The following is a 54037-nucleotide window of genomic DNA, read 5'->3' on the forward strand; positions in this document are numbered from 1 at the left end:
CGATCCGCAGCCTGAACTGCACATCCGCGGCGACAAGGACGTGCGCTACGAACGCGTCGCCACGGCCATGGCCGCCGCCCAGAAGGCCGGCGTGCACAAGATCGGTTTCATCACCGATCCGACGCCGCAGTAACTTCCTGAGACCCGTCCGAAAGGCGGGCGCATCCTGAACGAGCCGGCAGCAGCCGGCTTGTTCTTTGGCGCGCCTCCAAGAGCGACCCCAGCGGGCGGCCGCCCCGGGCCGAATCGAGCCGGCCGGACCCGCTGGCGGTTCGCCTTCAAAAAAACTCATGACGACGATTGCTTTTATAAGTGCGAATCGTTATCATTTGCTCATCCGCTTCGCCGATCCGATTCGAAAGGTCCATCCCGTGCAAGCCCAGTCCTCGCATTCCCAGAAAGTGCTCAGCCATCCTTCGCTCGACCAGGGCGGCAGCGGCGCATCGGCGCACATCACCCCCTCCCCGGCCCAACTGCTGCAAAGCAGCGAGCTGCTCAAGGGCCAGAAGACCATCGGTATCCTGCACAACGGCTCGCTCTATCGCCTACAGGCCACCAAACTCGGCAAGCTCATCCTGACCAAGTGATGCAGCGTCTGCCCCGACCGTTCATCGTGGGGCGACTCGAGGAGATCTGACTCTCCAAGGGTCGTTTTTGGCCAGCCAGTGTTCGACCAGCCACGCCTTTTTTTGCGCTGAACGCGTCTTGATGTCCAAACGAAAGCGCCCCGCCAGCATTGCCCGGCGGGGCGCTTTTCATGGGCGCGGCGGCCAAGGCCGCCGGCAGTCCTGTTAAAGGCCGATGGCCGCGATGCCCGCCTTGGCGATCTGCGCGTCCTCGTTGGACTTCACGCCGCTGACGCCCACCGCGCCAATCACCTGGCCGTCCTTGACGATCGGCACGCCACCTTCGAGCAGGCCGTCCACCGTGGGCGCCGACAGGAAGGCGGTGCGGCCGCCATTGATGATGTCTTCATAGACCTTGCTCTCACGACGACCGAGGGCGGCCGTGCGGGCCTTGGCCGGGCCGATGTGGGCCGACACGGGCGCGGCACCATCCAGGCGCTGCAGCCACAGCAGGTGGCCGCCGTCGTCGCAGATGGCAATGGTCACGGCCCATTGGTTCTTGACGGCTTCCGCTTCGGCAGCGGCGGCGATCTTCTTGACGTCTTCGAGTTCGAGAAAGTGCTTGGTCTTCATGGGGCCGAAGAATACAGGATGCGTCCCATGCGCCCCGCACCCCCGTGCGCCTGCAAGACCCCATGGCTCCAAAGGGCGACGCGCCGTCCGGATATGCCGGCGCTTCCCTTGATCTTCCCTAGAATGACCTGCAACTGCCAGTCAAGCAGTCCCCTCAACCCTTTCAGGAGTTTTGCCATGAGCGACAGAGCCCCCACCTTCGACACACCGGCCGGCTACGGCCAGGTGCTGCCCCAGGCAGAGCGCCACCGCGTTCTGCGCAATACCTACTGGCTGCTCGCGCTGAGCATGATTCCCACCGTACTGGGCGCTTGGCTCGGCGTGGCCACCGGCATCACAGCCGCGCTCACGGGCGGGCTCGGCCTGGTGGTCTTCCTGGCCGGTGCCTTCGGCTTCATGTTCGCCATCGAGAAGACCAAGAACTCGGCCGCTGGCGTACCCGTGCTGCTGGGCTTCACCTTCTTCATGGGACTGATGCTGTCGCGGCTGATCGCGATGGTGCTGGGCTTCAAGAACGGCTCCGAGCTGGTGATGACCGCCTTTGCGGGCACGGCCGGCGTGTTCTTCGTGATGGCCTCGCTGGCCACGGTGATCAAGCGGGACCTGAGCGGCATGGGCAAGTTCCTGTTCGTGGGCGTGCTGGTGCTCTTCGTCGGCTCGATCATCAATGTCTTCATCGGCTCCAGCGCCGGCATGATGGCGATCTCGGTCGCGGCCATCGGCATCTTCTCGGCCTACATGCTGTACGACCTGAAGCAGATCATCGACGGCGGCGAGACCAACTACATCAGCGCCACGCTCGCGCTCTACCTGGACGTGTTCAACGTCTTCCAGAGCCTGCTGGCCCTGCTGGGCATCTTCGGAGGCGAGCGCGACTGACGCCCGTCCGAGCGCACTGAAACGGAAAAAGGGGCCCACGCGGGCCCCTTTGCTTTTGGACGATCCGCCCCTCTCAATCTGCCAGGTCGAAGACGGCGATGGACTCGACGTGTGCCGTGTGCGGGAACATGTTCACCGCGCCGGCAAAGCTGCAGCGGTAGCCGCCCTGATGGACCAGCAGGCCCGCGTCGCGCGCCAGCGTGGCCGGGTTGCAGCTGACGTAGACGATGCGCCGGGGCGGCGTCCAGCCCCCGGTGCGCAGTTCAGGCTGCTGATGCAGGTCGGCCAGCGCCCTCACCAGCGCGAAGGCGCCCTCGCGCGGCGGATCGACCAGCCAGCGATCGGCATACCCGTCCGCCACCAACATCTCGGGCGTCATCTCGAACAGGTTGCGGGCGACGAAATCCGCCTTGCCCCAGGGCCGCTGCGCGGCCTGCCTGTTTCCGGCCGCGTTGTGACGGGCACGGGCCACCAGCGTCTCGCTGCCCTCGATGCCCAGGACTTCGCGTGCCTGGGTGGCCAGCGGCAGGGTGAAGTTGCCCAGGCCGCAGAACCAGTCGATCACGCGCTCCTCCGGCTTCACGTCGAGCAGGCGCAGGGCGCGGGAGACGAGCACCCGGTTGATGTGCGGATTGACCTGGGTGAAGTCGGTGGGCCGGAAGGGCATCGTGATGCCGAATTCAGGCAGTTCATAAGCCAGGTCAGGCACGGCCTCGTCGAGCAGGTGGACGGTGTCCGGCCCCTTGGGCTGCAGCCACCACTGCACACCGGGATGCGCCGCGGCAAAGGCGCGCAGGCGGTCCCCGTCGGTTCCACCCAGCGGCTCCAGGTGGCGCAGTACCAGGGCGATGACGCCAAGTCGGGTGGTGCCCGCGGCATCGCCGCAGGCGACCTCGATCTGGGGGCAGGTCAGCCGCGCGTCCATGGAATCGATCAGCCTGCGCAACGGCACGAGCATGTCGCTGACCGGCTTCGGCAGCACGGGGCAGATTTCCATGTCGGCCACGTAACGACTCTTGCGCTCATGGAAACCGATCAGGGTGGTGCCCTTCTTCTGCACGTAGCGCACCGACAGGCGGGCGCGGTAGCGGTAGTGCCAAGCCGGGCCCTCGATGGGCCGCAGCAGCGTGTCTGGCCGCACCTTGCCCAGGTGCCACAGGTTGTCTTCGAGGGCCCGCTGCTTCACAGCCACCTGGGCCGAGGCGTGCAGGTGCTGCATCTTGCAGCCACCGCAGGCGCCGGCGTGCAGGCCGAAATGCGGACAGCCCGGCCGCACGCGCAACGGCGACTCGCGCCGGATGTCGGTGAGCTGGCCCTGCTCCCAGTTGTTCTTCTTGCGGTGCACATTGGCCCGGACGATCTCGCCGGGCAGCGCGCCATCGATGAAGACGACCTTGCCGTCTTCCCGTCGGGCGACGCCCTGGGCCTCCAGGTCGAGCGATTCGACGGCGAGCCAGCCCGGCTCGAGCGCTGCACTGGCCGCCCGGTCGGGAGGCACGGGAAGGTCGAGGAGAGAGGAAGAAGCGGCCGAGACGCCAGCGGGCACAGCGGCGTCGGCAGAAGCGGGGGACGTGGGGAGCGTGTCCTTGTTGTCGAGGGAATCCGTCATCCCCCGATTGTCGCCGGCCGCCCTGATGGGGACGGCCGGCGCCTGCTCAAGGCCGCGCCGGCAGGTAGCGCGAGGGATCCACCGGCTTGCCCTGACGGCGGATCTCGAAGTGCAGCTTCACGCGGTCGGCGTCGCTGCTGCCCATCTCGGCGATCTTCTGGCCCTTCTGCACCGACTGGTCTTCCTTGACCAGCAATGCCTGGTTGTGCGCGTAGGCCGTGAGGAAGGTGTTGTTGTGCTTGAGGATGATCAGGTTGCCGTAGCCGCGCAGGCCGGCGCCGGCGTACACCACCTTGCCATCGGCCGCCGCCAGCACCGGATCGCCGGCGCGGCCGGCGATGTCCAAGCCCTTGTTCTTGGCATCGTCGAAGCCGGCGATCAAGGCGCCCTGGGCGGGCCAGATCCACCCCAGGTCATCCTCGCCGCCCGCGGCGGGCGGATTGCCCGCCGGCTTGGCAGGAGGCGTCGCGCCGGCCACCACCGGTGGGGGCACCGGAGTGGTCGTCGCCGGCGGCACGGCGCCTGCGCCCGAACCCGCGACGGCAGGCGGCGGCACCAGGGGCGCGCCCGCGACGGGAGGCACCACGCGCAGCACCTGACCCACTTCGATGCGGTCGGGGTTGTCAAGGTTGTTCCAGCGGACGATGTCCCGCCAGCTGTGTCCGGTATCCAGCGCGATGCGCCGCACGGTGTCGCCCGGGCGAACGGCGTAGTAACCCGGCTTGCCCAGGTTCTCGATGCCGGGCAGCGGCTTGCCGCTGGCGTCCGTGGTCGGCAGTCCCGACGCCGCCGGGCTCGCGGCGCCCACCCCACTCACGGGCGCGCGATCTTCCACCGGGGCCGGTCCACGCGAAGAGGCGCAACCCGCCAGCACGACGCAGGCCGCCGCAGCGCCCATCCAAGCCAGCCTGTGCCAGCGACCAGAACCCTGCATATGTCTTTCCTTCATGCAATTCCCGATTTTAGAGGCACGAAGTTGACGGCCTCAAGAAACCGGCGCTCAACCCCCCTGTTCGTTTTGTCAATGATGACAAGTGCTTGGCCCGCATTTCCAGACTGTACTGGAGCAACGATGCGCCCGCCCGGTGCCAGTTGGTCCAGCCAGGCCGCCGGCAGGTCGGCCCCACCCGCGGCCGCAATGATGCCCGCGTAGGGTGCGCCCGCCGGGTAGCCCTGCATGCCATCGCCCAGCAGCAGATGCACGGTGGCCAGCCGCAGGGGCCGCAGGTTGGCCCGCGCCTTCTCATGCAGGCCGCGCAGCCGCTCGATGCTGTAGACCTCGCGGGCCACGTGGCTGAGCACAGCGGCCTGGTAGCCGCAGCCGGTGCCGATCTCCAGCACCCGGCCCAGCCGTGCCTGCGGCTGGTCGGCCAGCGCCGGGGCCGCCAGCAACAGTTCGACCATCCGCGCCACGACGCTCGGCTTGGAGATGGTCTGTCCCAGGCCGATGGGCAGGCTGGTGTCCTCGTAGGCCTGCGCGGCCAGGGCGCCATCGACGAAGGCATGCCGCGCCACCGCGCCCATGGCCTGCAGCACGCGCTCGTCGGCGATGCCCTGCGCGGCCAGCCGACGCACCATGCGCTGGCGGACCGCATCGGAGGCCATGGCCGGGGTGGCACTGAGTGGCGGCGGCGGAACCGCAGGCAGCTTGGCCCGCAGAGGTGTCGACGCCGCTGGCGCGGGCGCGCGGTCGAGGGTGACGGGAAAGGTGGGACGGGAACGTGGAGGCTGCGGCACCGGGACTCCTGCGTCGGTCCGGCTCAGTCGCTGGCGTCGAGCCGGCGCACGGCCTCGCGCCACTCGCCCAGGCTGGCGTGGTCGGTCAGATCGATCTGCAGCGGCGTGACCGCCACATGGCCAGCGGCGGTGGCGTGGAAATCGGTCCCTTCACCGCTGTCCTTGGCGCCGCCCGCGCCGGCGATCCAGTACATGGTCTCGCCGCGGGGGCTCTGCTGGGTGATCACCTTCTCGGCCGCATGGCGGCGGCCCAAACGGCAGACCTTGATCGGCTTGAGGGACTCGGCCGGCAGGTTGGGAATGTTGACGTTCAGCAGCCACGCCGGCTGCTCGTGCATGCGCTCGCGCTGGATGCGCTCCACCAGCCGCCGGGCAGCCTGGGCGGCTGCGTCGACGTGGGCCCAGCCCTTCTCGGTCTGCGAGAAGGCGATTGCCGGGATGCCGAACAGGTAGGCCTCCATGGCCGCGCCGACGGTGCCCGAATAGATGGTGTCGTCCCCCATGTTGGCGCCGTTGTTGATGCCGGAGACGACCAGGTCGGGCCGGTAGTCCAGCAGGCCCTTGAGCGCGATGTGCACGCAGTCGGCCGGCGTGCCGGTGACGTAGCGGAAGCCATTGTGCGCACGGTGCACGTACAACGGCGCCGCCAGGGTCAGGGCGTTGGACTTGGCACTGTTGTTGTGCTCGGGGGCGATGACCTCGACATCGGCCACCTCGCGCAGCGCGTCGTGCAGGGCCACGATGCCGGGGGCCTGGTAGCCATCGTCGTTGGAGATGAGGATCTTCATGGGCGGCGGGATTTTAGGAGGCGAAGCCCCACGGGCACGGGGTCGCCGCAGAGACAAGAACGCCGCGAGGCGGCCCCCTATCATGCCTGCGCCTCAATGAAGACGGAGACTGATTCCATGCACGCATGGCTTTGCGAAAACCCGGTCGGCGTCGACGCGCTGACCTGGAAGGAATTGCCCACGCCGCAGCCCGGTCCGGGCGAAGTGCTGGTGGAAATCAAGGCGGCCAGCCTGAACTTTCCCGATCTGCTGATCGTGCAGAACAAATACCAGATGAAGCCGAAGCTGCCCTTCGTGCCCGGCTCCGAATATGCGGGCATCGTGAAGGCCGTCGGCGAAGGAGTCACCCACCTGAAGGTCGGCCAGCCCATTGCCTGCCTTTCCGGAACGGGCGGCTTCGGTACGCACACGCTGGCGCCGGCAGCCATGTGCATGCCGCTGCCGCCGCAATTCGACATGGTGGACGCGGCCGCCTTCATCATGATCTATGCGACTTCCTGGCACGCACTGATGGATCGCGCCGCGCTCAAGGCGGGTGAAACCGTGCTGGTGCTCGGCGCCGCAGGCGGCGTCGGCACCTCCGCCATCCAGATCGCCAAGGCGGCGGGCGCGCGCGTCATTGCAGCGGCTTCCACCGACGAAAAATGCGCGCTGTGCAAAAGCATCGGTGCGGATGCGACCATCAATTACAGCCAGCATGCGCTGCCCCAGGGCTTCCGCGATGCCATCAAGGACGCCACCGATGGCAAGGGGCCCGACGTGATTTACGACCCGGTGGGCGGCGATTTCGCCGAACCGGCATTTCGCTCCATCGCCTGGCGCGGACGCTATCTGGTGGTGGGATTTGCTTCGGGGCCCATTCCTTCGCTGCCGCTGAATCTCACGCTGCTCAAGGGCGCATCGCTGGTCGGTGTGTTCTGGGGCGATTTCGCGCGGCGCGAGCCCAAGGCCAATGCCCGGATGATGGGAGAACTGGCCGGCTGGTACGCCCAGGGCAAGATCAAGCCGGTGATCGACCGCACGATGCCGATGAACGAGTTGAAGGCGGCCTACGCCCACATGGGCTCGCGTGGGGTCAAGGGAAAGCTGGTGATGGTGAACCCATAGATCGGCGCCCCGTCAACAAAAATCCCGCGCAGCGCGCGGGATTTTTGTTTGTTCACGCTGCAGCAAGTGCAGCGGTGTATTGCTTACTTGACTTCGAACTCGTCCAGCGATTTGCCAGCGGCCAGTGCCTCGGTCACCCAGCGGGGCTTGCGACCGCGGCCACCCGACCAGGTTTCGCCGGTGGGGCTGCGGTATTTGACGACCGCGGCCGCCTTGGCCGGAGCGGCCGAAACGCTGCGCTTGGCGCCCGTAGCGGCGCCGCGGCCATTCAGCTTGAGGTCAGCAGCGGTAATGCCGTATTCGGCGATCTTCTTGCGAAGTTCTTCGATCACGCCAGCGCGCTCGTGGCTACGCAGTTCCTCGGCCTGACGGCGCAATTCCGCGATTTCCTGGTCCCGCTGCTGGATCTGCGCGGTGATCTCTGCCAAAGTTGCCATTGCTCGAATCCTTTGTATTGAGAAAGCAGTTCGCGAATTCTAATTCAAGAATTGAACGCCACAAGCCACGGCGGGCGCGCACGAATTGAATACCCCCGGACTACAAGGGTATTCGCATCCCAATAACGGCGTCGGTGCCGGGCACCCGCCCGGGCCCTCTCAGCGGGCCAGCCCCAACAGGCGATCCAGCAGAACAGGCTGCGCCAGCAATTCGGCCGCAGCGCCACGATGGACCACCGAACCATGGTCCAGCACCGCCGCCCGGTCTGAAATCGCCAGAATGGCTTGCGGATGCTGTTCCACGATGATGGCCGTCAGGCCTTCGTCGCGGGTCAGCCGGCGAATGGCGCGCAGCAATTCCTCCACGATGATTGGCGCCAGGCCTTCCAGCGGCTCATCCAGCAGCACCAGCCGCGGATTGAGCACCAGGGCGCGGCCCACGGCCAGCATCTGCTGCTCGCCGCCCGACAGCTGCGTGCCCAGGTTGCCCTTGCGCTCCGCCAGGCGCGGGAACATCTCGTAGACGCGCGCCGGCGTCCAGCGGCCGGGGCGCGCCACCGCCGTGAGGTTCTCGTGCACGGTGAGCGACTTGAAGATGTTGCGCTCCTGCGGCACCCAGCCGACGCCCGCCGCCGCACGGCGGTAGGCCGGCAGCGTGTGCAGCGGCTGGCCGCCCAGCAGGATGCGTCCGCCATGCTGGCGCGTGGCGCCGGCCAGGGTGTTGATCAGCGTGGTCTTGCCCGTGCCGTTGCGGCCGAGCAGGGCTAGCGTCTCGCCTTCGCCCAGCGACAGCGAGACATCGTTGAGCACCACCGCCTCGCCGTAGCCGGCACTGAGGCCCTCGATCTGCAACAGCGCATTCGTCGGGCCGCTCATGCGTGCACCTCCGTCTGGCCCAGATAGACCTCGCGCACCCGCGGGTCGCCCGCGATCTCCTCGGGCGTGCCCTCGGTGAGCAGGGCGCCATTGACCAGCACGGTCATGCGTTTGGCAAAGCTGAAGACGAGATCCATGTCGTGTTCGATCAGCAGGACGGAGACATCGGCCGGCAGCGCGGCCACCGTCTGCAGCAGTTCCTCGCGCTCGCCGGCAGGCACGCCGGCCACCGGCTCGTCCAGCAGCAGCACACGCGGCTCGCAGGCCAGGGCGATGGCGATCTCCAGCAGGCGGCGCTTGCCGTAGGCCAGGTGACGCACTTCCGTGTGCGCCACATCGGCCAGGTGGAACTGGCTCAGCAGCTCACCGGCCCGCTCGGCCACCGCCGCATCGCGGCCCAGCGGCTGCCACCAGCGGGCGCCCTGCCCCCGGTGCTGCGCCACCACCAGGGCCAGCGTCTGCAGCGGCGTCATGCTGTCGAAGAGCTGATTGATCTGGAAGGTGCGCACCAATCCGCGCGTCACGCGCCGGTGCGGCGCCAGGCGGGTGATGTCCTCGCCCAGCAGCCGGATGCGCCCTTCGCTGGGCGTGAGCACGCCGGTGAGCTGGTTGATGAGCGTGGTCTTGCCGGCCCCATTGGGGCCGATGAGCGCATGGCGCGCGCCCTTGGCCAGGCGCATCGACACATGGTCGGTGGCGGTGATGCCGCCGAAGCGCATCACCAGCGACTCGGCCTCGAGCACGATCTCGGGAGTCTCGGGAGAGGTCGCCGTCATGCCGCACCTCCCTTCCGGAACCAGGTCCGCGGACGCAGCAGGCGCTCGCGCCCCACCAGCATCAGCAGCACCAGCAGCAGGCCGATCCAGAACATCCAGTACTGCGGCGTGACGCTGGAGAGCGTGTCCTGCAGCAGCTTGAAGACGATGGCGCCCGCCACCCCGCCATAGAGCCAGCCCACGCCGCCGATGACCAGCATCAGCAGCACGTCGGCCGAGCGGTCGAAGGCCAGCACATCGAGCGAGGCGAAGCCCGTGGTCTGTGCCAGCAGTGCGCCCGCAGCGCCAGCGACGGCAGCGGCGATGGTGTAGATCACCGACATGCGCGAGGTGACCGGAATGCCGATGGCCATGGCCCGCAGCCGGTTGTCGCGGATGGCCATCAGCGTGGCGCCGAAGGGCGAATGCACCAGCCGCCGCATGAGCAGGAAGAGCACCAGCGCCACCGCCAGCGAATACCAGGCCGCCACGCGGCCGTAGAGGTCGAAGTCGAACAGCCCGAGCACCGGGCCCATGACCACGCCCTGCAGGCCGTCGGCGCCCCCGGTCAGCCAGTCGAGCTTGTTGGCGAGTTCGAGCAGCAGCAGCGCCGTGCCGAGCGTCACCATCAAGCGCGTGAGGTCGCTGCCGCGCAGGATGGTCACGCTGGCCGCCAGGCCCAGCAGCCCGGCCAGCACGGTGGCGACCACCAGGCCCACGGTCGGGTCGGGCATGACCAGCTTGGCGAACAGCGCCGCGGCATAGGCGCCGAAGCCGAAGAAGGCCGCATGACCCAGCGAGACGATGCCGGTGTAGCCCAGCACCAGGTCCAGCGACATGGCGAACAGCGCCACGATCGCGATCTCGTTGACCATCAGCGCATGCTGCGGCAGCGCGAGCGGCGCGGCGAAGGCCAGCGCCCAGAGCAGGAATTCCCACCAGCGCCAGCGTGCCTGGCCGAGCAGCGGAGCGCGCCAGTCGGCGCCAGTGTTGAGCGGGCCGGCCATCACTTGCCTCCTTTACGCGTGAACAGGCCTTGCGGGCGCCACATCAGGATGAGGATCATCAGCAGGTATACCGTGAAGGCGCCCATCTTGGGAATGAAGTACTTGCCCGCCACGTCGGCGATGCCCAGCAGCAGCGCCGCCGCCAGCGGGCCGGTGATGGACGAGGTGCCGCCCACGGCCACCACGATCAGGAAATAGATCATGTACTTGAGGGGAAAGGTCGGGTCCATGCCGAGCACCTCGGCGCCCAGCGCGCCGCCCAGGCCCGCCAGCCCCGAGCCGACCGCGAAGGTGGCCAGGAAGACCTGGTTCACGTTGATGCCCAGGCCGGCGGCCACGGTGGGATCGTCCACCGCTGCACGCAGGCGGCTGCCGAAGCGCGTGCGCGTGAGCACCAGCTGCAGCACCACCGCCAGCACTGCGCACACCGCAATGATGAAGAGGCGGTAATGGCCCATGCCCAGCAGAAGGGCGCCATCGCCGACCTCCGTGCGTCCGCGCAGCCACTCGGGCAGTTGCAGGTTCTGCTGCGAGGAGCCGACGAAGTAGTCGAGGCCCGCAACAGCCATGAAGGCCAGGCCGATGGAGAACAGCACCTGGTCCAGGTGCGGCTTGCCATACATCGGCCGGTAGAGGGTGCGCTCCAGCAGCGCGCCGATCAGCGCCGTCAGCACGAAGGCCAGCGGCAGGCACAGCAGAAAGGGCAGTCCCAGCTTCTGCATCGCATAGACCGTGATGTAGCCGCCCGCCATGGCGAAGGCGCCGTGGGCAAGGTTGATGAAGTTCATCAACCCCAGCGTCACCGCCAGCCCCACGGCGAGCACGAATAGCAGCATGCCGTAGGCAATGCCGTCGAACAGGATAGTCAGCATGAGCGCCGCATCGAGAGAGGAATGAGAGGGCGAGGCTGGGTGTACGGGAGGCGCCAAGCCGGCCAAGCCACAAGGAACAACATGGCCGAACACACGCGCTCGGCCTGCGGGAAAGCGGTCAATAGAAAGCGCAATCGCCGCGCACCCTAGAGTTCAAAAGAACCCGGTACCCCGCAAGACACCGTGGAACCGGCTTTGCCGGGCCACCGGTGTCGCCCCCGGCAGGGGGTTGGCGGAGCGGCCCTCAGGGCCGCGCAGCCTGGGGGCGAGCCAAGTTACTTGGCCTTGCCCGGGTCCTTGACGGCCTTGATGACGTCGAACTCCACGTTGTAAAGCGCCCCGTCCTTCTTCTCGACCTTGCGCAGGTACACGTCCTGCACGATGTCGCGGGTCTGCGCATCGATCAGCACCTGGCCCCGCGGGCTTTCGAAGATCTGGCCCTTCATCTTGTCCAGCAGCGCCGGGCCGTCGCCCTTGCCGCCGGTGGCCTTCAGGGCTTCATAGATCACGCGCATGCCGTCATAGCCGCCCACGGCCATGAAGTTGGGACGCATGCCCTTGTTGGCCTTCTCGAAGGCCTCGACGAACTTCTTGTTCAGTGCCGACGGATGCGCCGCCGAGTAGTGGTGCGAGGTGACCACGCCCAGGGCGCCATCGCCCATGTCGGCCAGTTGATCGTCATCCGTCACGTCGCCGGTGGCGATCAGCTTGATGCCGGCCTTGTCCATGCCGCGTTCGAGGAACTGCTTCATCACCGCCGCGCCCGCGCCGGAGGGCACGAAGACGAACAGTGCATCGGGCTTGGCGTCCCGCACCTTCTGCAGGAAGGGCGCGAAGTCGGGGTTGCGCAGCGGCACGCGCAGCTTCTCGATCACCTTGCCGCCGTTGAGCTGGAAGCGTTCGGTGAAGAACTTCTCGGCGTCGTTGCCCGGGCCGTAGTCGCTGACCAGCGAGACCACGCTCTTGATGCCGTTCTTGGGTGCCCAGTCGCCCATGGCCACCGACACCTGCGGCAGCGTGAAGCTGGAGCGCACGATGAAGGGCGAGGCCTCGGTGATGCTCGACGTGGCGGCGGCCATGACGACCTGCGGCGTCTTGCTCTGCGTGGCGATGGGCGCCACGGCCAGGGCCAGTGGCGTGAGGCCGAAGCCGGCCAGCACGTTGACCTTCTCGTTGACCACCAGCTCCTGCGCCAGACGCTTGCTCACGTCGGGCAGGCCGGTGTCGTCCTTGACGATCAGCTCGATCTTGCGGCCCGCCACGGTGTCGCCGTTCTGCGCCATGTACAGCCGGGCCGCGGCCTCGACCTGGCGGCCGGTGGAGGCCTGCTGGCCGGTCATCGGCAGGATGAGACCGATCTTGAAGGGCGTGCCCTGCGCCCAGGCGGGGGCGCTGGCCAGGGCCGCGGCCGCGAGCGTGGCCTGAACGAACAATCGCTTTTGCATGAAGAAGTCTCCGTGGGTCAGAAAGAAGTAGAAGAAGAGAGATCGGCGACCGCAGGCTCCGTCAGTGGGAACGGGCTGGAGCGGGCAAGGCGCCGAACGCGCCGGCGATTGTGGACCGTGCCGTGAGGGACCGCATGGGAACAGACACCGAGACGGTACCTTTCATGGCTGGCGTCCTTCCCGGCCGCTCAGACCGAACGCGGCGCATCGGGGCGGATCAGGCCCACGCCCGGCAGGCGCTGGCCCTCGCGGTCGCGCATCGCCGCGCGCAGGTTGCGCTGCGCGATGCGCGCATGCTCGCGTACCAGCGCCTCGGCGCGTGCGCCTTCGCGGTGGCGGATGGCTTCGAGGATGGCACGGTGGTGGTCCTGCGCCACGATGAACATGTCGCGCGCCTGCGGCGAATTGGCCTGCACCACCACGAAGCCCGAGGGCGAGGCGAAGGGCATCTGCACCGCGCGCTCCAGTTCGCGCTGCAGCACGCTGCTGTCGGCCATCTGGCCCAGCAGGCGGTGGAAGCGCTGGTTGGCCTCCACGTAGCGCAGGAAGTCGGCATCGTCCAGCCGCGGGCGGGCCAGCACGGCGTCGATGTCGGCCAGGCTCTCGTCGGCCTGGGCCAGCAACGCCGACGCCGCGCCGCGTTCGGCCGCCAGGCGGGCCATCAGGCCTTCGAGCGTGCCGCGCAGCTCGATGGCGTCGGACACCTCGCGCTCGGAAAAGGAACGGACCGCGAAGCCGCCGTGCGGCAGGGCCTGCAGCAGGCCCTCCTGCTCCAGCCGGACCAGCGCGGTGCGGATCGGCGTGCGGGAGATGCCCAGCTTCTCGACGATGGCCACTTCGCCCACGCGCTCGCCGGGCGGCAACTCGCCGGCGAGGATCATTTCGCGCAGCCGCAGCTGGGCGCGCACCGCCTGGGAGGCGCCTGCGTCAGCGGCGTGGGAGAGTGCGGCTTCTGGCATGAGGCGGGAGTCTAGCTGTATACATTGCGACAAAGATCAAAACACTTATTCGTGGTTTTCCCTAGGTTTCACGCCATTTGAGCGACATCTCTGTATACATCGCTAAAGTCGCTTTCCATAATCGCGCCATTCCCAAGCCGATTCCCGAGGACCCCCGATGTATCCCAAGAACGCCTGGTACGTGGCCTGTACCCCCGATGAGATCGCCCACAAGCCGCTCGGCCGCACCATCTGCGGCGAGCGCATCGTCTTCTACCGCGGCGAGGGTGGCCGCGTCGTTGCGCTGGAAGACTTCTGCCCCCACCGCGGCGCCCCGCTGTCGCTGGGCCAGGTGTGCGAAGGCAAGCTGGTCTGCGGCTACCACGGCCTGGTGATGGGCGAGGAAGGCAAGACCGTCTCCATGCCCGGCCAGCGCGTCGGTGGCTTCCCGTGCATCAAGCCCTTCGCGGTCGAGGAACGCTACGGCTTCATCTGGGTGTGGCCCGGCGACCAGGCCCAGGCCGACACCGCCAAGATCCACCACCTGGAATGGGCGCAGAACCCCGATTGGGCCTATGGCGGCGGCCTGTACCACATTCAGGCCGACTACCGGCTCATGATCGACAACCTGATGGACCTGACGCACGAGACCTACGTGCACAGCACCAGCATCGGCCAGAAGGAGATCGACGAGACGCCGGTCACCACCAAGACCGAAGGCGAGCAGGTGGTCACCAGCCGCTTCATGGACAACGTGATGGCGCCGCCCTTCTGGCAGGCCAACCTGCGCGGCAACGGCCTGCCGGACGACCAGCCGGTGGACCGCTGGCAGGTCTGCCGCTTCACCCCGCCCAGCCACGTCATGATCGAAGTGGGCGTGGCCCTGGCCGGCCATGGCGGCTACCACGCGCCGGCCGACAAGAAGGTCTACAGCATCGTGGTGGACTTCATCACGCCCGAGACCGAGACCTCGCACTGGTACTTCTGGGGCATGGCGCGCAACTTCAACGTCAAGGACGAGGCGCTCACCGCCCAGATCCGCGAGAACCAGGGCATGGTCTTCGCCGAGGACACCGAGATGCTCGAAGCGCAGCAACGCTCGCTGCTGGCCCACCCGGCGCGCCGGTTGCTGATGCTCAACATCGACGCCGGCGGTGTGCAGTCGCGCCGCATCATCGACCGCCTGCTGGCGGCCGAGCGCGCTCCGGCGGGCGAGGCGGTGGCGGCATGACGTCGTTGCAGGTGCGCGTGCAGCGCAAGTCGCAGGAGGCCGAGGGCATCGTCGCGCTCGAACTGGTCAGCGCCGACGGGCGCCCGCTGCCGGGCTTCGGCGCCGGCTCGCACATCGACGTGCACCTGCCCAATGGGCTGGTGCGCCAGTACTCGCTGTGCAACAGCGCGGCCGAGCGCCATCGCTACCGCATCGCCGTGCTGCGCGAGCCCACCTCGCGCGGCGGCTCGGCGGCCGTGCACGACCTGGTCAAGGAAGGCGACGTGCTCACCATCAGCGCGCCGCGCAACCACTTCGCGCTGCACGACGCACCGCGCAGCCTGCTGCTGGCCGGCGGCATCGGCGTCACGCCCATCCTGTGCATGGCACAGCGGCTGGCCACCTGGGGCGCCGACTTCGAGATGCACTACTGCACCCGCTCGCCCGCCCGCACCGCCTTTCGCGAGGAGATCGCCGCCAGCGGCTTCGCCGACAAGGTGCACCTGCACCACGACGATGGTGCGGAAGCGCAGAAGCTGCGCGTGGCCGAGCTGCTGAAGACGCCCGAGCCCGGCACCCAGATCTACGTCTGCGGCCCCGGCGGCTTCATCGACCATGTGGTGAACACCGCCAAGGCCAACGGCTGGCCGGCGCAGCAGATCCACCTGGAGTACTTCGCCGCCGCCGCGCAGGACACCAGCGGCGACCAGCCCTTCGAGGTCAAGCTCACCAGCAGCGGCCAGACCTACCGCATCCCCAAGGACCAGACCATCGTGCAGGCCCTGCGCGCCGAGGGCGTGGAGATCATGGTCTCGTGCGAACAGGGCGTGTGCGGCACCTGCATCACGCGCGTGCTCGAAGGCGTGCCCGACCACCGCGACTGCTACCTTACGGACGACGAGCGGGCGGCCAACGACCAGTTCACGCCGTGTTGCTCGCGGTCGAAGACGCCTTTGCTGGTGCTGGATCTTTGAAGCACGCCCCAAGCCGCTTCGTGGCCCTTTGATCCAGCAGAGTCAGCGGCTACGATCCCCACGCCGCCCCCCGCAGGGCGGCGTTCTTTTTTCCCTCTCAGGAGACACCATGCAACTGCCCGCCCGCTACGACCATGTCGGCAGCTTCCTGCGCCCGCAATACCTGCTCGAGGCCCGCGACAAGAAGGCCAAAGGCGAGATCGGCGCCGAGGCGCTGCGCGAGGTCGAGGACAAGGCCATCGCCGAGATCGTCAAGTTCCAGCAGGACGTCGGCCTCAAGAGCATCACCGACGGCGAGTTCCGCCGCACGTACTTCCACATCGACTTCCTGGAGCAGCTGGGCGGCGTCAAGACCGACATCCCGGTCACCGTCAAGAAGGCCGACGGCACCGAGGAGCTGGCCCCACCGGTGATCCGCGTCGTCGACAAGGTGCGCCATGCCAAGGACATCCAGCGCGCCGACTTCGAATACCTCAAGGGCCAGGTGGCCGCCGGCTGCACGCCCAAGGTGACCATTCCGTCGCCCACCATGCTGCACTTCCGCGGCGGTCGTGCCGGCATCAGCAAGACGGCCTACCCCGAGCTGGACCCGGCCTTCTACGACGACGTGGCCAAGGCCTATGGCGACGAGTTGCGCAGCCTCTACGACGCCGGCTGCCGCTACGTGCAGATGGACGACACCAACCTCGCCTACCTGTGCGACGAGAAGATGCGCGAGGCCGCCCGTCAGCGCGGCGACGACCCCAACGAGCTGCCCCACCGCTACGCCGGCTTCATCAACAAGGTGGTCGCCCACAAACCCGAAGGCATGCTGCTGGCCATGCACCTGTGCCGCGGCAACTTCAAGAGCACCCATGCCGCCGCCGGCAACTACGAGCCCGTGGCCGAAGCCCTGCTGGCCGAGATGAACCTGGACGCCTTCTTCCTGGAGTACGACGACGACCGCTCCGGCGATTTCCGTCCGCTGCGCTTCCTGCCCAAGGGCAAGACGGTGGTGTTGGGCCTGGTGACCACCAAGTTCGGTGAGATGGAAAGCAAGGACGACCTCAAGCGCCGCATCGACGAGGCCGCGCAGTACGCGCCGCTGGAGCAGTTGGCCCTGTCGCCGCAGTGCGGCTTCTCGTCCACCGTGCACGGCAACAACATCGCCGTCGAAGCGCAGCGGCAGAAGCTGCGCCTCGTGATCGAGACCGCCCAGGAGGTCTGGGGAAGCTGAGTCCGAGGCGGGCCGGGTATGCGAAGCTCGGCCCATGCTCCACTCCTTCGCACCCTGGCTGCCCAGCATCTCCGAGCACTTCCTGGCCGTCGCGCTGGCCTTGCTCGTCTATGTGCTGACCACCCGGGGCCGACGGGAGCAACGGGCGCCTACCGCCGCCATCGCCTGGGTGCTGGGCATGCTGCTCATGCCCTACCTGGCACTGCCGGCCTACCTGATGTTCGGCCAGCGCAAGCTGCGGCCCACCGTGCCGCCGCGGCCGGCGCGGGCCGCCCTGCCCGGTCACTGGGCCGCCGAACTGCTCGACAGCTTCGGTCTGGCGCCGCCCAGCCGCTGCGCCCTGCACTTCCACGGTGACGGGGAGGCCGCGCGGGAGGCGCTGTGGACCGTGATCGATGCCGCCGAGCGGCGGCTGGACGTGTGCACCTTCATCATCGGCAGCGACCCCCTGGGGCAGGCGGTGGTCGAGCGGCTCACCGCCCGCGCCCGGGCCGGCGTGCAGGTGCGTGTGCTGCTGGACGGCTTCGGCGCACTGCAGCTGCCGCGCCGCTACTTCGACGCGCTTCGTGCCGCGGGCGGTGAAGTCCGCGTGTTCCGGCCGCTGCTGCGCCTGCGGGCCGGCGGGCCGCGCAACCTGCGCAACCACCGCAAGCTCACCATCGCCGACGACCGCTGGCTGTGGAGCGGCGGACGCAACCTGGCGGGCGAGTACTTCACCGGCAAGGACGATGGCGAGCGACCCTGGGTCGACCTCTCCTTCGACGTGCAGGGCGATGCGGCGGCGGCCGCCGCGCGGCAGTTCGCCCAGGACTGGGCCTCGGTCGACGACGAAATCCCGCGCACCGTGCCGCCCATCGAGGACGTGACCGAGGGCCGACTGGTGCAGTTCCTGCCCAGCGGGCCCGACCAGGCCGAGGACACAGCCCAGTCACTGCTGATCGGCGCCTGCTTCCGCGCCGAGCACCGCATCCTGGCGGTCTCGCCCTACTTCGTTCCGGGCGACGGCCTGCGCGACGCCTTGCGCCTGGCGGCGCGACGCGGTGTGCAGGTGACCCTGGCCATCCCGCAACGGTCCAACCACCGAATGGCCGACTTCGTGCGCAGCCGCGCCATGCGCGACTTGGCGCGGGCCGGCGTGCAGTTCCGCATGCTGCCCTTCATGGCCCACGCCAAGGCGGTGGTGGTGGACGACGACCTGGCCTTGTGCGGCTCGATCAACCTCGACTTGCGCAGCCTGCTGCTCAACCACGAGGCGGCGACGGTGTTCTACGACCCGCAGGATGTGGCGTGGCTGTCGGACTGGGTGGAGGCGCTGGCCGCGGCCGGGCAGCCTTACCGACCGCGCAGGCCGGGCCTCGCACGCGACGTGGCCGAAGGTCTGCTGCTGACCATCGCTTTCCAGCTCTGAAGATTCAGCGCCGCTTGTCGATCCTGCGCACGGCCTCGCGGTCGATCCGCGCATTCACGTAGCTCGCATTACCCAGCCCCGTGCCGATGGTCAGCACGGCCCAGCGCTTGACGTCGCGCATGAAGGGCAGCTCCGACAGGCCCTGCACCACCGCGTCGTTGTGCATCAGCACCTGCGTGGGCTGGTGGCGGATCAGCGGCAACCGCTCGCGCAGCTTGGTCGGCAGGTGGAAGGTGTCGGCCGCCCAGTCGCCCGGCAGGTTCTGCGCGCCGCGCGCAATCGTGCCGTCCTCGCGGATCAGGCCGGGGCAGGCGATGCCGATGAAAGGTGCCAGCCTGATCTTCTTTTGGTGCGCGAACGCGATGGCTTCTTCCAGCATCAGGGCCAGTTGCTCGACCAACGCGGCGCGGCTGGGCTTGTCGTCCGCATGCCGCCACTTCTCGCGCCACACCACGTCGGCGCGTGAGAGGTCCTCGGCCTTGTCGCGGCGGAAGCGCACCACGCCGCAGCGGACGTTGGTGCCGCCGATGTCGAGGGCCAGCAATGCGTCGTCATGCTCGACGAAATGGGCCGGGGCCAGATGCACCCAGCCGATCAAGCCGCCGTCGTCCACTTCGTGGCGCAGGCGGGCCAGCTGCACCGGCAGCTCCTGCACATGGCACAGGGCCGCGGCCTCCAGGATCGCGCGCTCGCCAGCGTCGCTTTCGGGAAATCCGCCGCCCACCACGATGCGCTGCACGCCCTTCCACGACTTCTGCCGCATGAAGCGCTGGATCACCTGCGTGAGGCCGATGGCGAATTCCTCGATCGCGCCATTGACCACGTCCGCGCCCACGTTGGGCGAATCGGCCAGGGCCTTGTCGATGCGCTTCTTGCTCAGCTTGCGCGAGGGCAGCTTGCCGAAGGGATCGGCCTCACCGCGCTCGCGACAGCGGCGGCGCCAGTCGTCGAGCAGGTCGCGGAACGCACCCTGACTGGCGCGGTCTCCGATGAAGCCCTCGTCGTCCTTGACCTCCAGGTTGTAGCCCGCGATGCGCACCGAGGCCAGGTCCAGCATGCCGTGGTGGGCGCCGACCACGCTGGGCGGGTGATGCGGGCGGCTGCGGGTGGACGAGGGAGCGTCGCGGTCGGCGGTCTTTTTGGGCATCGGTGTGGGGGCAGTGGATGGGTCGATGCTGACGGCCAAAGGCCGGTGCGAGGGGGCGGCGGCGGCGGCAACGCGCATCGGCGGGAGGCGGCGATGGGCGTAGGAAGGCAGCCTGTGGCTGGGCGATGGGGGTGCTTGGGGCCCCTCTCCCCGCCCTCACGCGCGAGGGGAGAGGGAGCAAAGCCTCGCGCCAACGGCAACCTCAACCTCAACCTCAACCTCAGCCTCAGCCTCAGTTGAAGCCGGAGCGAGCCCAGCTGGGCGTCGCAGGCGCGCCGGCTACAGCGCGCTCGCGGCGCGCTCCAGCTGCGCCAGCCGCCGCGCCATGCGCTCGGCGAAGTCGCGGCACACGCCGGGCACACTGCGCTGCGAGGGCAGCAGCACGCCCACCTGCAGGGCATTCACGGCCGGCAGCGCGAAGGGCCGCCACACCAGCTCGCCCCGCGCCAGCTCCTGCATGAAGGCGATCTTCGAAAAGCAGGAGACACCGCGCCCCGCGCGGATCAGTCGCTTGAGCAGCGGGGTCGAGTTGCAGGTGGCCGCGGGCGTCATCGCCTCCCAGAAGGCGGCGAACTCCGGCGACAGCGCCGCGTCGATGACCGGCTGCGTGCCCGAACGCAGGAAGGGATAGCGGGCGCACTCGGCCAGCGGCACCTCGGCCAGGGCGGCCATGGGATGGCCGGGCGGCATCACCACGCCCAGCGGCAGCCGGGCCCGGGCGACCACATCGACGCCAGCCGGCAGGCGGTGCAGGAAGCACAGGCCGAGGTCGGCCTCGCCCGTCAGCACCATGGGCGGCACCGCCATGGGCTGGACCGCGGCCAGGCTGTACCTCGCCGCGGGAAAGACCTGGAGAAACTCCTCCAGCGTGGACGGCAGCAGTTCCTCGAAGAAGGAATCCATGGCCGCGACCTTGACCTCGCCGCTGCGCTCGCCGCGCAGGGCATCGATCTCGGTGCGCACCAGCTGGTACTGCTGCAGCGTCTCCTGCGCATGGCGCAGCAGGCGCTCGCCCGCCGGATTCAGGCGCAGGCCGGCGGGCAGGCGGTCGAAGAGTTCGCAGCCCAACTCCTCTTCCAGCTTGAGGATCTGGCGGTTGACCGCGCTGGCCGCGACGAAGAGCTGCTCGGAAGCCTTGCGCACCGAGCCGCAGCGGGCCACTTCGACGAAGTACTTGAGGACGCTGGCATGCATGCCGGCACTGTAGCGGCGGCCCCGTGCCGGCCCCACCTCAAGGCGCCATCGGCGGCACGCCGGCGCGCCACTGCGGCCAGTTGGCGACGATGTGGTCCACCACCCGCGCGCCCACGCGCTCGATGTTCAGCACCGTCTCGGCAAAGCCGCCGGCCGTCTCGCCCGGCGCCGGGTCCAGATGGGCCAGCGTGGTCTCGCGCGGGTTGCCCTGGTCGAAGTTGACGGCGCCGCGCAGGCTCATCACGCGGCTGGTGCCGTGGGTGCGGTTGATGACCAGCGTGATCGCAGCCGCCTCCATCTCGGTGATGACGTAGTCGTCGGCGCCGTAGAGCTTGGCGATGTACTGCGCCTCCTTCGACAGGCCGGGGCCGTGGAAGAAGGTGTCGCCGGTCATGTGCGTGCCGGTGCCCACGAAGGGCGCGCGGCGGGCGGCCGCGTCGGGATAGCGCAGGCGGTAGGCGCGGGCCTTGTCGTCGTCGGCCAGCGGCGTGTCGGCCGACAGCTTCATGGCCCAGCCGACCAGGGCCGGGTTGAGCTGGAAGCGGCGGTAGTTCTCGTAGCCCTTGCGCGGCATGAAGGTGGGCGCGCCGGCCGTGTTCTCTTCCGGCGCCCAGCGGTGGCCCAGGTCGTAGTCGACGAGCCAGGTGGCCCAGCTCACCATGCCGATGGTGCCGCGCGAGGGCGGCGTGCCGGCCACGCCCGAGAGGATGTAATACGACTCGGAAAAATCGAAGCGCGGGTCGAGCAGGACGGCCTGCATCGACGAGGACGAATTGACCTTGCCCATGCCTAGCACCGCGCCGCAGACGCCATCGGCATTGCAGTACACGGGGCTCAGCGCGCCCTTCACGGCGACGGGCGCGCTGTTGCGCCAGTAGCGCTCGTACCAGTGCTGGAACTCCCCGGCGCGGTCGCCGGTGTTCTGGCCGATCTCGAACATGGCGGCCACGAAGACCTTGACGCGCACAGGCGCCGCAGCGGTGGGCGCGGGTGCGGCCATGGGCGCCGTCGACGCCGCCGTCGGTGCGGCCGTCTGGGTGGAGGCGCAGCCCGCGGCCAGCGCGGCCGCCAGGGCCAGGCCGGCCATGCGCAGCCAGGAGAGGGGGGAAGAGGACATCGGCAAAGGTCTTTCGAAGGGGTGGTGTGGTCGAGGGCCGGAGGCTGTTCGGCCCAGGCGCCCGCGGGTGCGGATGCTAGGCAGCCTGCCCGATGCCGGGAAGCACCGAATTTCGCGCGGGGCGTGCGAAGGCTTCGAACACCTGCAAGACCACCGCGTGCACTGACGGCCGTCAGCGCTGGCGCGCCCGTTCCCGCTCCGCCCATTGCTGCCCGATGCGCCGCGCGTGCCGCTCCATGGCCTGCACCAGCTTCGGCACCCGCTCGTCCGGCAGCCGTTCGCGGATGGCGGTCACGGCCAGGCCGGCGAGCATCTCGCCGTCCGGATGCCGCACCGGCACAGCCAGCGCGCGGGTGCCCGGCACCACGCCCACGGGCGCATAGGCATGGCCGCGGCGCTGCAGCAGCCGCAGGCGCTGCCGCAGTTCCTCAGGCGCGATGCGCAGCGCCCGCAGCCGCCGCAGGTTGCGTTCGATGATGGCGGCCCGCTCATCCTCCGGCAGGCCGCCCAGCAGCACCAGGCCGCTCACGCCCACGCCCAGCGGCCGGCGCGCCCCCACCTCGATGGAGAGCACCTTGATCACATAGCTGCCCGGATGCCGCGCCAGGCAGACCGAGTCGTCGCCGTTGCGGATGGTGAGGAAGCAGGTCTCGCCTTCGGACTCGGCCAGCGCCTGCAGGTGCGGCGCCGCCACCGCGCGCAAGGGAAAGCCGGCCGAGCGCGCGAGGCCCATCAGCGAGACCTCGCCACCGATCAGATAGCGGCGCGTGGCAGCGTCCTGCTCCACGGCGCCCTCCTCCACCAGCACCTGCAGCAGCCGGTGCACCGTCGCGCGGTTCAGGCCGGTGGCCTGGGCCACGTCGAGCAGGCGCACGCCATGCTCCTGCCCGGCCGCCACGATGCGCAGCACGGCCAGGGCGCGGCGCACGGACTGTGCGCCGGTGGTCGGTGCGGTGGCGGCTTCGCTGCCGGTCATGCGCGACGCGCGGGAATCAGAGGACCGACTTCTCGGTCTGCTGCATGCGCCGCAGCGTGACGATGCGGCCCAGCGTGGCGTAGTTGGGCCCGCCGATGCGGCACACAGGATCGAGGGCCATCGTCTCGACCTTGCCGTCGTTCATCAGGCCGTCGCGCAGGTGAAAGCGCGTGACTTCGCCGACGATGAATTCCGCGCCCGTCTCGCCGAAGGGGATGACCTGCGACAGCCGGCATTCCATGGCCACCGGTGCATCGCGCAGGCGCGGCACCGCCACCGTCTCGCCGGGCAGCGTGGCCAGGCCCAGCAGCTCGGCCTCGCTCACGTCCTCGGGGTGCTCCTCGCTGCTCTCGTGGATGGCGTTGAGCTGCGAGGCATCGCCGATGTGCACCACGTATTCGCCGCGGCTGTGGATGTGGGCGGCCGTGTCCTTGCGCCGCCCGGCCTTGCGGCCGACGTTCACGCCCAGCAGCGGCGGCTTGTTCGACACGAAGGTGAAGCAGGAGAAGGGCGCAAGGTTGACCACGCCGGTGGGCGAGAGCGTGCTGATCCACGCGATGGGCCGCGGCACCACCAGGCCGCTGAGCAGGCGGTAGGTGGCTTCGGGCGTGAGGGTGTGGGGGTCGATCTGCATGGTCCGCATTGTGGACGCGGCCCTCGAAGTCCGCGAAGCCGGAAAGTCCACATCATGGACTTATCTGCGAAGTTCGCATTGCGGCCCCGTGCCTTCGCTTCCTACAGTGGGGCCACCAGCGAACGCTGCCCGAGCAGCCCAACGGAGACAAGACTCATGCATCGATCCAAGGCCCTGTGCCTGGCCGCGGCCACTGCCGCCGGCGCCGTCCTTTCCCTCGCCCCCATCGCAGCCCAGGCCCAAGCCGCGGGCAACTGGCCCGACAAGCCGGTGCGCCTGGTGCTGCCCTATCCGCCGGGCGGCAATGTGGACGGGGCCGCGCGCATCATCAGCGACCAGCTGCAGGCCCAGTTCAAGCAACCCTTCCTGGTGGACAACAAGCCCGGCGCGGGCGGGCTGATCGCCGGCGAGTTCGTCGCCAAGGCGGCGCCCGACGGCTACACCTTCTTCATGACGGCCAACGGGCCGCTGCTGTTCTCGCCCACCATCTTCAAGCGCGACGCCTACGACTGGCGGCGCGACTTCGTGCCGGTGAGTTCGGTCTCGTTCACGCCGCTGGTGCTGCAGGTGAATCCGTCGACGCCCTACAAGACCATCGGCGAGCTGATCGAGGCCGGCAAGAAGCCCGGCAACAAGCTCACCATGGCCTCGCCCGGCGCCGGCACGCAGAACCACCTGGTGAGCGAATACCTGCAGCGCGACAGCGGCGCCCACTGGGTCACCGTGCACTACAAGGGCAACGCTCCTGCCACCACCGACCTTCTGGGCGGGCAGGTGGACTTCAACTTCGACCAGATCTCCGTGGCGCAGCCCTTCATCCAGCAGGGCCGCACGCGGCCGCTGGCCGTGACCTCGCCGCAGCGCCTGCCGCAGCTGCCCGATGTGCCCACGCTGCAGGAGTCCGGTTTCAAGGACTTCAGCACCGAGACCTTCACCGGCCTGATGGCGCCCAAGGGCACGCCCGAGGCCATCGTGCAGAAGCTCTCACAGGCGCTGCAGAAGATCCTGGCCGACAAGGCCGTGCAGGAGCGCTTCAACGTGCTGGGCTCGCAGGCCCGCGCCATGACGCCCACCGAATTCACCCAGTTCCTCGACAAGGAAGACAAGCGATGGATCCCCATCATCAAGCAGGCCAACATCACGGCCCAGTGAGCCTCGGGCGCGCCGCGCCCGCCGGCCGCACCGCCATCTACGTGGGCGGCTTCGGCCACAAGAACCCGATTCCCGCCGCCTGCCGCATCGGCCCACTGGTCGAAAGCGGCAGCGTGCTCGGCACCGACCCGGCCACCGGCCAGATCGCCGAGGGCATCGAGGCCCAGTGCCGCCACATGCTGGACAACCTGCGCCGCATCGTCGAAGCCGCAGGCGGCAGCACGGCCGACGTGGTCAAGGTCACCGTCTGGATGAAGGACCGCAGCCAGCGCCCCGCCCTCAACGTGCCCTGGCTGGAGATGTTCCCCGACGCCGCCACACGCCCCGCGCGCCACGCCATCCACGCACCCGAGCTCGACATGGGCAAGCTCATCGAGTGCGTGTTCACCGCCTACATCGCCTGATTCGCCTGACCGCTGCCATGCCAGACTACCTGCCCTTCGACCCCCATCCGCGCGCGCCGGCCCGGCCACTGCCGGCGCTGGCCTGCGACAGCCAGTTCCATGTCTTTGGCCCGCCCGATCGCTACCCCGTGCGCCCCGGCGCCGCCTACGAGATGCCCACCGCCACCTGGCAGGTGGCGCAGCGTCTGCATGCCACGCTGGGCATCCAGCGCGGCGTCATCGTGCAGGCCACCACTTACGGCGCCGACCACCAGGTGGTGCTCGATGCGCTGACCGGCCTCAACGGCGACGGCCCGCGCCGCTACCTGGGCTGTGCCAATGCCGCCGTGCTGATCGAGCGCGACGACGCCTATCTGCAACAGTTGCATGCCGCCGGTGTGCGCGGCGCCCGCTTCACCCGCGGCGGCCTGGGCATCAGCTTCGGCCCGGCCGAGATGGACCGTGCGCTCGGCCGTGTGCGCGAGCTGGGCTGGTACGTGAAGGTGCAGCCAGAGCCCAAGGGCGTGGCGGAGCAGATGAAGGCCTTTGCCCACCTGGAGGTGCCGGTGCTGGTGGACCACATGGGCCGCGCCGACCCCGCCGCCGGCGAGGCCGATGCCAGCCTGCGCTGCCTGCTGGACCTGTTCGAGCGAGGAAACTTCTGGGTGATGCTGTCCCTCTCGGAGAAGCTCTCGCACAGCGGCGAGCCGTGGGACGACGTGGTACCGCTGGCGCGCCGCCTGATCGACGCCGCGCCGGACCGCTGCGTCTGGGGCAGCGACTGGCCGCATCCCATCTCGCTCAAGCAGCCACCCAACGAGGGCGCGCTGCTCGACCTGCTGACGCGCTTCGCGCCCGACGAGGCGATGTTGCGCCGCATCCTGGTGGACAACCCCGCTGCCTTTTTCGGCTTCGACGCCCACGCGGAGGTGGCCGCATGAAGCTGCTGAGCTACACCCACAAGGGTCGTGAGAGCTGGGGCGCGCTCGACGCGTCCGGCCAGGGCGTGATCGACCTGGGCCGCCGGCTGCCCGCCATCGCCGGCGTGCGTGAACTGCTGGCAGCAGGCGGGCCTGCCATGGCGCAGGCGCACGAGGCCTGGACCGGCGCCAGCGCCGACCATGCGCTGGCCGATGTGCAGCTCGACCTGCCCGTGCGCGAACCACGGCGCATCTTCTGCATCGGCGTCAACTACGCGCACCGCAACGCCGAGTACAAGGACGGCAGCGACCTGCCGCGTTATCCGAGCATCTTCATGCGCGTGCCCGACTCTTTCAGCGCCCACGGCGCGCCGTTGCTGCAGCCGGCCGAATCGCAGCAGCTGGACTACGAAGGCGAGATCGGCATCGTCATCGGCCAGGGCGGCCGGCGCATCCCGCGCGAATCGGCGCTGGCGCACATCGGCGGGCTCACCTGCATCAACGAAGGCACCATCCGCGACTGGGTGCACCATGCCAAGTTCAACGTCACGCAGGGCAAGAACTGGTTCCGCTCCGGCGCCATCGGTCCCTGGCTGGTCACGGCCGACGAATACCCCGACGGTTTCGGCAAGCTCCGCGTGCAGACCCGCGTGAACGGCGAGACGCGGCAGGAGGACACGACCGAGCACCTGATGTTCGACTTCGCCTACCTGGTGCATTACCTGTCGACCTTCACGCCGCTGCTGCCCGGCGACGTGATCGCCACCGGCACGCCCATCGGCGCCGGCATCCGCTTCGACCCGCCGCGCTTCCTGCAGCCGGGCGACGTGGTGGAAGTCGAAGTGAGCGGCGTCGGCACTCTGCGCAACGTGGTGGAGGCCGAACCGCGATGAGCACCACCCTCAGCCCCGAAGCCTGCCGCGAGGCCGCCGCCCGGCTCGACGAGGCCGAGCGCAGCCGCGTGCCCTGCGGCCAGCTGTCGCTGGCCCATCCGGGCATGACCACGGACGATGCCTATGCCATCCAGGCCGCCTGGATGACGCTCAAGCAGCAGGCCGGTCGCACCATCAAGGGCCACAAGATCGGCCTGACCTCCAAGGCCATGCAGCGCGCCGTGCGCATCGACGAGCCCGACTTCGGCGTGCTGCTGGACGACATGTTCTACCGCGACGGCGCCACCATTCCCGTCGGGCGGTTTCTGCAGCTCAAGGTCGAGGCGGAGCTGGCCTTCGTGCTGGCCAAGCCGCTGGCCGGCCCCGACTGCACGCTCTTCGACGTGCTCGATGCCACCGCCTACGTGGTGCCGGCACTGGAGATCCTGGACGCGCGCATCCAGCGCGTTGACCCGGCCACCGGCCGCACCCGCACCGTGCTGGACACCATCGCCGACAACGCGGCCAATGCCGCCATCGTGCTGGGCGGGCGGCCCTTCAAGCCCGATCAGCTCAACGTGGACATGCGCCGCATCGGCGCCATCGTCAGCCGCAACGGCGAGGTGGAAGAAACCGGCCTGGCCGCTGGCGTGCTCAACCATCCGGGCCACGGCATCGCCTGGCTGGCCAACCGCCTGCATCGCCACGGCGTGACGCTGGCCGCGGGCGAGGTGGTGCTGGCTGGCTCCTTCATCCGGCCCATCGATGTGGCGCAGGGCGACACCATCGTGGCCGACTACGGCGACTTCGGCAGCGTGGCCTGCCACTTCAGCTGAGGACGGCCATGGCCTTGCTCCCGAACCCTTTCAAGAAGGCCCTGGCCGAAGGCCGGCCGCAGATCGGCGTCTGGTCCACCCTGCCCTCGCCCTACGTGAGCGAACTGGTGGCCGGCGCCGGCTTCGACTGGATGCTGCTGGACACCGAGCACACGCCCAGCGACGTGCCGCTGATGCTGCAGCAGTTGCAGGCGGTGGCCGCCGCCCAGCCTGCCGCCGGCTGCATGCCCTGCGCCCCGGTGGTGCGCCCCGCGTGGAACGACCCCGTGCTCATCAAGCGCTACCTGGACGTGGGCGCGCAGAGCCTGCTGCTGCCCTTCGTGCAGAACGCCGACGAGGCCCGCGCCGCCGTGGCCGCCACCCGCTATGCGCCTGCCGGCCTGCGCGGCATGGGCGGCTCCATGCGCGCGAGCAACTTCGGCCGCACCGCGGACTACGTGGCCCGCGCGCATGAGGAGCTGTGCGTGCTGGTACAGGTGGAGACGCGCGAGGCGCTGGACCAGATCGAGGCCATCGCCGCGGTCGAGGGCGTGGACGGCGTCTTCATCGGCCCGGCCGACCTGTCGGCCAGCATGGGTCACGCCGGCAACCCGCGCCACCCCGAGGTGGATGCCGCAATCGACGACGCCATCCGCCGCATCCGTGCGGCCGGCAAGGCGCCCGGCATCCTGATGGTGGACGAGGCCCGGGCGCGGCAGTGCCTGGCGCTGGGCGCGCTCTTCGTCGCCACGGCGCTGGACCTGGTGGCGCTGCGCAGCACGCTGGATGCGAGCGCCGCGCGCTGGCGACAGGCTGGCGCGAGCCCTGCTCGCAGCGCTTACTGAACTCGACCACCCCGGCTCCCGCGTCCGCCCGCGCCGCTCTCCCGGCCGGATGGGGTACGGCCCGGCCCGCGGGCAAGACGGCGCCAGCCGACGCGCGGGCGGCCGGCGTGTCCCAGCCGCCCGGCACGCAGCCCGGCCATACTGGCCGGATGACCGCCGCCCTTCGCCCTCCCCGCCTCCGCTTCTGGCTGGCCCTCTTGCTGCTGACCTTGCTCGCCGCACAGGCCGCCTGGGCCCAGCAACGCGACGAAGGCGAACTGCGCATCGGCTCCAAGCGCTTCACCGAGTCCTACATCCTGGCCGAGCTGCTGGCCCGGACCGCCGCGCCCCATCTGCAGCGCGCGCCGACGGTGCGTCAGGGCCTGGGCAACACGGCGATCGTGTACGAGGCCCTGCGCTCCGGCGGCATCGACCTCTATGCCGAGTACACCGGCACCATCGCGCTGGAGATCCTCAAGAGCCCGCAACCGCTCGCGCCCGAGGCGATGCGGGCCGCGCTCGCGCCGCTGGGCCTGGGCATGGCCGTGCCGCTGGGCTTCAACGACGGCTATGCGCTGGCCATGCGCGCCACCGAGGCCGAACGCCTCGGCATCCGCACGCTGGGCGACCTGGCGAAGCACCCCGAGCTTCGCCTGGGCCTGACCAATGAATTCATCGGCCGCGCCGACGGCTGGCGCGGCGTGGCCGCGCGCTACGGCCTGCCGCAGCGGCCCACCGGGCTGGACCACGGCCTGGCCTACGACGCCATCGGCGCCGGCCAGGTGGACGTCATCGACATCTACACCACCGACGCCAAGATCGAGCACCTGGGCCTCAGGGTGCTGCAGGACGACCGTGGCTACTTTCCGCGCTACGACGCGGTGCTGCTCTATCGCCTGGACCTGCCGCAGCGCCTGCCCCAGGCCTGGGCCGCGCTGCAGCAGCTGGAGGGTCGCATCGACGAGGCCGCCATGATCCGCATGAACGCGCGGGCCGAGCTGCAGGGCGCCGCCTTCGCCGACATCGCGCGCGACTTCCTGGCCGGCGGCAAGCCCGCAGACACCGACGCCGCGCGCGGCTTCATCGCCAAGCTGGTCGGGCCCGACCTGGGCCGACTGGCGCGGCAGCACCTGATGCTGGTGGCCATCTCGGTCGGCCTGGCCCTGCTGATCGGCCTGCCGCTGGCGATGGCGGTGTTCGCGCATGTCCGCCTGCGGGCGGTGGTGCTGGGCCTGACAGGCCTGCTGCAGACGGTGCCCTCGCTGGCGCTGCTGGCCATCCTGATCTCGGCGCTGGGCGCCATCGGCACGCTGCCGGCGCTGGTGGCGCTCACGCTCTATGCGCTGCTGCCGATCATGCGCAATGCGGTGACCGGCCTGGCCGAGGTGCCCGCGGGCCTCGTGCAGGCCGGCACGGCACTGGGCATGACCGGGGCGCAAAACCTTCGGCTGGTGCGATTGCCGCTGGCGCTGCCGACGCTGATCGCCGGTGTGCGCACCGCCACCACCATCGCCGTGGGCACGGCCACCATCGCGGCCTTCATCGGTGCGGGCGGATTCGGCGAGCGCATCGTCACCGGCCTGGCCCTCAACGACCGCGCGCTACTGATGGCCGGCGCGCTTCCGGCCGCGGCACTGGCACTGATGTCGGAGCTGCTGTTCGAAGGACTGGAAGCGCTGCTGCGCCGCCGCCGCGCCCCCACCGGTTGAGCTTGGCCACGCGCCCGGCCGGCCGTGCGCGCCGGCCCTGCCCCGGCTCAATACGGCGGCGCCTGCGTCGCCCGCTGCACCCGCGCCGCATTCGTCCACCAGGCCAGGTCGTCCGCCCAGCGCGGGAATGCTCGCGCCAGCGACTTGCCCGCATCCCCCGTGGGCTCGCCTTTGTCGTCCAGCGTCTGCGAGATCGGGCCCACGGCCAGCGTGCTGGAGATCACCACCATGCCCATCTCCGACAGGATCGAATGCCAGGCCGTGCCCGAGCGTACGCCCGAGAAGCGGCCGGCCGAATAGCTGGCGATGGCGGCGGGCCGCCAGAACCATTCCTCCAGGAAGTGGTCGGTGAGGTTCTTCAGGCCCGGCTGCACGCCCCAGTTGTATTCGCCGGTGACGAACACGAAGGCATCCGCGTCGCGGATCTTGCCGGCCAGCGCCTCCATGGCCGCGGGCGCCTGGCCCTTGGGATGCTCCTTGTACATGCGGTCCAGCATGGGCAGGCCCACGGCCTGGGCGTCGATGAGTTCGGGCTCGGCGCCGCGCGCCTTGAGCTGGGCGACGATGTAGTCCGCCAGGCGGATGCCCATGCGGTCGGCGCGGTAGGAACCGTAGAAGACGAGGATCTTGTCGGGCATGCGTGCTCCTGTGAGGGAGCCCCGATCATCCGTGATCGACAGGGCGCGGGCGGGACGCCGCGGCAACGGTCGACGATATCGAGGCCATGCCGATGCCACATCGATGCGTCACACGCTGCGCGGCAGCAGGGCCGGCACGAGCGGGCGTCGCAGCCGCTCGCGCCACCACTGCAGCGCCCGACCGCCAGCGCCGGTCTTCCAGGCCAGGAAGAAGCTTTCGGGCGGCCGGGCCTCCTCGATCTCCAGGGCCACCAGGCTGCCGCGGGCGAGGTCGGCTTCCACGCAGGCGCGCGGCAGGAAGCCATGCCCCAGGCCGCTGCGCTGGCAGGCGATCTTGGCCGCCATCGAGGGCACGGTGATGCGCGGCTGCCCAGCCATCAGGCCCACCGTGCGGTCCGACAGCGAACGTGCCGTGTCGCCCACGACGATGGCGTTGTGCTCCAGCAGATCGGCTCGGCGCAGCGGCCCCTGGGCCCGCACCAGAGGATGCTGTGGCGCGACGCAGAAGACGAAGTCCAGCGTGCCGGCCGGATGCACCTGGTAGCCGCCACCGGCCGGCCCTTCGCCCGCGGCGATGACGAGATCGGCCCGGCCGTCGCGCAGCGCCTCCCAACTGCCCGACAGCGCCTCGCAGCCCAGGCGCAGGCGGGTGCCGCAGCGCAGCGCCTCGAAGTCGCGGATGTCGTCCATCAGCGCCTCGGTCGGAATCAGCGAGTCATGCACCAGCCGCAGCTCGGACTCGTAGCCGGTGGCCACCTGGCGCATGCGCGATTCGAGCGTGGCCGCAGCGCCCAGCAGCCAGCGGCCCTCGTCCAGCATCTCGCGTCCCGCCGCGCTGAGTTCGACACGCGGCCCCTGGCGCTCGAACAGGCGCAGACCCAGCTGCTCCTCCAGCTTGGCCACGGCATAGGAGATGGTCGAGGGCACGCGGTTCAGCCGCACTGCGGCTGCGGCAAAGGAGCCGTGGCGGTCGATGGCGTCGACCAGTTCGATGGCGTCGAGGGTGAGCTTGAGCATGGGCGTCGTGGGCTGCGCGGACCATCGAAAACTTCGATGCTTCCGGATGGAAAAACTCGCCAACGGCGCGGCGAGCGGCGCCGATGATTCACCCATTCCAGCGAATCCACAAGTGAACAGCAGCCCGATCCGGCCTGCAGCTCATTGGTGAAGTATTTCGATGGAATAGCGCAGGAAGCGCGCCGGCACTCCCTGCCAGCCAACCCGCCAAACGTCCAAAAAGCCCGACCAATCGACAAGACATGCACCGAGCGCCACGACGAGCATCCGCCCCTCGCCAGCCATCGTTGCATCCGCAACCCAGGAACCGACCATGACCGTCCAAGCCAAGCCCACCCCCGGCGCCACGCTGCTCTCCCCGCAGGACCACACGCTGATCCTGATCGACTTCCAGTCGCAGATGGCCTTTGCCACGCACTCCATCGACGCCACCGTGCTGCGCAACAACGCGGCGCTGGTGTCCCGCGCGGCGGCCGGCTTCGGCGTGTCGACCATCCTGACCACGGTGGCCGAGAAGAGCTTCTCGGGCCCCATGTTCGGCGAGATCACCGAGGCCTTTGCCGGCCAGGCGATGCTGGACCGCACCTCCATGAACACCTGGGAAGACGCGGCCGTGATCGAGCGCGTAAACGCCATCGGCAAGCCGCGCATCGTGCTGGCCGGCCTGTGGACCAGCGTGTGCATCGTCGGCCCGGCCCTGTCCGCGCTGGCCCAGGGCTTCGAGGTCTACGTGATCGCCGACGCCTGCGGCGACGTCTCCGCCGAAGCCCATGAGCGCGCCATGCAGCGCATGGTGCAGGCCGGCGCGCGACCCATGACCTCGCTGCAGTACCTGCTGGAACTGCAGCGCGACTGGGCACGCGGCGAGACCTACGAGCTGACCACCGGCATCGCACGCCAATGGGGCGGCGCCTACGGACTGGGCGTCACCTATGCCAAGACCATGTTCGGTGCCCACGAAGGCTGACGCGGCGGACACCACGATGAAGCCCTACCTGCTTTCGCTGGCCGTCGGCATCCTGGTCGGCGTGATCTACGCCCTGGTCCAGGTGCGCTCGCCCGCGCCGCCCGTGATCGCCCTGGTGGGGCTGCTGGGCATCCTGCTCGGCGAGCAGATCCCGCCGCTCGTGCGCAGCTGGATCCGCCCCGACGCCGTCTCCACGTCGTGGCTGCACCAGCAGGTCAAGCCGCATGTGTTCGGCGAGCTGCCGCAATGCGCCAAGGCGGAAGCGCCGCTGCCGCGCGAGAAGGCCTGAGCACGCCGACTGCACCACGACAACCCGCCCGGAGAACCGACATGGCCCAAGCCACCCCCGCTCCCGACCTCATCCTGCACAACGGCCGCTTCACCACCCTCGACCGCAGCAATCCCACGGCCGAGGCCGTGGCCATCCGCGACGGGCGCTTCCTGCGCGTAGGCCGCAATGAGGACCTGCTGCCCCTGGCGGGTGCCGCCACCCGCGTGGTCGACCTGCAGGGCCGCGCCGTGCTGCCCGGCCTGATCGACAACCACCTGCACATCATCCGCGGCGGCCTGAACTTCAACCTGGAGTTGCGTTGGGACGGCGTGCGCCGCCTGGCCGATGCCATGGCCATGCTGCGCCAGCAGGTGGCGATCACGCCGGCACCGCAATGGGTGCGTGTGGTCGGCGGCTTTACCGAACATCAGTTCGCAGAGAAGCGGCTGCCCACCATCGACGAGCTCAACGCCGCCGCGCCCGATACGCCCGTCTTCATCCTGCACCTGTACGACCGTGCCCTGCTCAACGGGGCCGCGCTGCGGGCCGTGGGCTACGGCAAGAACACGCCCGCGCCGCCCGGCGGCGAGATCGTGCGCGATGCCGCCGGCAACCCCACCGGCCTGCTGCTGGCCAAGCCCAATGCGGCCATCCTGTATGCCACGCTGGCCAAGGGGCCGAAGCTGCCACCCGAGTACCAGCTCAACTCCACGCGTCACTTCATGCGCGAACTCAACCGCCTGGGCGTGACCGGCGCCATCGACGCGGGCGGGGGCTTCCAGAACTACCCCGAGGACTATCAGGTCATCCAGCAACTCGCGGACGCGGGGCAGCTCACCATCCGCCTGGCCTACAACCTGTTCACGCAGAAGCCCAAACAGGAGAAGCAGGACTTCCTGAACTGGACAGCGTCCTCGAAGTACAAGCAGGGCGACGACTACTTCCGCCACAACGGCGCGGGCGAGATGCTGGTGTTCTCGGCCGCCGACTTCGAGGACTTCCGCCAGCCGCGGCCCGACATGGTCCCTGAGATGGAAGGCGAGCTGGAAGAGGTGGTGCGCGTGCTGGCCCAGAACCGCTGGCCCTGGCGCCTGCATGCCACCTACGACGAGACCATCAGCCGCGCGCTGGACGTGTTCGAGAAGGTCAACCGCGACACGCCGCTGGCCGGCCTGAACTGGTTCTTCGACCATGCCGAGACGATCTCGGAGCGCTCCATCAACCGCATTGCGGCGCTGGGCGGCGGCGTGGCCGTGCAGCACCGCATGGCCTACCAGGGCGAGTATTTCGTCGAGCGCTACGGCGCCGCCGCGGCCGAGGCCACGCCGCCGGTCAAGCGCATGCTCGAGAAGGGCATCCACGTCTCGGCCGGCACCGACGCCACCCGCGTGGCCTCGTACAACCCCTGGGTCTCGCTGTCATGGCTGATCACCGGCCGCACGGTGGGCGGGCTGCAGATCACGCCGCAGCGCAACCTGCTTGACCGCGAGACCGCGCTTCGCATGTGGACCGAGAAGGTCACCTGGTTCTCGAACGAGGAAGGCCGCAAGGGCCGCATCGAGGCCGGGCAGTTCGCCGACCTGATCGTGCCCGACCGCGACTTCTTCGCCTGCCCCGAATCCGACATCGCCGACACCAGCGCGCTGCTCACGATGGTGGGCGGCAAGGTCGTCTACGGCGCGGGCCCCTTCGCCACGCTGGACGAAGGCGGGCCGCCGCCGGCCATGCCCGACTGGTCGCCCGTGCGTCGCTATGGCGGCTACGGCGCCTGGGGCGCGCAGGAAGGCGCACCGCTGCAGGCCGCCCTGCGGCAGGCGGCCGCGTCCTGCGGCTGCGCGAGCGCCTGCAACGTGCATGGCCATGCGCATGCGAGCGCCTGGGGCAGCCGGCTGCCGGTGGGGGACCTCAAGAGCTTCTGGGGCGCGCTGGGCTGCGCCTGCTGGGCAGTCTGATGGCCTGGACGCAGTCTTCATGGGTGAGGCCGGTCTGCCTGCTGCTGCTGTGCGCGGCCTACCTGCAGGGCGGACTGGTCAAGGCCTTCGACTTCGCCGGTGCCGTGGCCGAGATGCAGCACTTCGGCATCGCGCCCGCCGCACCGATGGCGCTGGCCGTGATCGTGCTCGAACTCGGCGCCTCGGCCATGGTCATCAGCGGCCGGCTGCGCTGGCTGGGCGCGCTGGTGCTGGCCGCCTTCACGCTGGGCGCCACCCTGGTCGCCCTTCGCTTCTGGGAAATGCCCCAGCCGCAACGCTTCATGGCGGCCAACGCCTTCTTCGAGCACCTGGGCCTGGTCGGCGGCTTCCTGCTGGTGGCCTGGCTCGACGGGCGGGAACGGCGGCATGGCTGAGGCGGGCAAGGAGAGCGGCAGCTTTGCGCCCCTGCGCCTGCCGGTGTTCGCCGTGCTGTGGTGCGCCACGGTGCTGGGCAACATCGGCAGCTTCATGCGCGACGTGGCCAGCGGCTGGCTGGTCACCGACCTGTCGCCCAGCCCCACGGCCGTCGCGCTGATCCAGACCGCGGCCACACTGCCGGTCTTCCTGCTGGCCATTCCGGCCGGCGTGCTGTCGGACATCCTGGACCGCCGACGCTTCCTCATCGCCGTGCAGCTGCTGCTGGCGGGCGTGAGCGCGGCGCTGCTGGTGCTCTCCCGCACCGGCGGGCTGACGGTGGAGCTGCTGATCGTGCTGACCTTCGTGGGCGGCGTGGGCGCGGCACTGACGGGGCCGACCTGGCAGTCCATCGTGCCCGAGCTGGTGCCGCGCGCGCAGCTCAGGAACGCGGTGGCGCTCAACTCGCTGGGTGTGAACATCGCCCGCGCCGTCGGGCCGGCCCTTGGCGGCCTGCTGCTGGCCAGCTTCGGCGCGGCCATGACCTACGGTGCGGACGTGCTGAGCTACGTCTTCGTCATCGCCGCGCTGCTGTGGTGGCGCCGCCCGGCGCCGACGGCGGACGAGGGCCTGTCCGAGAACTTTCTCGGCGCCTTCCGCGCCGGCCTGCGCTATGCACGCGCCAGCCGCGAACTGCACGTGGTGCTGGTGCGGGCGGCGGTCTTCTTCCTGTTCGCGAGCGCGGCCTGGGCGCTGCTGCCCCTGGTCGCACGCCAGATGCTTCAGGGCACGGCCGGCTTCTACGGCGTGCTGATGGGTGCCGTCGGCGCGGGCGCCATCGTCGGTGCGCTGGTCATGCCGCGGCTGCGCGCCCGGCTCGATGCGGACGGGCTGGTGCTGCTGGCCTCGGTGCTCACGGCGGTGGTGTTCGGTGCGCTGGTGCTGGCCCCGCCCCAGTGGCTGGCCGTGCTGTTGCTATTGGTACTGGGCGTGGGCTGGATCACTGCCCTGACCACGCTCAACGGCGTGGCCCAGGCCGTGCTGCCCAACTGGGTCCGTGGCCGCGGCCTCGCCGTCTACCTGACGGTGTTCAACGGTGGCATGGCCGCGGGCAGCCTGGGCTGGGGGCTGGTGGCGCAGCAGATCGGCGTGCGGGGCGCGCTTGCCGCCGCTGCGCTGGGCCTGCTGGTGGTGGGCTTGCTCTTCCACCGCGTGCGCCTGCCCGCAGGCGACGCGGACCTGCAGGCCTCGCGCCACTGGCCGGAGCCGCTGCTGGCCGAGCCCGTGGCCCATGACCGGGGCCCCGTGATGATCCAGATCGAGTACCGCATCCGTGCGGAAGACCGCCCCGCCTTCCTGGCCGCCGTGCGGCGCCTGGCCCCCGAGCGCCGGCGCGACGGGGCCTATGCCTGGGGCCTGCATGAGCACACGGCCGACCCGCAGCGCATCGTCGAATGGTTCATGGTCGAGTCCTGGGCGGAGCACCTGCGCCAGCACCACCGCGTGTCCCAGGCCGATGCGGACCTGCAGGGCGAAGTGGTCCGCTACCACATCGGCCCGGGGCAGCCCGAGGTCCACCACTTCCTGGCGCTCTGAACGTCAAGCCGCCTTTCCTTCCCTTCCCTGTCTTCCTCAACCCCTGGAGATTTGCATGAGCTTCCTCACCCTGCGCGACGGAACCGACCTCTACTACAAGGACTGGGGCAGCGGCCAGCCCATCCTGTTCAGCCACGGCTGGCCCCTGAGCGCCGACATGTGGGACGCCCAGATGATGTTCTTCGCCGAGCGCGGCTACCGCACCGTCGCCTTCGACCGCCGCGGCTTCGGCCGCTCGGGCCAGCCGTGGACCGGCTACGACTACGACACCTTCGCCGACGACATCGCGCAGCTGATCGAGGCCCTGGACCTCAAGGACGTGGTGCTGGTGGGCTTCTCGATGGGCGGGGGCGACGTGACGCGCTACATCGCCCGGCATGGCAGTGCCCGCGTGGCCCGGCTGGCGCTGGTCAGCGCGGTGACGCCGCTGTTCGTCAAGACGGCGGACCATCCGGAGGGACCCGAGCCCGCCATGTTCGAAGGCCTGCGCGCAGGGCTGCTGGCGGACCGGCCGCAGTTCCTGGACGACTTCAGCACCATCTTCTACGGCACCAATCGGCCGGGGGCCAAGGTGTCGCAAGGCATCTTCAAGCAGACGCTGCAGATCGCCCTGCAGGCATCGATCAAGGGCACGCTGGACTGCGTGACGGCCTTTTCCGGCACCGACTTCCGCGCCGACATGGCCAAGATCGACGTGCCCACGCTGGTCATCCATGGCGACGACGACCAGGTGGTGCCCATCGAGGGCACGGGCAAGCTCGCCGCGCAGATGATCAAGGGCGCCACGCTCAAGGTCTACCCCGGTGCGCCCCACGCCACCTGCACCACGCACAAGGACCAGGTCAACGCCGACCTGCTCGCGCTGATCGAAGGCTGATCCAGGCGGCGGCCAGCGGCGTTGCAGGCCCTCAGTGGCCGGCGCCGCGCCGCCAGGTGCCCGGCGGCATGCCCATGTGCCGGGTGAAGACGCGGGTGAAGTGGCTCTGGTCCGCAAAGCCACAGGCCAGCGCGATGGCCGCGAGCGACAGCCCGGGCTGCGCCAGCAGTGCCTGGGCCCGTGCCAGCCGCTGCGCCTGCACCCACTGGTAGGGCGTCTGGCCGGTCGTCTCGCGGAAGGCCTCGATGAAATAGCTGCGCGACAGGCCACAGGCCTCGGCGACGGCCTGGGCGCTCTGGTCTCCATCCACGCGCATCGCCAACATCTCCTTGGCGCGTGCCTCCTGGCGGGGTGACAGCCGGCGGCGCGGGCGCGTGCCGGCCGGCTGCGCGGCGCCTGCACGCAGGAGCAGTTGGGCGGCCATCGCCGCCGTGACCTGCTCGATGAACAGGCCGCAGCCCGGCTGCGGCCGACCGAGCGCGGGCAGCAGCGCCAGCGCCAGGTGGTGCAGCACCGTGTCATGGGCGCCCACCGGCGAGGCCGCCAGCAGCGCCCCCGGGGCCAGGGGCCGCTCCGTGGCCTGGCGCAGCACGGCCTGCGGGAACTCCACCAGCAGGAAGTCGAAACCTGTCTTCATGTCGGCGCGGTAACGCTCGCCAAAGTCGCGCAGGTAGATCGCGCCGCAGCCGAAGTCGTGCGTGCTGGCGTGCCGCGCGTGCAGGATGCGCCGGCGATGCCCCGGGGCGAGCGAGATGCCCAGCAGCAGGCCCCTGTCCGAGGGCGCGGTCTCCACCGGCCCGAGCTGGGTCGTCGTCACGGCCTTGCGATAGACACGGACGCCGCCGGCGTCGAGCTCGTCATCGTGCACCAGCGTGCTGGCGGTGCAGCCGAGCGCGTCGCGCGGCGCCATCGTCAAAGGCGAAGGGGTGAGGTGCATGGGATCTCCGCGGTGGCCCGACATCATCCACGCTTTCGCGCAACGCGCAGGCGGCGCGCCGCCGGTGCAGGCTCCGGCAACGCGCCCAGCTCCACAAGATACGCGCAGAACATGTCGGCCATGGCGGCCGAGTAGGCCTCGATCTCGGCCGGCTTGCGGGGCTTGTCGGAGAAGGCCTTGCCCACGCCGCTCAGCGTGTCCAGGATCAGGTCGCCGGCGCGGGTGCGCGTGGGGCCGGCCGCCTCGGGCAGCACCGTCTTGAGGAAGACGCGGAAGGCCCGGGCGCTGGTCGCCCGTGCTTCGCCGGCCTCGGGCGCATCGCGGTACATCGGTGCGGCATCGGCCAGCGCGGTGCGCACCTCGGCCTCCTCGCATTCGGAGCGGATGAAAGCCAGCACCAGCCGCCGCAGCCGAGCGAGCGGGGGCAGGGCCTCGTCTTCCAGGATGCCGCGCATCAGCGTGGTGGTGCGCTGCCATTCGTCGCTCTGAAGCCGGAACAGGATCGCCGCCTTGTTGGGAAAGTACTGGTAGAGGGAACCGACGCTGACACCCGCCTTCTCCGCCACACGGGCCGTGGTGAAGCGCTGCGCGCCTTCCTGCGCCAGAACCTGAACAGCCGCTTCGAGCACTGCCGCCACCAGGTTGGCGGAGCGGGCTTGCTGGGGCTCCTTTCTCGAGGACAGAGGTGCGCTGCGACGTGGGCTCATGGCAAGGGCTGCGAATGCGAATGGAAAACCTGACGAACTCGTCGCATTATCGGCGCATGACTTCCATACCTCCTCCAACGACTTCTTCCGCGCCGATGCCGCTGCCCTTCTGGTGGCTGGTCGGCGTGCTTTTCGTGGCCTGCCTGTGCGTGGGCATGACACTGCCGACGGTGCCGCTCTTCGTGGCCGGCACGCTGGGTCTGGGCAATGCCTGGGCCGGGCTGGCGGTGGGCATCGCCTTCCTGGCCACCATCCTCAGCCGCGGCGTCGCCGGCACGCTCACCGACCGGCAGGGCGCCAAGGTGGCGACGGTGCGCGGCCTGCTCTGCTACATCGCCGGCGCGCTGGTGTGCCTGGCGGCCGGGCTGCCGGGCCTGCGCGCCATCGCGGCGTACGAGGTGCTGCTGATCGGGCGCCTGCTCATCGGCGTGGGCGAAAGCCTGGTGGCCGTGGGCACCATCACCTGGTGCATCGGCCTGGTGGGGCCGGCCCGCTCGGGCCAGGTGCTGGCGTGGATCGGGGCCGCCATCTACGGCGCGCTGGCCGTGGGCGGGCCGCTGGGCATCGCGCTGTACGACCGTCTGGGTCTGGCCGGTGCGATGGCCGTGGCCACCGGCCTGCCGGCGCTGGCGCTGCTGGCCGTGGCACGGCTCGACGGCATGCCCGTGATGGCAGCCGCCCAACGTCCCTCCATCTGGCGCGTGGTCGGCCGCATCGCGCCGCAGGGGGCCATCGTGTGCCTGCAGGGCATCGGATTCGCCGCCATCGGCGCCTTCTTCGCGCTGCATTTCCGGGCCCAGGGCTGGGCGCATGCGGGCCTGGGCCTGACTGCATTCGGCGCCGGCTTCGTGCTGGTGCGGCTGCTGTTCGGCGGCCTGCCCGACCGCATCGGCGGCCTGCCGGTGGCCGCCGCCTCGCTGGCCGTGGAGACACTGGGCCAGGCGATTCTGTGGACCGCCGCCACGCCGACCGCAGCCTTGGCCGGCGCCTTCATGACGGGCCTGGGCTGTTCGATGGTGTTCCCGGCCATGGGCCGCGACGTGGTGCACCGCGTGGCGCCGCCCCTGCGCGGCACGGCCATGGGTGCCTTCTCGGCCTTCCAGGACTTGGCCTACGGCTTGACCGGTCCGTTGGCCGGGCTGCTGGCCGACCGCGCGGGCTACCGCGGCGTGTTCCTCGTCGGCACCGTGGCCGCGGTACTGGGGCTGACCATTGCGCTCGGGCTGTGGATCGCCGCCCGCCGGCCCGCCGCGACGTCCCAGTGAAACGACCGCGGCCGGCAGGCGGCGATGAAGCCACCCACGCCGCATGAAACTGGCGCAACGCCGCCAATCAAATGGCCGCGGAGCAGGCCACGCCAGAGCACCCGAGGAACTGGCTTTGCCAGGCCTCTGGGTGCGCCCCCCTCCAAGCCGAAGGCGCCAGAGAGGGGGGAGCCGCGAAGCGGCATGGGGGGTGCTTTTTCATCTCAAGCCAGCGTGTACGCCGTCTTCACCGTGGTGAAGAACTCCTGCGCATAGCGCCCCTGCTCGCGCGGACCGTAGCTGCTGCCCTTGCGCCCGCCAAAGGGCACGTGGTAGTCCACGCCCGCGGTGGGCAGATTGACCATCACCATGCCGGCCTGGCTGTGGCGTTTGAAGTGGGTGGCGTACTTCAGGCTGGTGGTGGCGATGCCGGCCGACAGGCCGAACTCGGTGTCGTTGGCGGTGGCCAGCGCCTCGTCGTAGTCCTTCACCCGGATCACGCTGGCCACGGGGCCGAAGATTTCCTCGCGGTTGATGCGCATGGTCTTGCCGCTGTCGCTGAACAGCGCCGGGGCCATGTAGAAGCCTTCGGTGCCGCGCGACAGGCGCTCACCGCCCACGGCCAGCGTGGCGCCTTCGGCCTTGCCGATCTCGACGTAGCTCAGGTCCTGCTCGAGTTGCGACTGGCTGGAGACCGGGCCGATGTCGGTGCCCTGGCCCAGCGCATCGCCCACGTTGATCTTCGCCATGCGGGCCTTCATGGCCTCGATGAAGCGCGGGTAGATGCCCTCGGTCACGATCAACCGGCTCGACGCGGTGCAGCGCTGGCCGGTGGAATAGAAGGCACTTTGCACGCACAGTTCGACCGCCTGGTCCAGGTTGGCATCGTCCAGCACCACCTGCGGGTTCTTGCCGCCCATCTCCAGCTGGACCTTCTTGGCCAGCCTGACGCATTCCAGCGCGATGCCGCGGCCCACGCCCACCGAGCCGGTGAAGCTGATCGCATGGATGCCCGGATGCTGCACCAGCGCATTGCCGATGACGCTGCCACGACCCATCACCAGGTTGAACACGCCGGCCGGAATGCCCGAGCGGTGGATGATCTCGGCCAGCGCCCAGCTGCTGCCCGGCACCAGGTCGGCGGGCTTGAGCACCACGCAGTTGCCGAAGGCCAGGGCCGGCGCGATCTTCCAGGCCGGAATGGCGATGGGGAAGTTCCACGGCGTGATCAGGCCCACCACGCCCACCGGCTCGCGCGTGATCTCCACGCCGATGCCGGGGCGCACCGAAGGCACGGTCTCGCCCGACAGGCGCAGGCATTCGCCGGCGAAGAACTTGAAGATCTGGCCGGCGCGCGTGACCTCGCCGATGCCTTCGGCGCGGGTCTTGCCCTCCTCGCGCGCCAGCAGCGCGCCCAGCTCTTCCTTGCGGGCCAGGATCTCGGTGCCGATCTTGTCCAGCGCGTCGCTGCGGGCCTGGACCGAGCCGGTGGACCAGGCCGGGAAGGCGGCGGTCGCGGCCGCCACGGCGGCATCGACATGCGAGGCATCGCCCTGCGTGTACTGGCCGATCACGTCCGCCAGGTTGCTGGGGTTGAGGTTGGGGCTGTAGCTGGCACCGGCCAGCCATTCGCCGTTGATGAGGTTGTTGAATTCGCTCATGAGAAGACTCCTTGTCGAATGACGGAATGGCTCAGCGCACCATGGCCGGGCGCTTGTTGTCGAACTTCCAGCCGGGAATCAGGTACTGCATGGCGATCGCGTCGTCACGCGCGCCCAGGCCATGCTGCTGATACAGCGCGTTGGCGCGCTGCAGCGCGGCGCGGTCCACGGTGACGCCCAGGCCCGGGACCTTGGGCACCTCGACGAAGCCGCCGCGGATCTGCAGCGGGTTCTGCGTAAGGAACTGGCCGTCCTGCCAGATCCAGTGCGTGTCGATGGCCGTGACCTTGCCCGGCACGGCCGCCGCCACGTGCGTGAACATGGCCAGCGAGATGTCGAAGTGGTTGTTGGAATGCGAGCCCCAGGTCAGGCCCCAGTCGCGGCAGGTCTGGCCCACGCGCACGCTGCCGGCCATGGTCCAGAAGTGGGGGTCGGCCAGCGGAATGTCCACCGACTGCAGCGACAGCGCATGCACCATCTGCCGCCAGTCGGTGGCGATCATGTTGGTGGCGGTGGGCAGGCCGGTGGCACGGCGGAACTCGGCCATCACCTCGCGACCGCTGAAGCCGCCTTCGGCGCCGCACGGGTCCTCGGCATAGGCCAGCACGCCGCGCATGTCGCGCATCAGGCGGATGGCGTCCTTGAGCAGCCAGCCGCCGTTCGGGTCCAGCGTGACGCGCGCGTGCGGAAAGCGCTCGGCGAGCGCGCGGACGGCCTCGATCTCCTGCTCACCGGCCAGCACGCCACCCTTGAGCTTGAAGTCGTTGAAGCCGTAGCGTGCATGGGCGGCCTCGGCCTGGCGAACGATGGCCTCGGGCGTCATGGCGGTCATGTGGCGCACCTGGGCCCAGTCGTCGCTGGCGCTGCGGTCCTCGCCCGGCTTCACGTAGGGCAGGTCGGTCTTGTCGGAAGGGCCGACGAAGAACAGGTAGCCCAGCATCTCCACCCGCTCGCGCTGCTGGCCTTCGCCCAGCAGGGCCGCCACCGGCACGCCGAGGTACTGGCCGAGCAGGTCGAGCAAGGCGGATTCGATGGCCGTGACCGCATGCACGCCGATGCGCAGGTCGAAGGTCTGCAGGCCGCGGCCGCCCGGGTCGCGGCCGGCCAGCGCCTGTTGCACGCGCTGCAGCAGCTGCAGATGCTGGCCGATGGATTGGCCGACGAGCTGCGGGCGGCTGTCCTCCAGGGCCTGCCGGATGCCCTCGCCGCCGGGCACCTCGCCCACGCCGGTGCGGCCGGCGCTGTCGTGCACCAGCAGCACGTTGCGGGTGAAGAAGGGCGCGTGGGCACCGCTGAGGTTCATCAGCATGCCGTCGCGGCCGGCGACCGGGATGACTTCGATGTCGGTGATGGTGGGCGTGTGACTCATGATCGACGCAGAGGGATGGGAAAAGCGGCCCGCGCTCATCGCGCGGCCGCTTCGATGGCCGGTCAGCTGCGGGGCGCCAGCCGCCCTGGAGTGTGCCGGCAATGCAGTGCCTGGATTACTGCGGGCCCAGCTTGGCAATCAGTGCCTCGAGCGCGGCATACTCGTCGGCCTTGAGGTCGGTCAGCGGCGTGCGCACCGGGCCGGCACCATGGCCGACGATCTTGGCGCCGGCCTTGACGATGCTCACCGCATAGCCCTGGCCCTTGTTGCGGATGGCCAGGTAGGGCATGAAGAAGTCCTTCAGCAGGCGATGCTGCGTGGCCATGTCGTCATCGCGAACAGCTTCGTAGAACTGCATCGCCGTCTTCGGGATGAAGTTGAAGACGGCCGACGAGTACACCGGCGTGCCCAGCGCCTTGTAGGCCGCCGCATAGACCTCGGCCGTGGGCAGACCGCCCAGGTAGGCGAAGCGGTCGCCCATGGTCAGGAAGATGGAACTCATCAGCTCGATGTCGCCGATGCCGTCCTTGAAGCCGATCAGGTTGGGGTTGCGCTCGGCCAGCTTGGCCAGCGTCTCGGGCATCAGCTTGGCCTGGCCGCGGTTGTAGACGATGACGCCGAACTTGACGCTCTTGCACACGGCCTCGACATGGGCGGCCAGGCCTTCCTGGCCGGCTTCGGTCAGGTAGTGCGGCAGCAGCAGGATGCCGTGGGCGCCGGCCCGCTCGGCAGCCTGCGCGCACTGGATGGCGAAGCGCGTGGGACCGCCGGCGCCGGCAATGATCGGCACCTTGCCGCGGCAGGTGTCGACCGCGGTCTTGATGATCTCGGGGTATTCGTCGGCGGTGAGCGAGAAGAACTCTCCGGTGCCGCCGGCCGCGAACAGCGCGCTGGCGCCATACGGGGCCAGCCATTCGAGGCGCTCGATGTAGCCCTTCTTGTCGAAGTTGCCCTCGGCGTCGAAGTCCGTCAGCGGGAAGGACAGCAGGCCGGAGCCCATGATGGTCTTGAGGTCTTGCGGGTTCATCTGCAGGTTTCCTGGAAGCGTTTGTTGAAAGAAGAAGAAGAAAAAGAAGGGAAGCGCTCAGTCGAGCTTGATGCCGGCCTGCCGCACCACGGTGGCCCAGCGGGCGCGTTCCTTGTCGAAGAACTGCTCTTCCTGGGCGCCGGTCATGGTCACGACCTCGGCGCCCTGCCCTGCAAGGCGCGAGCGCACTTCGGCAGAGCGGATGGCGGCGATGAATTCACGGTTGAGCCGCTGCACGATGGCGTCCGGCGTGCCGCGCGGCGCCTTGACGCCCTGCCAGGTGCCCGACTCGAAGCCGGGCACGCCCTGCTCCGCGATGGTGGGCACGTCGCCTACCAGCGGCATGCGCGTGGGCTTGGAGACGCCCAGCAGCTTGAGCTTGCCGCTCTGCACATGCGGCAGCGTGGCGAGCATGCCGTTCATGAGCACCTGCGTCTGGCCGCCCACGGTGTCCTGGATGGCCTGCACGCCGCCCTTGTAGGGCACGTAGGTCCAGCGGGCGCCGCTGGCGCGCTCCAGCGCCACGCCGGCCAGGTGCGGCGCGCTGCCGGTGGCGGTGACGGCGAAGTTCAGGTCGCTGGTCTTCGACAGCGCCACCAGTTCCTGCAGCGTGTTGGCCTTGACCGAGGGATGCACCACCAGCAGGTGCGGCGAATAGGCCAGCATGGTCACGCCACGCAGGTCCTTGGAAGGGTCGAAGGGCAGCCGCGTGTAGACCGACGGACTGATGGCCAGAGCGCCGACGTCGCACAGCAGCACGGTGTAGCCGTCCGGCGCGGCCTTGGCGACCATGTCCGCGCCCAGGTTGCCGTTGGCACCCGGCTTGTTGTCCACGATCACGCTCTGGCCCAGCGCCTGCGACAGCGACTGGCTGATGGACCGCGCAATGATGTCGGACGAGCCGCCCGGCGGATAGGGCACCACGATGCGGACCGGCTTGGACGGCCAGGTGTCCGCGGCGCGGACGGCGCCCGAGGCCACGAGCGCAGCACCTGAGGCACCACTGACGAACTGGCGGCGGTTGAGGGTCATGTCTGTCTCCGTCTTGGTTTGAAACGCGTGGCGGCTTGGATGACGCGTCGTTGTTGGCCGCCTTGTTGTCAGTCATCGTACAACTAAGTCCACGCCTTTCTCGGGCAAAGACCCCACTCCGTGCTCAGGTTGTGGCGGCGGAAGCCTGGCGCTGCGCCGCCTCCTCGCGGGCACGGCGCAGGCGCTCGCGGCTGTTGGTCAGGTGGATGCGCATGGCGGCGCGCGCGGCATCGGCATCGCCCCGCGCGATGGCCGAGAAGATCTCCTCGTGCTCGCGGTTTACGCGCTCCAGGTATTCGCCGCGGTGGGCCTGGTTGCGGATCGCGCTGACGCGCGTGCGCGGGATGATGTTGGTGCCCAGGTGGCCCAGAATCTCGGCGAAGTAGGGATTGCCGGTGGCCTGCGCGATGGCGAGGTGGAAGCGGAAATCCGGCGAAATGGAGTCGCCCGCGTCGCCCGCGTCCTGCGCGAAGGCGTCCAGGGCTTCCCGCATCGCCTGAAGATGGGCTCCGGAGTGGCGTTGTGCGGCCAGGCCAGCGGCTTCGGTCTCCAGACTGATGCGCAGTTCCAGCACCGCCATCACATCGACCGCGGTGGGAATCTCGGACGCATCCAGGCTGAACATGCCGGCCGCCCGAGGCGGCAGCACGAAGGTGCCGATGCCATGGCGCGTCTCGACCAGCCCGGCTGCCTGCAGCCGGGACAGCGCCTCCCGCACCACCGTGCGGCTGACGCCATAGGTCTGCATGATGGCGGACTCGGTGGGCAGCTTGTCGCCGGGGCGGAGCTGGCCGGCCCGGATGCGCTCACCCAGGTCGTCCACCAGGCCATGCGCCAGGCCACGCGCCCGGCGCTGCGGCAGGGCCCGCACCGCCTCGTTCTCGGCAGGGGTCGCGGGCATGGCTGGAGCGGTCGAACGGGGCATGGAAGCCATCATAAGACGACGGCCCGTTGTACGACAACCTAGGACTGACCGCCTTCCAGCCGGTGACCGCATGCGCCGCCGCCGCAAGGCGCGCACTTTGTGGCATGGTCGCGCTCCCACCCTGCCCTCTCTGCCCCGCCTGTCCATGAGTTCTCCGCGCAAGCGCGCTGCCACCATCCGCGACGTCGCCCTGGCGGCGAAGGTCTCCACTGCCACGGTGTCCAAGTTCGTCAACGGCGGCCAGCGCTTCACCGCCGAGGTCGAGGCCCGCATCACGCAAGCCGTGCGCGAACTGGGCTATTCGCTCAACCCGATGGCCCGCGGCATGATCACCGGCCGCACCGGCAACGTCGGCGTGGTGATCCTGGACATCCGCAACCCCTACTTCACCAGCCTCGTCAGCGGCGCCGCGCGGGTGGCGGCCGCGGCGGGCCTCAACCTCATCATTGCCGACGCGGCCGAAAGCACGTCGCCCGAGTTGGGGGTCCTGCAGTCGCTGTGCCGGCGCGTGGATGGGCTGGTGGTCAGCGCCCGCCTGCCGGCCGCCGCCATCCAGGGTGTGCTGGACAGCGGCACACCGGTCGTCTTCTTCGGCCGCCCGTCCCCCTATCCGCAGCATGCCAGCGTGGGCTGCGACAACCACCAGGCCGGGCTGATGCTGGGCCGTCATCTACGGGACCTGGGCCACCGCCGCATCACCTACCTGGGTTTCTCCGGCGCGCGCTGGAGCGCCGACCGCGAGCGCGGCCTGCGCGAGGCCTTCCAGGGCGTAAAGGCCAGCGTGCGCACCGTCGACGCGTCGGCGCCTTCCACCGAGGAAGGCGAGCGGCTCGCCTCCAGCCTGCTGCTCTCGCCGGAACGAGGCGATGCCATCGTGGCCTACAACGACCTGCTGGCCATGGGGCTGCTGCTGGAGGCCCAGTCCCTGGGCATTGCGGTGCCGGACGAGGTGTCCGTCGCGGCCTTCGACAACATCGCCTACGGCCGCTTGGTGAGCCCGGCCCTGACCAGCGTGGACATGATGGGCGAGGCCACGGGCGAGCTCGCCATGCGCCGGCTGATCGGCGCCATCCACGGTGAAGATGTTGCAGCGCAGGAAAACGTTATCCCTCCGCGACTCGTCGCACGAAGCTCGACCCGCAGCCTCATCAAGGGTAAGCACTTAGTGCGCTGAACTTGACGCCGGCACAGGCCGTGCGCACCATCGCGCCCAGCCCTTCGTGGCTTTTTTCAAGCCGCGAAGTTAAACGTTTACCTTCGATGCAGCACCGTTGCATCCCGTCGATCACAGGCCGCCGATTCCATGACCGCCCTTTCCTCCTCCAGTCCTGCCCGTCGCCTGCAGCGGCTGCTGCTCACCGGCGCGGCCGGCGGCCTCGGCCAGGTGCTGCGGGAGCGGCTCGTGCCCTTTGCCGAGCGGCTTCGCGTCTCGGACATCGCGCCGCTGGGCGCCGCGCGCGGCGCGCACGAGGAGGTCGTGCCGTGCGACCTGGCCGACAAGGCGGCCGTGCACGACCTGCTGGCCGGCTGCGACGCCATGGTCCACCTGGGCGGCATCTCGGTGGAGCGACCCTTCGAGCAGATCCTCGAGGCCAACATCAAGGGCATCTACAACGTCTACGAGGCCGCGCGTCGCCAGGGCGTGGGCCGCATCGTGTTCGCCAGCTCCAACCATGTGATCGGCTTCTACAAGCAGACCGAGCACATCGACGCCACTGCCATGCGCCGGCCCGATGGCTACTACGGCCTGTCCAAGTCCTTCGGCGAGGACATGGCCCAGTTCTACTGGGACCGGTACGGCATCCAGACGGTGAGCATCCGCATCGGCTCCTCGTTCCCGGCGCCTGCCAACCGCCGCATGATGAGCACCTGGCTCAGCTACGACGATCTCACGCGACTGGTGGAGCGGTCCCTCTTCACGCCGGAGGTCGGCCACACGGTGGTCTTCGGCGCATCGGCCAACCGCGACGTATGGTGGGACAACCGCGCCGCGGCCCATTTGGGCTGGGTGCCGCAGGACGGCTCCGAGGTCTTCCGCGCGCAGGTCGAAACCCAGCCGCCGGTGGCGGCCGACGACCCCAACGCCATCTACCAGGGCGGTGCCTTCACTGCCCAGGGCCCCTTCGGAGACTGAGGCCGTGCAGGCATCCAAAGCCGAACTCGTCGTCGACGCGCGCCACGGCACGGGTGAGAGCCCGGTGTGGCATGCGGGCGAGCAGGCGCTGTACTGGGTGGACATCCCAGGCCGCACGCTCAACCGCTGGGCGGCGGCCGACGGCCACCGGCAATGGGCCACGCCGCAGATGCCCGCCTGCATCGCCGCCGTGGCGGGCCGGCCCGGCCAGTGGCTGGCCGGCATGGAGGACGGCGTGCACACGCTCACCCTCGGCTCCGGCAGCCAGGCGCAGCTCACGGCCCTGGCACGGGTGCAGCATGTCCGCCCAGGCATGCGCTTCAACGACGGCCGATGCGACCGCCAGGGCCGCTTCTGGGCGGGCACCATGCTGATGGACATGGGCGCTGCCGCGCGTGTCAGCGTGCTCTACCGGCTGGACGGCGCAGCGCTGCAGCCCGTGCTGGGCGACCTCATCACACCCAACGGCCTGGCCTTCAGCCCGGACGGCCGCACGATGTACCTGTCGGATTCGCATCCCGACGCGCAGGCCATCTGGGCCTTCGACTACGACCCGGACACGGGCACGCCCATCAACCGGCGCCTCTTCGCCGACATGAAGCCCCTGCCCGGCCGGCCCGACGGTGCCGCCATCGACGTCGACGGCGGCTACTGGATCTGCGGCAACGATGCCGGTCTGGTGCACCGCTTCACGCCCGACGGCCGGCTCGACCGTTCGCTCGAAGTGCCCGTCAAGAAGCCCGCCATGTGCGCATTCGGCGGCGCCGCGCTCGACACCCTCTTCGTCACCTCGATCCGGCCGGCTGGCGACCTGTCGGATCAACCCCTGGCCGGCGGCGTCTTCGCGCTGCAGCCGGGAACGCAGGGCCTGCCCGAGCCGGCCTGGCAACCCTGAAGCCCCAAGAAGACCGCCACACCACCCCCAGGATCCACACGAGGAAGACAACATGAAGACCCTTCGTTTCAAGACCACCCTGCTCGCCCTGGCCGCCAGTGCCGCGGCGCTGGCGGCGCAGGCGACCGAGTTCCGCTCGGCCGACATCCATCCCGACGACTACCCGACGGTCACCGCCGTGAAGTTCATGGGCGAGCGGCTCCAGCAGTTGTCGGGCGGCAAGCACAGCATCAAGGTGTTCAACAACAGCGCGCTGGGCAGCGAGAAGGACACCATCGAGCAGACCAAGATCGGCGCGCTGCAGATGGTGCGCGTGAACATCGCGCCCATGAACAACATCTGCCCCGAGACGCAGGTGCCGACCATGCCCTTCCTGTTCCGCTCCACCGACCACCTGCACAAGGTGCTGGACGGGCCGATCGGCGAGGACATCCTCAAGAGCTGCGAGAAGCAGGGCTTCATCGGCCTGGCCTTCTACGACAGCGGCGCCCGCTCGATCTACACCGCCAAGAAGCCGGTGCGCAGCCTGGCCGACGTGAAGGGCCTGAAGATCCGCGTTCAGCAGTCCGACCTGTGGGTGGCGCTGGTGGAGGCCATGGGCGGCAATGCCACGCCCATGCCCTTCGGCGAGGTCTACACGGCGCTCAAGACCGGGCTGGTGGATGCGGCCGAGAACAACTATCCGTCGTACGAGAGCTCGCGCCACTTCGAGGTGGCCAAGTACTTCGCCAAGACCGAGCATTCGATGGCGCCGGAGATGCTGCTCTTCTCCAAGCGTGCCTGGGACCGCCTCTCGCCCGAGGAGCAGGGCTGGATCCGCCAGGCGGCCAAGGAGTCGGTGCCCTACATGCGCAAGCAGTGGGCCGAGCGCGAGGCCAAGTCGCTGGCCGCGGTGAAGGCCGGCGGCGCCGAGATCATCGAAATCGACAAGAAGCCCTTCGAGGCCGCCATGAAGCCCGTCTACGACAAGTTCATCACCGACGCGCGGCTGAAGGACCTGGTCAAGCGGGTGCAGGACACGCAGTAAGCGCGCGGGGGCTTCGGCTCCTTCCCCCGCTGGGGGAAGGCAGGGATGGGGGCCAGCGGCGCATCGAACGCTGCTGCCTTGCCACCGCCGCCGGCCCCCACCCCTGCCTTCCCCCAGCGGGGGAGGGAGAAAGAAGGAATTCGTCATGTACTCCCGCTTCTGCCGCGCCCTCGCGCGCGCCTGCATGGTGCTGGGCATCGTCGGCCTCGTCGCAGTGATCTGCGCCGTGAGCTGGCAGGTGTTCGGTCGCTACATCCTCAACAGCACACCCACCTGGGCCGAAAGCCTGGCGCTGCTGATGGTGCTCTACGTCACCATGTTCGGCGTGGCCGTGGGCGTGCGCGACGCCGGCCACATCGGGCTGGAATCGCTGCTCGTGCTGGCACCACCCCGGCTTCGACTCAAGCTGGAAATGCTGATCCACGTGCTGGTGGGCCTGTTCGGGGCCGCCATGGCATGGAATTGCGCCTACCTGGCCGAGTCGGTGTGGAGCTACCGACTGCCCACGCTCTTCATCTCCGAGGGCTGGAAGTACGTGCCGCCCAGCTTTGCCGGCGTGCTCATCGTGCTGTTCTCCATCGAACACATCCTGGCGTTGGCTCAGGGCCGCGAACTGGAGCCCTCGTGGACCTGACGCCCATGCGCTGCCGCCGCTCCCTTTTCATCACGCGCCCCGCGCACGTCCCTCGTCCTGCCGCGCGCCTGGAGGCCGCATGACCATCCCGCTGCTCATCCTGACCCTGTCGTTCACCGCCCTGCTGCTGCTGGGCGTACCGGTGGCCTTCTCCATCGGGCTGTCGGCCCTTGCCACGCTGCTCTACGAAGGCCTGCCGCTCGCGGTGGGCTTCCAGCAGATGATGTCGGGCATGGGGATCTTCTCCTTCCTGGCGATCCCCTTCTTCATCTTTGCCGGTGAGCTGATGCTGTATGGCGGCATCGCGGACCGCATCGTCGACTTCGCCAAGTCGCTGGTCGGCCATGTGCGCGGCGGCCTGGGCATGAGCAACGTGGTGGCGTGCACGCTGTTCGGCGGCGTCTCGGGCTCGCCGGTGGCCGACGTGTCGGCCATGGGCGCGGTGATGATCCCGATGATGAAGAAGGAGGGCTACCACGCCGACTATGCGGTCAACGTGACCACGCATGCGGCCCTGGTGGGGGCGCTGATGCCCACCAGCCACAACCTCATCATCTATTCACTGGCGGCGGGCGGCAAGGTGTCGATCGCGGCGCTGATCCTGGCCGCGCTGATGCCGGCCATCATCCTCACGCTGTGCAACCTGCTGGCGGCCTATGTGGTGGCGGTGCGCCGCGGCTATCCGGCCGGCACCTTCCCGGGCTGGGCCATCGTCGCGCGCAGCTTCGCGGCGGCGCTGCCGGGCCTCTTCATCGTGGTGCTGATCCTGGGGGGCATCCTGTCGGGCATCTTCACCGCCACCGAGTCCGCGGCCGTGGCGGTGCTCTATGCGCTGGCGCTGACGATCTTTCTGTACCGCACGCTCAAGTGGGCGCACTTCATCAAGGCGGCGGCCAAGGCGGTGCGCACCACGGGCGTGATCCTGCTGCTGATCGGCATCTCCAGCACCTTCGGCTACCTGATCAGCCTGTATGGCGTGGCGGAGCTGACGGGGCAGATGCTGTCGAAGGTGTCGACGACGCCCTGGGTCATCTTCCTGCTGATCAACGTCATCCTCTTCCTGCTGGGCACCTTCCTGGACATGGCGGCGACCATCCTGCTGTGCACGCCCATCTTCCTGCCGATCGCGCAGCAGTACGGCATGACTTCGGTGCAGTTCGGCATCCTGATGCTGATCAACTGCGCGCTGGGACTGAACACGCCGCCGGTGGGCACCACGCAGTTCGTCGGTTGCGCCATCGGCGGGGTGTCGGTGGGCGAGGTGATGCGCACCATCTGGCCCTTCTATGGCGCGCTGATCCTGGCGCTGGGGCTGGTGACCTTCGTGCCGCAGTTCAGTCTGTGGCTACCAAGCATGTTCATGGTCGTGAGGTAGAGAAGCGCCTCACACGACCGCCGCTCAGCCACCGGCCGTGGATTCGCGTTCGACGATGCGGAAGCCGACGTCCACGACCGGCTGAGCGACCGGTTCGCCGCGCGCGCGGGCCAGGACCATCTCGGCGGCCAGGCGGCCAATCCCGGGCCCGTCGACCAGCACCGTGCTCAGACTGGGCAGCAGATGGGCGGAAAAGTCGGCATTGCCGAAGCCGCAGATGGCCAGGTCATGCGGCACGCGCAGGCCGCGCGCATGGGCTTCGACCAGCACGCCATGCGCCAACTGGTCGGAACTGCAGCAGACCATGCGCAATGCGGGATCCTGCGCCAGCAGGTCGGCCAGCGCGCGACGGCCACGTTCCAGATTGCTGGGCGCGGTCACGCAGGCCGTGGGCACTTCGCGTCCAAAGGCGGCAATGAAGCCCTCGCGCCGCTGCATCGCGCGGTGATCGTCGGCGGTGGCAATGCCCACGCGCTGCCAGCCCCGGGCGAGGCAGAAGCCCGCCAACGCACCGCCCACCTTGAGGTGCGAGAAGCCCACCAGCATGTCCACCGGGCGCTGCGACAGGTCCCAGATTTCCACCACTGGTACGCGCGCGCGCCGCAGCCGCTCCCGCGCCGCCTCTGACTGGATCAGGCCTGCGAACACGATGCCATCGGGCTGGCGGCTGATCATGGTGTTGAGTACGGCCTCTTCACGCATGGCGTCGTAGCGGGTCTGGCCCAGCAGCACCTGGTAGCCCTCTTCCGCCAGCGTCTCGGTCAGCGTCTGGACGGATGGCAGGAACTGCGCGACCGACAGCGCCGGCACGATGCCCGCGACCATGCGGCTGCGACGTGACTTGAGGCCGCCGGCGAGAAGGTTTGGGATGTAGCCCGTTGCCTCCACTGCCTGCTGCACCAGGGCAATGGTCTTGGGCGACACCAGGGCAGGATTGCTGAGGGCCCGCGAGGCCGTGATCGGCGAGACGCCTGCTGCACGTGCAACGTCGTGCAGCGTGGCGGGCTTGAGGGGCGGAGAAACGCTCATGGCAGGAAGGCCCGGGAGCCTAACAGCTTCACGCCCGACGACGCTCGCGGCCCCGGGGCGTCCGTGCCGCGGCACCCCTTGCCGAAGCGCGCGCACCCAGTCGCGTAGGAGGGCACGTTGACAGCGGAAATGACAACGATATCATTCG

55 protein-coding genes are annotated in these 54037 nt (G+C 69.4%); 28 read left to right on the forward strand and 27 right to left on the reverse strand.

The features are described 5' to 3' along the window. Together ABIC63_RS12445 and hemP are read left to right on the forward strand one after the other, a co-directional pair. The coding region (locus tag ABIC63_RS12445; RefSeq protein ID WP_354320114.1) for a biopolymer transporter ExbD at window positions 1-133 on the forward strand (133 nt) is incomplete at its 5' end. Window positions 134-401: 268 nt separating this feature from the next. Then, window positions 402-587: a hemin uptake protein HemP gene (gene hemP / locus ABIC63_RS12450; protein ID WP_294372917.1), complete on the forward strand. Its 186-nt coding sequence runs from the start codon at window positions 402-404 to the stop codon at window positions 585-587. A gap of 204 nt (window positions 588-791) precedes the next feature. On the opposite strand, the gene ABIC63_RS12455 is transcribed toward hemP, so the two are convergent. Beyond that, the gene (locus ABIC63_RS12455; protein ID WP_114802402.1) at window positions 792-1199 is read right to left on the reverse strand and encodes a GlcG/HbpS family heme-binding protein; all 408 of its coding nucleotides are present in this window, start codon (window positions 1197-1199) and stop codon (window positions 792-794) included. Window positions 1200-1376: 177 nt separating this feature from the next. Here ABIC63_RS12455 and ABIC63_RS12460 point away from each other — a divergent pair, with 177 nt between their 5' ends. Then, on the forward strand, window positions 1377-2078 hold the full coding sequence (locus ABIC63_RS12460) for a Bax inhibitor-1/YccA family protein (RefSeq protein WP_354319988.1): 702 nt from the start codon (window positions 1377-1379) through the stop codon (window positions 2076-2078). Window positions 2079-2151: 73 nt separating this feature from the next. Here the strand turns inward: ABIC63_RS12460 and rlmD are convergent, their stop codons facing one another. From rlmD to surE, 4 genes are read right to left on the reverse strand one after another with little or no spacing between them, the layout of a single operon-like run. Continuing rightward, on the reverse strand, window positions 2152-3687 hold the full coding sequence (gene rlmD, locus ABIC63_RS12465; RefSeq protein WP_354319989.1) for a 23S rRNA (uracil(1939)-C(5))-methyltransferase RlmD: 1536 nt from the start codon (window positions 3685-3687) through the stop codon (window positions 2152-2154). Between the two features lie 46 nt (window positions 3688-3733). Then, a complete protein-coding gene (locus ABIC63_RS12470) occupies window positions 3734-4621 on the reverse strand; it encodes a peptidoglycan DD-metalloendopeptidase family protein (protein WP_294372584.1) in 888 nt (295 codons plus the stop codon). An 11-nt stretch (window positions 4622-4632) separates the two neighbouring features. Continuing rightward, window positions 4633-5451 carry a protein-L-isoaspartate(D-aspartate) O-methyltransferase gene (locus tag ABIC63_RS12475; protein ID WP_502935875.1) on the reverse strand — a complete coding sequence of 273 codons (819 nt, stop codon included), beginning with the start codon at window positions 5449-5451 and terminating at the stop codon, window positions 4633-4635. Then, window positions 5448-6212, reverse strand: coding sequence for a 5'/3'-nucleotidase SurE (surE, locus tag ABIC63_RS12480; RefSeq protein ID WP_017758506.1), 765 nt, complete (start codon window positions 6210-6212; stop codon window positions 5448-5450). Before surE ends, ABIC63_RS12475 begins: the two co-directional genes overlap by 4 nt. A gap of 117 nt (window positions 6213-6329) precedes the next feature. Here surE and ABIC63_RS12485 point away from each other — a divergent pair, with 117 nt between their 5' ends. Then, entirely contained in the window at window positions 6330-7319 is a 990-nt protein-coding gene (locus tag ABIC63_RS12485) for an NADPH:quinone oxidoreductase family protein (RefSeq protein WP_294372588.1), read from the forward strand. Between the two features lie 83 nt (window positions 7320-7402). Here the strand turns inward: ABIC63_RS12485 and ABIC63_RS12490 are convergent, their stop codons facing one another. From ABIC63_RS12490 to ABIC63_RS12520, 7 genes are all read right to left on the reverse strand, one after another. Next, the gene (locus tag ABIC63_RS12490; protein WP_017758504.1) at window positions 7403-7756 is read right to left on the reverse strand and encodes an H-NS histone family protein; all 354 of its coding nucleotides are present in this window, start codon (window positions 7754-7756) and stop codon (window positions 7403-7405) included. Window positions 7757-7915: 159 nt separating this feature from the next. Continuing rightward, window positions 7916-8632 carry an ABC transporter ATP-binding protein gene (locus ABIC63_RS12495; protein WP_294372592.1) on the reverse strand — a complete coding sequence of 239 codons (717 nt, stop codon included), beginning with the start codon at window positions 8630-8632 and terminating at the stop codon, window positions 7916-7918. Next, window positions 8629-9408: an ABC transporter ATP-binding protein gene (locus tag ABIC63_RS12500; protein WP_294372595.1), complete on the reverse strand. Its 780-nt coding sequence runs from the start codon at window positions 9406-9408 to the stop codon at window positions 8629-8631. Before ABIC63_RS12500 ends, ABIC63_RS12495 begins: the two co-directional genes overlap by 4 nt. Beyond that, the gene (locus tag ABIC63_RS12505; protein WP_354319991.1) at window positions 9405-10394 is read right to left on the reverse strand and encodes a branched-chain amino acid ABC transporter permease; all 990 of its coding nucleotides are present in this window, start codon (window positions 10392-10394) and stop codon (window positions 9405-9407) included. Before ABIC63_RS12505 ends, ABIC63_RS12500 begins: the two co-directional genes overlap by 4 nt. Continuing rightward, window positions 10394-11266 (reverse strand): branched-chain amino acid ABC transporter permease, encoded by an 873-nt coding sequence (locus tag ABIC63_RS12510; protein WP_294372601.1) that lies wholly within the window; start codon window positions 11264-11266, stop codon window positions 10394-10396. Before ABIC63_RS12510 ends, ABIC63_RS12505 begins: the two co-directional genes overlap by 1 nt. Before the next feature lie 275 nt (window positions 11267-11541). Further along, window positions 11542-12711 carry an ABC transporter substrate-binding protein gene (locus ABIC63_RS12515; protein ID WP_294372604.1) on the reverse strand — a complete coding sequence of 390 codons (1170 nt, stop codon included), beginning with the start codon at window positions 12709-12711 and terminating at the stop codon, window positions 11542-11544. A 188-nt stretch (window positions 12712-12899) separates the two neighbouring features. Next, the gene (locus ABIC63_RS12520) at window positions 12900-13670 is read right to left on the reverse strand and encodes a GntR family transcriptional regulator (protein WP_354319992.1); all 771 of its coding nucleotides are present in this window, start codon (window positions 13668-13670) and stop codon (window positions 12900-12902) included. Window positions 13671-13827: 157 nt separating this feature from the next. Here ABIC63_RS12520 and ABIC63_RS12525 point away from each other — a divergent pair, with 157 nt between their 5' ends. The 4 genes from ABIC63_RS12525 to ABIC63_RS12540 all read left to right on the forward strand — a co-directional run bounded on the left by ABIC63_RS12525 (window position 13828) and on the right by ABIC63_RS12540 (window position 18457). Further along, on the forward strand, window positions 13828-14880 hold the full coding sequence (locus ABIC63_RS12525; protein ID WP_354319993.1) for a Rieske 2Fe-2S domain-containing protein: 1053 nt from the start codon (window positions 13828-13830) through the stop codon (window positions 14878-14880). Further along, the gene (locus ABIC63_RS12530) at window positions 14877-15833 is read left to right on the forward strand and encodes a PDR/VanB family oxidoreductase (RefSeq protein WP_354319994.1); all 957 of its coding nucleotides are present in this window, start codon (window positions 14877-14879) and stop codon (window positions 15831-15833) included. Before ABIC63_RS12525 ends, ABIC63_RS12530 begins: the two co-directional genes overlap by 4 nt. 109 nt (window positions 15834-15942) lie before the next feature. Continuing rightward, window positions 15943-17049: a 5-methyltetrahydropteroyltriglutamate--homocysteine S-methyltransferase gene (locus ABIC63_RS12535; protein ID WP_354319995.1), complete on the forward strand. Its 1107-nt coding sequence runs from the start codon at window positions 15943-15945 to the stop codon at window positions 17047-17049. 34 nt (window positions 17050-17083) lie between these two features. Next, on the forward strand, window positions 17084-18457 hold the full coding sequence (locus tag ABIC63_RS12540; RefSeq protein ID WP_354319996.1) for a phospholipase D-like domain-containing protein: 1374 nt from the start codon (window positions 17084-17086) through the stop codon (window positions 18455-18457). Window positions 18458-18461: 4 nt separating this feature from the next. Here the strand turns inward: ABIC63_RS12540 and ABIC63_RS12545 are convergent, their stop codons facing one another. From ABIC63_RS12545 to ABIC63_RS12565, 5 genes are all read right to left on the reverse strand, one after another. Further along, on the reverse strand, window positions 18462-19604 hold the full coding sequence (locus ABIC63_RS12545; protein ID WP_354319997.1) for an ROK family protein: 1143 nt from the start codon (window positions 19602-19604) through the stop codon (window positions 18462-18464). A 279-nt stretch (window positions 19605-19883) separates the two neighbouring features. After that, window positions 19884-20798 (reverse strand): LysR family transcriptional regulator, encoded by a 915-nt coding sequence (locus ABIC63_RS12550; protein WP_354319998.1) that lies wholly within the window; start codon window positions 20796-20798, stop codon window positions 19884-19886. A 37-nt stretch (window positions 20799-20835) separates the two neighbouring features. After that, window positions 20836-21915, reverse strand: a complete 1080-nt coding sequence (locus tag ABIC63_RS12555; protein WP_354319999.1) for a purine-nucleoside phosphorylase — start codon at window positions 21913-21915, stop codon at window positions 20836-20838. A 172-nt stretch (window positions 21916-22087) separates the two neighbouring features. Next, window positions 22088-22891, reverse strand: a complete 804-nt coding sequence (locus ABIC63_RS12560) for an IclR family transcriptional regulator (protein ID WP_354320000.1) — start codon at window positions 22889-22891, stop codon at window positions 22088-22090. 16 nt (window positions 22892-22907) lie between these two features. Continuing rightward, window positions 22908-23525, reverse strand: a complete 618-nt coding sequence (locus ABIC63_RS12565) for a flavin reductase family protein (protein ID WP_294372634.1) — start codon at window positions 23523-23525, stop codon at window positions 22908-22910. A 156-nt stretch (window positions 23526-23681) separates the two neighbouring features. On the opposite strand from ABIC63_RS12565, the gene ABIC63_RS12570 reads away from it, so the two are divergent. From ABIC63_RS12570 to ABIC63_RS12600, 7 genes are all read left to right on the forward strand, one after another. Further along, window positions 23682-24677, forward strand: coding sequence for a Bug family tripartite tricarboxylate transporter substrate binding protein (locus ABIC63_RS12570; protein WP_354320001.1), 996 nt, complete (start codon window positions 23682-23684; stop codon window positions 24675-24677). Next, a complete protein-coding gene (locus tag ABIC63_RS12575) occupies window positions 24635-25081 on the forward strand; it encodes a RidA family protein (RefSeq protein WP_354320002.1) in 447 nt (148 codons plus the stop codon). The genes ABIC63_RS12570 and ABIC63_RS12575 overlap by 43 nt, the downstream gene beginning before the upstream one ends. A gap of 17 nt (window positions 25082-25098) precedes the next feature. After that, on the forward strand, window positions 25099-26001 hold the full coding sequence (locus ABIC63_RS12580; protein ID WP_354320003.1) for an amidohydrolase family protein: 903 nt from the start codon (window positions 25099-25101) through the stop codon (window positions 25999-26001). Beyond that, on the forward strand, window positions 25998-26873 hold the full coding sequence (locus tag ABIC63_RS12585) for a fumarylacetoacetate hydrolase family protein (RefSeq protein WP_354320004.1): 876 nt from the start codon (window positions 25998-26000) through the stop codon (window positions 26871-26873). Before ABIC63_RS12580 ends, ABIC63_RS12585 begins: the two co-directional genes overlap by 4 nt. Then, window positions 26870-27688 carry a 2-oxo-hept-4-ene-1,7-dioate hydratase gene (gene hpaH, locus ABIC63_RS12590; protein WP_294372650.1) on the forward strand — a complete coding sequence of 273 codons (819 nt, stop codon included), beginning with the start codon at window positions 26870-26872 and terminating at the stop codon, window positions 27686-27688. Before ABIC63_RS12585 ends, hpaH begins: the two co-directional genes overlap by 4 nt. A gap of 8 nt (window positions 27689-27696) precedes the next feature. Next, window positions 27697-28512, forward strand: coding sequence for an aldolase/citrate lyase family protein (locus ABIC63_RS12595; protein WP_294372652.1), 816 nt, complete (start codon window positions 27697-27699; stop codon window positions 28510-28512). A gap of 149 nt (window positions 28513-28661) precedes the next feature. Beyond that, the gene (locus ABIC63_RS12600) at window positions 28662-30200 is read left to right on the forward strand and encodes an ABC transporter permease/substrate-binding protein (RefSeq protein WP_294372656.1); all 1539 of its coding nucleotides are present in this window, start codon (window positions 28662-28664) and stop codon (window positions 30198-30200) included. 47 nt (window positions 30201-30247) lie between these two features. Here ABIC63_RS12600 and ABIC63_RS12605 read toward each other — a convergent pair whose 3' ends face one another. Together ABIC63_RS12605 and ABIC63_RS12610 are read right to left on the reverse strand one after the other, a co-directional pair. Further along, window positions 30248-30838, reverse strand: a complete 591-nt coding sequence (locus ABIC63_RS12605) for an NADPH-dependent FMN reductase (RefSeq protein WP_294372659.1) — start codon at window positions 30836-30838, stop codon at window positions 30248-30250. A gap of 108 nt (window positions 30839-30946) precedes the next feature. Then, entirely contained in the window at window positions 30947-31855 is a 909-nt protein-coding gene (locus ABIC63_RS12610; RefSeq protein WP_294372662.1) for a LysR family transcriptional regulator, read from the reverse strand. Window positions 31856-32168: 313 nt separating this feature from the next. Between ABIC63_RS12610 and ABIC63_RS12615 the strand changes: the two genes are divergently transcribed. Genes ABIC63_RS12615 through ABIC63_RS12640 form a run of 6 tightly spaced genes read left to right on the forward strand, consistent with a single transcriptional unit; the run spans window position 32169 to window position 37893 of the window. Beyond that, the gene (locus ABIC63_RS12615; RefSeq protein ID WP_354320005.1) at window positions 32169-32822 is read left to right on the forward strand and encodes a hydrolase; all 654 of its coding nucleotides are present in this window, start codon (window positions 32169-32171) and stop codon (window positions 32820-32822) included. A 16-nt stretch (window positions 32823-32838) separates the two neighbouring features. Then, the gene (locus ABIC63_RS12620; RefSeq protein ID WP_294372668.1) at window positions 32839-33111 is read left to right on the forward strand and encodes a DUF1427 family protein; all 273 of its coding nucleotides are present in this window, start codon (window positions 32839-32841) and stop codon (window positions 33109-33111) included. A 41-nt stretch (window positions 33112-33152) separates the two neighbouring features. Then, window positions 33153-35045, forward strand: coding sequence for an amidohydrolase (locus ABIC63_RS12625; protein ID WP_354320006.1), 1893 nt, complete (start codon window positions 33153-33155; stop codon window positions 35043-35045). Then, window positions 35045-35440, forward strand: coding sequence for a DoxX family protein (locus ABIC63_RS12630; RefSeq protein WP_294372673.1), 396 nt, complete (start codon window positions 35045-35047; stop codon window positions 35438-35440). The genes ABIC63_RS12625 and ABIC63_RS12630 overlap by 1 nt, the downstream gene beginning before the upstream one ends. Further along, a complete protein-coding gene (locus ABIC63_RS12635) occupies window positions 35433-37016 on the forward strand; it encodes an MFS transporter (RefSeq protein ID WP_354320007.1) in 1584 nt (527 codons plus the stop codon). The genes ABIC63_RS12630 and ABIC63_RS12635 overlap by 8 nt, the downstream gene beginning before the upstream one ends. Before the next feature lie 55 nt (window positions 37017-37071). Next, complete coding sequence (locus tag ABIC63_RS12640; protein ID WP_354320008.1) at window positions 37072-37893, forward strand: alpha/beta fold hydrolase; 822 nt, start codon at window positions 37072-37074, stop codon at window positions 37891-37893. A 31-nt stretch (window positions 37894-37924) separates the two neighbouring features. On the opposite strand, the gene ABIC63_RS12645 is transcribed toward ABIC63_RS12640, so the two are convergent. Further along, a complete protein-coding gene (locus tag ABIC63_RS12645) occupies window positions 37925-38830 on the reverse strand; it encodes a helix-turn-helix domain-containing protein (protein WP_354320009.1) in 906 nt (301 codons plus the stop codon). 23 nt (window positions 38831-38853) lie between these two features. Beyond that, window positions 38854-39537 carry a TetR/AcrR family transcriptional regulator gene (locus ABIC63_RS12650; RefSeq protein WP_294372680.1) on the reverse strand — a complete coding sequence of 228 codons (684 nt, stop codon included), beginning with the start codon at window positions 39535-39537 and terminating at the stop codon, window positions 38854-38856. Window positions 39538-39632: 95 nt separating this feature from the next. Between ABIC63_RS12650 and ABIC63_RS12655 the strand changes: the two genes are divergently transcribed. Next, a complete protein-coding gene (locus ABIC63_RS12655) occupies window positions 39633-40802 on the forward strand; it encodes an MFS transporter (protein ID WP_354320010.1) in 1170 nt (389 codons plus the stop codon). A gap of 203 nt (window positions 40803-41005) precedes the next feature. Here ABIC63_RS12655 and ABIC63_RS12660 read toward each other — a convergent pair whose 3' ends face one another. The 5 genes from ABIC63_RS12660 to ABIC63_RS12680 all read right to left on the reverse strand — a co-directional run bounded on the left by ABIC63_RS12660 (window position 41006) and on the right by ABIC63_RS12680 (window position 46771). After that, entirely contained in the window at window positions 41006-42442 is a 1437-nt protein-coding gene (locus ABIC63_RS12660; RefSeq protein WP_354320011.1) for an aldehyde dehydrogenase family protein, read from the reverse strand. Window positions 42443-42473: 31 nt separating this feature from the next. Next, window positions 42474-43811, reverse strand: coding sequence for an enolase C-terminal domain-like protein (locus ABIC63_RS12665; RefSeq protein WP_354320012.1), 1338 nt, complete (start codon window positions 43809-43811; stop codon window positions 42474-42476). 115 nt (window positions 43812-43926) lie between these two features. Next, on the reverse strand, window positions 43927-44838 hold the full coding sequence (gene kdgD, locus ABIC63_RS12670; RefSeq protein ID WP_354320013.1) for a 5-dehydro-4-deoxyglucarate dehydratase: 912 nt from the start codon (window positions 44836-44838) through the stop codon (window positions 43927-43929). Window positions 44839-44895: 57 nt separating this feature from the next. Then, window positions 44896-45870, reverse strand: a complete 975-nt coding sequence (locus ABIC63_RS12675; RefSeq protein WP_354320014.1) for a Bug family tripartite tricarboxylate transporter substrate binding protein — start codon at window positions 45868-45870, stop codon at window positions 44896-44898. 124 nt (window positions 45871-45994) lie between these two features. After that, complete coding sequence (locus tag ABIC63_RS12680) at window positions 45995-46771, reverse strand: FadR/GntR family transcriptional regulator (protein ID WP_294372696.1); 777 nt, start codon at window positions 46769-46771, stop codon at window positions 45995-45997. A gap of 169 nt (window positions 46772-46940) precedes the next feature. Here ABIC63_RS12680 and ABIC63_RS12685 point away from each other — a divergent pair, with 169 nt between their 5' ends. From ABIC63_RS12685 to ABIC63_RS12710, 6 genes are all read left to right on the forward strand, one after another. Continuing rightward, window positions 46941-47969 carry a LacI family DNA-binding transcriptional regulator gene (locus ABIC63_RS12685; protein ID WP_294372699.1) on the forward strand — a complete coding sequence of 343 codons (1029 nt, stop codon included), beginning with the start codon at window positions 46941-46943 and terminating at the stop codon, window positions 47967-47969. Window positions 47970-48098: 129 nt separating this feature from the next. Continuing rightward, window positions 48099-48929, forward strand: coding sequence for an NAD-dependent epimerase/dehydratase family protein (locus ABIC63_RS12690; RefSeq protein ID WP_294372702.1), 831 nt, complete (start codon window positions 48099-48101; stop codon window positions 48927-48929). Window positions 48930-48933: 4 nt separating this feature from the next. Next, window positions 48934-49824 carry an SMP-30/gluconolactonase/LRE family protein gene (locus tag ABIC63_RS12695; RefSeq protein ID WP_354320015.1) on the forward strand — a complete coding sequence of 297 codons (891 nt, stop codon included), beginning with the start codon at window positions 48934-48936 and terminating at the stop codon, window positions 49822-49824. A 52-nt stretch (window positions 49825-49876) separates the two neighbouring features. Then, complete coding sequence (locus ABIC63_RS12700; protein WP_354320016.1) at window positions 49877-50851, forward strand: TRAP transporter substrate-binding protein; 975 nt, start codon at window positions 49877-49879, stop codon at window positions 50849-50851. Window positions 50852-50996: 145 nt separating this feature from the next. Continuing rightward, window positions 50997-51485, forward strand: coding sequence for a TRAP transporter small permease (locus ABIC63_RS12705; protein ID WP_294372710.1), 489 nt, complete (start codon window positions 50997-50999; stop codon window positions 51483-51485). Between the two features lie 79 nt (window positions 51486-51564). Then, the gene (locus tag ABIC63_RS12710; protein WP_017759153.1) at window positions 51565-52860 is read left to right on the forward strand and encodes a TRAP transporter large permease; all 1296 of its coding nucleotides are present in this window, start codon (window positions 51565-51567) and stop codon (window positions 52858-52860) included. Window positions 52861-52884: 24 nt separating this feature from the next. On the opposite strand, the gene ABIC63_RS12715 is transcribed toward ABIC63_RS12710, so the two are convergent. Continuing rightward, window positions 52885-53889, reverse strand: coding sequence for a LacI family DNA-binding transcriptional regulator (locus ABIC63_RS12715; RefSeq protein WP_354320017.1), 1005 nt, complete (start codon window positions 53887-53889; stop codon window positions 52885-52887). Between the last annotated feature and the right edge of the window lie 148 nt (window positions 53890-54037).

The sequence above is a fragment of the Pseudacidovorax sp. 1753 genome (assembly GCF_040544975.1).
GTDB lineage: Bacteria > Pseudomonadota > Gammaproteobacteria > Burkholderiales > Burkholderiaceae_C > Xenophilus.

Excerpts from the sequence above, each read along its gene's own strand:
- ABIC63_RS12455 (WP_114802402.1), bottom strand. The coding sequence starts at position 1,199 with ATGAAGACCAAGCACTTTCTCGAACTCGAAGACGTCAAGAAGATCGCC.
- ABIC63_RS12460 (WP_354319988.1), top strand. The coding sequence starts at position 1,377 with ATGAGCGACAGAGCCCCCACCTTCGACACACCGGCCGGCTACGGCCAG.
- rlmD (WP_354319989.1), bottom strand. The coding sequence starts at position 3,687 with ATGACGGATTCCCTCGACAACAAGGACACGCTCCCCACGTCCCCCGCT.
- ABIC63_RS12470 (WP_294372584.1), bottom strand. The coding sequence starts at position 4,621 with ATGCAGGGTTCTGGTCGCTGGCACAGGCTGGCTTGGATGGGCGCTGCG.
- surE (WP_017758506.1), bottom strand. The coding sequence starts at position 6,212 with ATGAAGATCCTCATCTCCAACGACGATGGCTACCAGGCCCCCGGCATC.
- ABIC63_RS12485 (WP_294372588.1), top strand. The coding sequence starts at position 6,330 with ATGCACGCATGGCTTTGCGAAAACCCGGTCGGCGTCGACGCGCTGACC.
- ABIC63_RS12490 (WP_017758504.1), bottom strand. The coding sequence starts at position 7,756 with ATGGCAACTTTGGCAGAGATCACCGCGCAGATCCAGCAGCGGGACCAG.
- ABIC63_RS12495 (WP_294372592.1), bottom strand. The coding sequence starts at position 8,632 with ATGAGCGGCCCGACGAATGCGCTGTTGCAGATCGAGGGCCTCAGTGCC.
- ABIC63_RS12500 (WP_294372595.1), bottom strand. The coding sequence starts at position 9,408 with ATGACGGCGACCTCTCCCGAGACTCCCGAGATCGTGCTCGAGGCCGAG.
- ABIC63_RS12505 (WP_354319991.1), bottom strand. The coding sequence starts at position 10,394 with ATGGCCGGCCCGCTCAACACTGGCGCCGACTGGCGCGCTCCGCTGCTC.
- ABIC63_RS12510 (WP_294372601.1), bottom strand. The coding sequence starts at position 11,266 with ATGCTGACTATCCTGTTCGACGGCATTGCCTACGGCATGCTGCTATTC.
- ABIC63_RS12515 (WP_294372604.1), bottom strand. The coding sequence starts at position 12,711 with ATGCAAAAGCGATTGTTCGTTCAGGCCACGCTCGCGGCCGCGGCCCTG.
- ABIC63_RS12520 (WP_354319992.1), bottom strand. The coding sequence starts at position 13,670 with ATGCCAGAAGCCGCACTCTCCCACGCCGCTGACGCAGGCGCCTCCCAG.
- ABIC63_RS12525 (WP_354319993.1), top strand. The coding sequence starts at position 13,828 with ATGTATCCCAAGAACGCCTGGTACGTGGCCTGTACCCCCGATGAGATC.
- ABIC63_RS12530 (WP_354319994.1), top strand. The coding sequence starts at position 14,877 with ATGACGTCGTTGCAGGTGCGCGTGCAGCGCAAGTCGCAGGAGGCCGAG.
- ABIC63_RS12535 (WP_354319995.1), top strand. The coding sequence starts at position 15,943 with ATGCAACTGCCCGCCCGCTACGACCATGTCGGCAGCTTCCTGCGCCCG.
- ABIC63_RS12540 (WP_354319996.1), top strand. The coding sequence starts at position 17,084 with ATGCTCCACTCCTTCGCACCCTGGCTGCCCAGCATCTCCGAGCACTTC.
- ABIC63_RS12545 (WP_354319997.1), bottom strand. The coding sequence starts at position 19,604 with ATGCCCAAAAAGACCGCCGACCGCGACGCTCCCTCGTCCACCCGCAGC.
- ABIC63_RS12550 (WP_354319998.1), bottom strand. The coding sequence starts at position 20,798 with ATGCATGCCAGCGTCCTCAAGTACTTCGTCGAAGTGGCCCGCTGCGGC.
- ABIC63_RS12555 (WP_354319999.1), bottom strand. The coding sequence starts at position 21,915 with ATGTCCTCTTCCCCCCTCTCCTGGCTGCGCATGGCCGGCCTGGCCCTG.
- ABIC63_RS12560 (WP_354320000.1), bottom strand. The coding sequence starts at position 22,891 with ATGACCGGCAGCGAAGCCGCCACCGCACCGACCACCGGCGCACAGTCC.
- ABIC63_RS12565 (WP_294372634.1), bottom strand. The coding sequence starts at position 23,525 with ATGCAGATCGACCCCCACACCCTCACGCCCGAAGCCACCTACCGCCTG.
- ABIC63_RS12570 (WP_354320001.1), top strand. The coding sequence starts at position 23,682 with ATGCATCGATCCAAGGCCCTGTGCCTGGCCGCGGCCACTGCCGCCGGC.
- ABIC63_RS12575 (WP_354320002.1), top strand. The coding sequence starts at position 24,635 with ATGGATCCCCATCATCAAGCAGGCCAACATCACGGCCCAGTGAGCCTC.
- ABIC63_RS12580 (WP_354320003.1), top strand. The coding sequence starts at position 25,099 with ATGCCAGACTACCTGCCCTTCGACCCCCATCCGCGCGCGCCGGCCCGG.
- ABIC63_RS12585 (WP_354320004.1), top strand. The coding sequence starts at position 25,998 with ATGAAGCTGCTGAGCTACACCCACAAGGGTCGTGAGAGCTGGGGCGCG.
- hpaH (WP_294372650.1), top strand. The coding sequence starts at position 26,870 with ATGAGCACCACCCTCAGCCCCGAAGCCTGCCGCGAGGCCGCCGCCCGG.
- ABIC63_RS12595 (WP_294372652.1), top strand. The coding sequence starts at position 27,697 with ATGGCCTTGCTCCCGAACCCTTTCAAGAAGGCCCTGGCCGAAGGCCGG.
- ABIC63_RS12600 (WP_294372656.1), top strand. The coding sequence starts at position 28,662 with ATGACCGCCGCCCTTCGCCCTCCCCGCCTCCGCTTCTGGCTGGCCCTC.
- ABIC63_RS12605 (WP_294372659.1), bottom strand. The coding sequence starts at position 30,838 with ATGCCCGACAAGATCCTCGTCTTCTACGGTTCCTACCGCGCCGACCGC.
- ABIC63_RS12610 (WP_294372662.1), bottom strand. The coding sequence starts at position 31,855 with ATGCTCAAGCTCACCCTCGACGCCATCGAACTGGTCGACGCCATCGAC.
- ABIC63_RS12615 (WP_354320005.1), top strand. The coding sequence starts at position 32,169 with ATGACCGTCCAAGCCAAGCCCACCCCCGGCGCCACGCTGCTCTCCCCG.
- ABIC63_RS12620 (WP_294372668.1), top strand. The coding sequence starts at position 32,839 with ATGAAGCCCTACCTGCTTTCGCTGGCCGTCGGCATCCTGGTCGGCGTG.
- ABIC63_RS12625 (WP_354320006.1), top strand. The coding sequence starts at position 33,153 with ATGGCCCAAGCCACCCCCGCTCCCGACCTCATCCTGCACAACGGCCGC.
- ABIC63_RS12630 (WP_294372673.1), top strand. The coding sequence starts at position 35,045 with ATGGCCTGGACGCAGTCTTCATGGGTGAGGCCGGTCTGCCTGCTGCTG.
- ABIC63_RS12635 (WP_354320007.1), top strand. The coding sequence starts at position 35,433 with ATGGCTGAGGCGGGCAAGGAGAGCGGCAGCTTTGCGCCCCTGCGCCTG.
- ABIC63_RS12640 (WP_354320008.1), top strand. The coding sequence starts at position 37,072 with ATGAGCTTCCTCACCCTGCGCGACGGAACCGACCTCTACTACAAGGAC.
- ABIC63_RS12645 (WP_354320009.1), bottom strand. The coding sequence starts at position 38,830 with ATGCACCTCACCCCTTCGCCTTTGACGATGGCGCCGCGCGACGCGCTC.
- ABIC63_RS12650 (WP_294372680.1), bottom strand. The coding sequence starts at position 39,537 with ATGAGCCCACGTCGCAGCGCACCTCTGTCCTCGAGAAAGGAGCCCCAG.
- ABIC63_RS12655 (WP_354320010.1), top strand. The coding sequence starts at position 39,633 with ATGCCGCTGCCCTTCTGGTGGCTGGTCGGCGTGCTTTTCGTGGCCTGC.
- ABIC63_RS12660 (WP_354320011.1), bottom strand. The coding sequence starts at position 42,442 with ATGAGCGAATTCAACAACCTCATCAACGGCGAATGGCTGGCCGGTGCC.
- ABIC63_RS12665 (WP_354320012.1), bottom strand. The coding sequence starts at position 43,811 with ATGAGTCACACGCCCACCATCACCGACATCGAAGTCATCCCGGTCGCC.
- kdgD (WP_354320013.1), bottom strand. The coding sequence starts at position 44,838 with ATGAACCCGCAAGACCTCAAGACCATCATGGGCTCCGGCCTGCTGTCC.
- ABIC63_RS12675 (WP_354320014.1), bottom strand. The coding sequence starts at position 45,870 with ATGACCCTCAACCGCCGCCAGTTCGTCAGTGGTGCCTCAGGTGCTGCG.
- ABIC63_RS12680 (WP_294372696.1), bottom strand. The coding sequence starts at position 46,771 with ATGCCCGCGACCCCTGCCGAGAACGAGGCGGTGCGGGCCCTGCCGCAG.
- ABIC63_RS12685 (WP_294372699.1), top strand. The coding sequence starts at position 46,941 with ATGAGTTCTCCGCGCAAGCGCGCTGCCACCATCCGCGACGTCGCCCTG.
- ABIC63_RS12690 (WP_294372702.1), top strand. The coding sequence starts at position 48,099 with ATGACCGCCCTTTCCTCCTCCAGTCCTGCCCGTCGCCTGCAGCGGCTG.
- ABIC63_RS12700 (WP_354320016.1), top strand. The coding sequence starts at position 49,877 with ATGAAGACCCTTCGTTTCAAGACCACCCTGCTCGCCCTGGCCGCCAGT.
- ABIC63_RS12705 (WP_294372710.1), top strand. The coding sequence starts at position 50,997 with ATGTACTCCCGCTTCTGCCGCGCCCTCGCGCGCGCCTGCATGGTGCTG.
- ABIC63_RS12710 (WP_017759153.1), top strand. The coding sequence starts at position 51,565 with ATGACCATCCCGCTGCTCATCCTGACCCTGTCGTTCACCGCCCTGCTG.
- ABIC63_RS12715 (WP_354320017.1), bottom strand. The coding sequence starts at position 53,889 with ATGAGCGTTTCTCCGCCCCTCAAGCCCGCCACGCTGCACGACGTTGCA.